Origin of the sequence: Zhongshania aquatica (assembly GCF_027257955.1) — a bacterium.
In the GTDB taxonomy this organism is placed as follows: domain Bacteria; phylum Pseudomonadota; class Gammaproteobacteria; order Pseudomonadales; family Spongiibacteraceae; genus Spongiibacter; species Spongiibacter aquatica.
Map to the genome: position 1 here is coordinate 1 of NZ_JANZNQ010000017.1, position 57,671 is coordinate 57,671.

At 46.5% G+C, this 57,671-nt stretch carries 53 protein-coding genes, 1 tRNA gene and 1 pseudogene (1 of these 55 running past the window's edge); 21 read left to right on the forward strand and 34 right to left on the reverse strand.

The window, feature by feature from the left end; genetic code table 11:
- Nucleotides 1–83: 83 nt before the first annotated feature.
- From O9X78_RS15440 to O9X78_RS15450, 3 genes are all read right to left on the reverse strand, one after another.
- Nucleotides 84–554, reverse strand: coding sequence for a metallophosphoesterase (locus tag O9X78_RS15440; protein WP_269620628.1), 471 nt, complete (start codon nucleotides 552–554; stop codon nucleotides 84–86).
- A gap of 114 nt (nucleotides 555–668) precedes the next feature.
- Nucleotides 669–1,862 (reverse strand): Fic family protein, encoded by a 1,194-nt coding sequence (locus O9X78_RS15445; RefSeq protein WP_269620629.1) that lies wholly within the window; start codon nucleotides 1,860–1,862, stop codon nucleotides 669–671.
- 195 nt (nucleotides 1,863–2,057) lie between these two features.
- The gene (locus O9X78_RS15450; RefSeq protein WP_269620630.1) at nucleotides 2,058–2,996 is read right to left on the reverse strand and encodes a hypothetical protein; all 939 of its coding nucleotides are present in this window, start codon (nucleotides 2,994–2,996) and stop codon (nucleotides 2,058–2,060) included.
- A gap of 193 nt (nucleotides 2,997–3,189) precedes the next feature.
- Between O9X78_RS15450 and O9X78_RS15455 the strand changes: the two genes are divergently transcribed.
- The 4 genes from O9X78_RS15455 (at nucleotide 3,190) to O9X78_RS15470 (ending at nucleotide 6,161) form a co-directional block, all read left to right on the forward strand.
- Nucleotides 3,190–3,639 (forward strand): hypothetical protein, encoded by a 450-nt coding sequence (locus tag O9X78_RS15455; protein WP_269620631.1) that lies wholly within the window; start codon nucleotides 3,190–3,192, stop codon nucleotides 3,637–3,639.
- A gap of 618 nt (nucleotides 3,640–4,257) precedes the next feature.
- Entirely contained in the window at nucleotides 4,258–4,692 is a 435-nt protein-coding gene (locus O9X78_RS15460; RefSeq protein ID WP_269620632.1) for an antitoxin Xre/MbcA/ParS toxin-binding domain-containing protein, read from the forward strand.
- Between the two features lie 254 nt (nucleotides 4,693–4,946).
- Nucleotides 4,947–5,438, forward strand: a complete 492-nt coding sequence (locus tag O9X78_RS15465; protein WP_269620633.1) for a hypothetical protein — start codon at nucleotides 4,947–4,949, stop codon at nucleotides 5,436–5,438.
- Nucleotides 5,439–5,636: 198 nt separating this feature from the next.
- On the forward strand, nucleotides 5,637–6,161 hold the full coding sequence (locus tag O9X78_RS15470) for a helix-turn-helix domain-containing protein (RefSeq protein WP_269620634.1): 525 nt from the start codon (nucleotides 5,637–5,639) through the stop codon (nucleotides 6,159–6,161).
- A 540-nt stretch (nucleotides 6,162–6,701) separates the two neighbouring features.
- On the opposite strand, the gene O9X78_RS15475 is transcribed toward O9X78_RS15470, so the two are convergent.
- On the reverse strand, nucleotides 6,702–6,953 hold the full coding sequence (locus tag O9X78_RS15475) for a hypothetical protein (protein WP_269620635.1): 252 nt from the start codon (nucleotides 6,951–6,953) through the stop codon (nucleotides 6,702–6,704).
- An 86-nt stretch (nucleotides 6,954–7,039) separates the two neighbouring features.
- Between O9X78_RS15475 and O9X78_RS15480 the strand changes: the two genes are divergently transcribed.
- Nucleotides 7,040–7,270 carry a hypothetical protein gene (locus tag O9X78_RS15480; RefSeq protein WP_269620636.1) on the forward strand — a complete coding sequence of 77 codons (231 nt, stop codon included), beginning with the start codon at nucleotides 7,040–7,042 and terminating at the stop codon, nucleotides 7,268–7,270.
- Between the two features lie 355 nt (nucleotides 7,271–7,625).
- Here the strand turns inward: O9X78_RS15480 and O9X78_RS15485 are convergent, their stop codons facing one another.
- Nucleotides 7,626–7,979, reverse strand: coding sequence for a hypothetical protein (locus tag O9X78_RS15485; RefSeq protein ID WP_269620637.1), 354 nt, complete (start codon nucleotides 7,977–7,979; stop codon nucleotides 7,626–7,628).
- 105 nt (nucleotides 7,980–8,084) lie between these two features.
- Here O9X78_RS15485 and O9X78_RS20940 point away from each other — a divergent pair, with 105 nt between their 5' ends.
- Both O9X78_RS20940 and O9X78_RS15490 read left to right on the forward strand, forming a co-directional pair.
- On the forward strand, nucleotides 8,085–8,270 hold the full coding sequence (locus tag O9X78_RS20940) for a carbon storage regulator (protein WP_350339240.1): 186 nt from the start codon (nucleotides 8,085–8,087) through the stop codon (nucleotides 8,268–8,270).
- Nucleotides 8,271–8,456: 186 nt separating this feature from the next.
- Nucleotides 8,457–9,269, forward strand: coding sequence for an ImmA/IrrE family metallo-endopeptidase (locus tag O9X78_RS15490; protein WP_269620638.1), 813 nt, complete (start codon nucleotides 8,457–8,459; stop codon nucleotides 9,267–9,269).
- A gap of 3 nt (nucleotides 9,270–9,272) precedes the next feature.
- Here the strand turns inward: O9X78_RS15490 and O9X78_RS15495 are convergent, their stop codons facing one another.
- Genes O9X78_RS15495 through O9X78_RS15505 form a run of 3 tightly spaced genes read right to left on the reverse strand, consistent with a single transcriptional unit; the run spans nucleotide 9,273 to nucleotide 11,173 of the window.
- A complete protein-coding gene (locus tag O9X78_RS15495) occupies nucleotides 9,273–9,668 on the reverse strand; it encodes a helix-turn-helix domain-containing protein (protein WP_269620639.1) in 396 nt (131 codons plus the stop codon).
- Nucleotides 9,658–10,935 carry a site-specific integrase gene (locus tag O9X78_RS15500; protein ID WP_269620640.1) on the reverse strand — a complete coding sequence of 426 codons (1,278 nt, stop codon included), beginning with the start codon at nucleotides 10,933–10,935 and terminating at the stop codon, nucleotides 9,658–9,660. The genes O9X78_RS15495 and O9X78_RS15500 overlap by 11 nt, the downstream gene beginning before the upstream one ends.
- Nucleotides 10,928–11,173 (reverse strand): hypothetical protein, encoded by a 246-nt coding sequence (locus O9X78_RS15505; RefSeq protein WP_269620641.1) that lies wholly within the window; start codon nucleotides 11,171–11,173, stop codon nucleotides 10,928–10,930. The genes O9X78_RS15500 and O9X78_RS15505 overlap by 8 nt, the downstream gene beginning before the upstream one ends.
- 147 nt (nucleotides 11,174–11,320) lie before the next feature.
- Between O9X78_RS15505 and O9X78_RS15510 the strand changes: the two genes are divergently transcribed.
- A complete protein-coding gene (locus tag O9X78_RS15510) occupies nucleotides 11,321–11,536 on the forward strand; it encodes a helix-turn-helix domain-containing protein (RefSeq protein ID WP_269620642.1) in 216 nt (71 codons plus the stop codon).
- A gap of 224 nt (nucleotides 11,537–11,760) precedes the next feature.
- Here the strand turns inward: O9X78_RS15510 and O9X78_RS15515 are convergent, their stop codons facing one another.
- The 3 genes from O9X78_RS15515 to O9X78_RS15525 all read right to left on the reverse strand — a co-directional run bounded on the left by O9X78_RS15515 (nucleotide 11,761) and on the right by O9X78_RS15525 (nucleotide 15,618).
- Complete coding sequence (locus O9X78_RS15515) at nucleotides 11,761–12,198, reverse strand: hypothetical protein (RefSeq protein ID WP_269620643.1); 438 nt, start codon at nucleotides 12,196–12,198, stop codon at nucleotides 11,761–11,763.
- A 117-nt stretch (nucleotides 12,199–12,315) separates the two neighbouring features.
- The gene (locus O9X78_RS15520) at nucleotides 12,316–14,577 is read right to left on the reverse strand and encodes a TonB-dependent receptor (protein WP_269620644.1); all 2,262 of its coding nucleotides are present in this window, start codon (nucleotides 14,575–14,577) and stop codon (nucleotides 12,316–12,318) included.
- Between the two features lie 57 nt (nucleotides 14,578–14,634).
- On the reverse strand, nucleotides 14,635–15,618 hold the full coding sequence (locus O9X78_RS15525; RefSeq protein ID WP_269620645.1) for an alpha/beta hydrolase: 984 nt from the start codon (nucleotides 15,616–15,618) through the stop codon (nucleotides 14,635–14,637).
- A gap of 310 nt (nucleotides 15,619–15,928) precedes the next feature.
- Here O9X78_RS15525 and O9X78_RS15530 point away from each other — a divergent pair, with 310 nt between their 5' ends.
- The 7 genes and pseudogenes from O9X78_RS15530 to O9X78_RS15560 form a co-directional block, all read left to right on the forward strand.
- Complete coding sequence (locus O9X78_RS15530; RefSeq protein WP_269620646.1) at nucleotides 15,929–16,207, forward strand: alpha/beta hydrolase family protein; 279 nt, start codon at nucleotides 15,929–15,931, stop codon at nucleotides 16,205–16,207.
- A 32-nt stretch (nucleotides 16,208–16,239) separates the two neighbouring features.
- Nucleotides 16,240–16,869 (forward strand): TetR/AcrR family transcriptional regulator, encoded by a 630-nt coding sequence (locus O9X78_RS15535; protein ID WP_269620647.1) that lies wholly within the window; start codon nucleotides 16,240–16,242, stop codon nucleotides 16,867–16,869.
- A 55-nt stretch (nucleotides 16,870–16,924) separates the two neighbouring features.
- Entirely contained in the window at nucleotides 16,925–17,833 is a 909-nt protein-coding gene (locus tag O9X78_RS15540) for an alpha/beta hydrolase (protein ID WP_269620648.1), read from the forward strand.
- On the forward strand, nucleotides 17,823–19,301 hold the full coding sequence (locus tag O9X78_RS15545; protein WP_269620649.1) for a mannitol dehydrogenase family protein: 1,479 nt from the start codon (nucleotides 17,823–17,825) through the stop codon (nucleotides 19,299–19,301). The genes O9X78_RS15540 and O9X78_RS15545 overlap by 11 nt, the downstream gene beginning before the upstream one ends.
- A 238-nt stretch (nucleotides 19,302–19,539) precedes the next feature.
- Nucleotides 19,540–21,177, forward strand: a complete 1,638-nt coding sequence (locus O9X78_RS15550; RefSeq protein WP_269620650.1) for an AMP-binding protein — start codon at nucleotides 19,540–19,542, stop codon at nucleotides 21,175–21,177.
- 48 nt (nucleotides 21,178–21,225) lie between these two features.
- Nucleotides 21,226–21,507 carry a SemiSWEET family transporter gene (locus O9X78_RS15555; RefSeq protein WP_269620651.1) on the forward strand — a complete coding sequence of 94 codons (282 nt, stop codon included), beginning with the start codon at nucleotides 21,226–21,228 and terminating at the stop codon, nucleotides 21,505–21,507.
- A gap of 164 nt (nucleotides 21,508–21,671) precedes the next feature.
- A pseudogene (locus tag O9X78_RS15560) lies at nucleotides 21,672–21,878 on the forward strand (transposase); the annotation flags it as partial.
- Nucleotides 21,879–22,190: 312 nt separating this feature from the next.
- Here the strand turns inward: O9X78_RS15560 and O9X78_RS15565 are convergent.
- From O9X78_RS15565 to O9X78_RS15600, 8 genes are all read right to left on the reverse strand, one after another.
- Nucleotides 22,191–22,267 (reverse strand) — tRNA-Arg (locus O9X78_RS15565).
- Nucleotides 22,268–22,415: 148 nt separating this feature from the next.
- Entirely contained in the window at nucleotides 22,416–23,438 is a 1,023-nt protein-coding gene (locus tag O9X78_RS15570) for an SAM-dependent methyltransferase (RefSeq protein WP_269620652.1), read from the reverse strand.
- Nucleotides 23,439–23,573: 135 nt separating this feature from the next.
- Nucleotides 23,574–24,707 carry a CaiB/BaiF CoA transferase family protein gene (locus tag O9X78_RS15575; protein WP_269620653.1) on the reverse strand — a complete coding sequence of 378 codons (1,134 nt, stop codon included), beginning with the start codon at nucleotides 24,705–24,707 and terminating at the stop codon, nucleotides 23,574–23,576.
- A 294-nt stretch (nucleotides 24,708–25,001) separates the two neighbouring features.
- Nucleotides 25,002–26,561, reverse strand: a complete 1,560-nt coding sequence (locus O9X78_RS15580) for a DHA2 family efflux MFS transporter permease subunit (RefSeq protein ID WP_269620654.1) — start codon at nucleotides 26,559–26,561, stop codon at nucleotides 25,002–25,004.
- A 1-nt stretch (nucleotide 26,562) separates the two neighbouring features.
- A complete protein-coding gene (locus tag O9X78_RS15585) occupies nucleotides 26,563–27,714 on the reverse strand; it encodes an HlyD family secretion protein (RefSeq protein ID WP_269620655.1) in 1,152 nt (383 codons plus the stop codon).
- Nucleotides 27,714–28,214 carry a MarR family winged helix-turn-helix transcriptional regulator gene (locus O9X78_RS15590; RefSeq protein WP_269620656.1) on the reverse strand — a complete coding sequence of 167 codons (501 nt, stop codon included), beginning with the start codon at nucleotides 28,212–28,214 and terminating at the stop codon, nucleotides 27,714–27,716. Before O9X78_RS15590 ends, O9X78_RS15585 begins: the two co-directional genes overlap by 1 nt.
- Nucleotides 28,215–28,514: 300 nt before the next feature.
- The gene (locus tag O9X78_RS15595) at nucleotides 28,515–29,078 is read right to left on the reverse strand and encodes a CBS domain-containing protein (protein ID WP_269620657.1); all 564 of its coding nucleotides are present in this window, start codon (nucleotides 29,076–29,078) and stop codon (nucleotides 28,515–28,517) included.
- Nucleotides 29,079–29,143: 65 nt separating this feature from the next.
- A complete protein-coding gene (locus O9X78_RS15600) occupies nucleotides 29,144–29,431 on the reverse strand; it encodes a hypothetical protein (protein WP_269620658.1) in 288 nt (95 codons plus the stop codon).
- Between the two features lie 335 nt (nucleotides 29,432–29,766).
- Between O9X78_RS15600 and O9X78_RS15605 the strand changes: the two genes are divergently transcribed.
- Together O9X78_RS15605 and O9X78_RS15610 are read left to right on the forward strand one after the other, a co-directional pair.
- Nucleotides 29,767–30,849 (forward strand): EAL domain-containing protein, encoded by a 1,083-nt coding sequence (locus O9X78_RS15605; RefSeq protein WP_269620659.1) that lies wholly within the window; start codon nucleotides 29,767–29,769, stop codon nucleotides 30,847–30,849.
- A 178-nt stretch (nucleotides 30,850–31,027) separates the two neighbouring features.
- Nucleotides 31,028–32,077, forward strand: a complete 1,050-nt coding sequence (locus tag O9X78_RS15610; RefSeq protein ID WP_269620660.1) for an NAD(P)-dependent alcohol dehydrogenase — start codon at nucleotides 31,028–31,030, stop codon at nucleotides 32,075–32,077.
- A 62-nt stretch (nucleotides 32,078–32,139) separates the two neighbouring features.
- Here O9X78_RS15610 and O9X78_RS15615 read toward each other — a convergent pair whose 3' ends face one another.
- The 3 genes from O9X78_RS15615 to O9X78_RS15625 all read right to left on the reverse strand — a co-directional run bounded on the left by O9X78_RS15615 (nucleotide 32,140) and on the right by O9X78_RS15625 (nucleotide 39,629).
- Nucleotides 32,140–33,093 carry a diguanylate cyclase gene (locus O9X78_RS15615; RefSeq protein WP_269620661.1) on the reverse strand — a complete coding sequence of 318 codons (954 nt, stop codon included), beginning with the start codon at nucleotides 33,091–33,093 and terminating at the stop codon, nucleotides 32,140–32,142.
- 68 nt (nucleotides 33,094–33,161) lie between these two features.
- Entirely contained in the window at nucleotides 33,162–37,319 is a 4,158-nt protein-coding gene (locus O9X78_RS15620; RefSeq protein ID WP_269620662.1) for a PAS domain S-box protein, read from the reverse strand.
- 264 nt (nucleotides 37,320–37,583) lie between these two features.
- A complete protein-coding gene (locus O9X78_RS15625) occupies nucleotides 37,584–39,629 on the reverse strand; it encodes an amidohydrolase family protein (protein WP_269620663.1) in 2,046 nt (681 codons plus the stop codon).
- A gap of 511 nt (nucleotides 39,630–40,140) precedes the next feature.
- Between O9X78_RS15625 and O9X78_RS15630 the strand changes: the two genes are divergently transcribed.
- Nucleotides 40,141–41,565, forward strand: a complete 1,425-nt coding sequence (locus tag O9X78_RS15630) for a hypothetical protein (RefSeq protein ID WP_269620664.1) — start codon at nucleotides 40,141–40,143, stop codon at nucleotides 41,563–41,565.
- A gap of 16 nt (nucleotides 41,566–41,581) precedes the next feature.
- Here the strand turns inward: O9X78_RS15630 and O9X78_RS15635 are convergent, their stop codons facing one another.
- Nucleotides 41,582–41,872 (reverse strand): DUF6482 family protein, encoded by a 291-nt coding sequence (locus O9X78_RS15635; protein WP_269620665.1) that lies wholly within the window; start codon nucleotides 41,870–41,872, stop codon nucleotides 41,582–41,584.
- Nucleotides 41,873–42,149: 277 nt separating this feature from the next.
- Between O9X78_RS15635 and O9X78_RS15640 the strand changes: the two genes are divergently transcribed.
- Nucleotides 42,150–42,965: an enoyl-CoA hydratase-related protein gene (locus tag O9X78_RS15640; protein ID WP_269620666.1), complete on the forward strand. Its 816-nt coding sequence runs from the start codon at nucleotides 42,150–42,152 to the stop codon at nucleotides 42,963–42,965.
- Between the two features lie 69 nt (nucleotides 42,966–43,034).
- Here the strand turns inward: O9X78_RS15640 and O9X78_RS15645 are convergent, their stop codons facing one another.
- The 11 genes from O9X78_RS15645 to O9X78_RS15695 form a co-directional block, all read right to left on the reverse strand.
- Entirely contained in the window at nucleotides 43,035–44,552 is a 1,518-nt protein-coding gene (locus tag O9X78_RS15645; RefSeq protein WP_269620667.1) for a SpoVR family protein, read from the reverse strand.
- Complete coding sequence (locus O9X78_RS15650) at nucleotides 44,549–45,772, reverse strand: YeaH/YhbH family protein (RefSeq protein WP_269620668.1); 1,224 nt, start codon at nucleotides 45,770–45,772, stop codon at nucleotides 44,549–44,551. The genes O9X78_RS15645 and O9X78_RS15650 overlap by 4 nt, the downstream gene beginning before the upstream one ends.
- A 27-nt stretch (nucleotides 45,773–45,799) precedes the next feature.
- Nucleotides 45,800–47,722, reverse strand: coding sequence for a PrkA family serine protein kinase (locus O9X78_RS15655; protein WP_269620669.1), 1,923 nt, complete (start codon nucleotides 47,720–47,722; stop codon nucleotides 45,800–45,802).
- 383 nt (nucleotides 47,723–48,105) lie between these two features.
- The gene (locus O9X78_RS15660) at nucleotides 48,106–48,810 is read right to left on the reverse strand and encodes an SDR family NAD(P)-dependent oxidoreductase (RefSeq protein WP_269620670.1); all 705 of its coding nucleotides are present in this window, start codon (nucleotides 48,808–48,810) and stop codon (nucleotides 48,106–48,108) included.
- Nucleotides 48,811–48,952: 142 nt separating this feature from the next.
- On the reverse strand, nucleotides 48,953–49,450 hold the full coding sequence (locus tag O9X78_RS15665; RefSeq protein ID WP_269620671.1) for a 6-pyruvoyl trahydropterin synthase family protein: 498 nt from the start codon (nucleotides 49,448–49,450) through the stop codon (nucleotides 48,953–48,955).
- Between the two features lie 102 nt (nucleotides 49,451–49,552).
- Nucleotides 49,553–50,161, reverse strand: coding sequence for a shikimate kinase (locus tag O9X78_RS15670; protein ID WP_269620672.1), 609 nt, complete (start codon nucleotides 50,159–50,161; stop codon nucleotides 49,553–49,555).
- A gap of 108 nt (nucleotides 50,162–50,269) precedes the next feature.
- Nucleotides 50,270–51,154 (reverse strand): 3-hydroxyisobutyrate dehydrogenase, encoded by an 885-nt coding sequence (mmsB, locus tag O9X78_RS15675; protein ID WP_269620673.1) that lies wholly within the window; start codon nucleotides 51,152–51,154, stop codon nucleotides 50,270–50,272.
- 115 nt (nucleotides 51,155–51,269) lie between these two features.
- Nucleotides 51,270–52,391 carry an enoyl-CoA hydratase/isomerase family protein gene (locus O9X78_RS15680; protein ID WP_269620674.1) on the reverse strand — a complete coding sequence of 374 codons (1,122 nt, stop codon included), beginning with the start codon at nucleotides 52,389–52,391 and terminating at the stop codon, nucleotides 51,270–51,272.
- Nucleotides 52,391–53,182 carry an enoyl-CoA hydratase gene (locus tag O9X78_RS15685; protein WP_269620675.1) on the reverse strand — a complete coding sequence of 264 codons (792 nt, stop codon included), beginning with the start codon at nucleotides 53,180–53,182 and terminating at the stop codon, nucleotides 52,391–52,393. The genes O9X78_RS15680 and O9X78_RS15685 overlap by 1 nt, the downstream gene beginning before the upstream one ends.
- Nucleotides 53,179–54,339 (reverse strand): acyl-CoA dehydrogenase family protein, encoded by a 1,161-nt coding sequence (locus tag O9X78_RS15690; RefSeq protein ID WP_269620676.1) that lies wholly within the window; start codon nucleotides 54,337–54,339, stop codon nucleotides 53,179–53,181. The genes O9X78_RS15685 and O9X78_RS15690 overlap by 4 nt, the downstream gene beginning before the upstream one ends.
- Nucleotides 54,340–54,407: 68 nt before the next feature.
- Nucleotides 54,408–55,826 (reverse strand): aldehyde dehydrogenase family protein, encoded by a 1,419-nt coding sequence (locus O9X78_RS15695; protein WP_269620677.1) that lies wholly within the window; start codon nucleotides 55,824–55,826, stop codon nucleotides 54,408–54,410.
- A gap of 204 nt (nucleotides 55,827–56,030) precedes the next feature.
- Between O9X78_RS15695 and O9X78_RS15700 the strand changes: the two genes are divergently transcribed.
- Nucleotides 56,031–56,903: an AraC family transcriptional regulator gene (locus O9X78_RS15700; RefSeq protein ID WP_269620678.1), complete on the forward strand. Its 873-nt coding sequence runs from the start codon at nucleotides 56,031–56,033 to the stop codon at nucleotides 56,901–56,903.
- Nucleotides 56,904–57,343: 440 nt separating this feature from the next.
- Nucleotides 57,344–57,671, forward strand: the 5' portion of a protein-coding gene (locus tag O9X78_RS15705; RefSeq protein WP_269620679.1) for a hypothetical protein. The gene runs 263 nt beyond the window's last position; the window shows 328 of its 591 coding nt (coding positions 1–328); it begins with the start codon at nucleotides 57,344–57,346; the stop codon falls past the right edge of the window.

Sequence of the window (57,671 nt, forward strand, 5' to 3'; positions counted from 1 at the left end):
GAGTATGCAACCGAGTGGCTTTGGTTTTACAATCATGAACGCCCCCATAAAGCCAACAATGGGAAGCCACCATTGATGGCTGCTTAACTTCTACTTTGAGCATCAGCTAAAAATGGGAGGATTACCACATTGCCATTTTTGATGATATGAAAGTCATACACGTTCACTTCAGCGTCACGTTTTCCTGTAGTTGGGCTTACGCCCGGCACCGCATCAAACCCTGTCCATAGCGTACATCCAAGGAACAGGACGTCATTAATGATGATGCTTTCATTCTCCAAAACAGACGCGTTGGATACAGCGGCGAGTGTTGATTTGATAGAGGGCAATACATCATGGTAGTTCTGGTAATAATATTCGTGATTACCTAGCACTAAGATCACGTGCGCGTTTGGGTGATCGGTGGCGACACGTATTACATAATCGGGAACATCATCAGCGAGCCAAATGTCACCGGCCAAAATGATGACGTCTGCTTCTTCTGGAAATTCAGGCGCGGCATTGGCGTCGAATTCCAAGTGCAGATCTGATGAGACATGTATTTTCAGTGGCATATATCAACTCAATGTAATTTTCGCGTCACGGGCTTTTCAAGTAAACTCGCCTGCCGATGGTTACCCAGTGATTAAGTGGTGGATCATCTATTTTTAGCTCTAGCAATATTGATGCTAAGAGTTTAACTCTGGAAAGTAATAGCTTTCTGCGTGCTCTGGAATAGCCCATGACAAGGGGGAGCAGCTACTGGTTTCTGATAACAGTCCCTCTGCTTTTAGTTGCTGCACTGTTGCTCTGATAGTGCGCTCTGATCTTCCATGGAACATCTCGTAAATTTCTCGTCGCTCAATAGTACCTGTAACGAAAGCGCGCTCAAGGAGAGCGCTGGCCTCAGGCGGTAGTTTTCCGTACCTAGGTATTCTTCCTTCGTTACGGGCCTGTACATACCTATTAATCCGTTGGATCATGCCATCAAATTGAAGCAATTCAGCGGTGTAATCCACCTGATCCAAAGCGGTGTCTAGCATGTAATCGCAGAATGCGATTAATTCCTTTTCTGACAAGTTGCCGCGGCCATCGTAATCTCCCTGGCGCGGAATGTCGGCTTGATGCAGCCGCAGCTTATACTGAGCGTGAGAGCGAGCTAGGCCGCGACTCATGACCCACAGCCCGACACCGCTAACACCAATTTGTCTAAGGTATTCGTCTGTGAAAAGCCGTGCTACTCGTCCATTTCCATCTAGGAAAGGATGTATCCATACTAGTCGATGATGTGCGGCCATTCCCGCAATGATTGGAGTTAGTCCCGCACGCTTAGAGCCGTAAACGTCTTGGAATCGAGACATGAATGAGTGTAAATCGTTGGCCTCCGGCGGAACGTGACGGCCCACGATAACATCGCGATTTCGAAATGCACCTGGCACTAGGGTAGACCCGTTTTTCGGGGTGTCATTTGTTATCAGCAGCGCGCTGTCAGGCATAGTTTGATAAAGGACGCGATGTAGCTCACACAGGAAGTCGCGAGAGCACAAGGTTTTCAGGTCGACGTTCTGTTCTCTGAGCCAATCCTGCGCCTGCATGTGCGCAAGCGACTCCAGTTGTAGGCCCCTTGCTGTGGCGTCGGCACTTAAATCACCAGTGGCGGCTCGGCGTATTGCCCACGGTTTTGTGTTATTCCCTTCGATCAGGTTGGAAAAATAGGAGTTAACCGCTCGCATGTGTTTTTCTAAGATGAGCTTAACAGGCGCGGCCGCTTTACCGGCAAGCGCACTGGATTTCCGTTCTAGCTCAAGTGCTTTTTCTGGCAACACCGATCGAGCAATGCTTTGCTCTGATGGTAAATAGGGTTCCGCGAAAGATGGGGTCATAGTTTTACCAAGTGCCTGTCGATAGATCACAGCTTAGGATCACCTCGCATAATTTCACTGGCGAATAAGATAACATCTGATTGTCCCAGAAATATAAGCACCACATTGGCGTCGAATTTCACGTGTAAATTCGGTGCCCCTTGTGTTTTCAGCCGCATATACAAACTCAATGTAATTGATAGTCTCACGGGCTTTCTATATATGCTCTGGACCAATACTACCAAACTCTGATCGATTGGCCGCCCATGATACGCCAACCTGAACAACAAGCATGTTTATCATGACACCTCCCTTGGTCGAGGCAACCAAATACAGAGAATGTCCATCTGCTTCAGACATCAACGCGAGGCATAAACGCTCATTGATTTGCTTCCGATACTCTTCATCGTAGATTGTGAAGCTGCGCCTACCTATTAGCGTGTCTACCCTGATTACTTTTGGGTTAACTCCCGATATTCCCTCTATTTTGGCAATAGTTGTGAGCATGGAAAGTGCTTGATGCCGATCTATCATTAGATCTAAGCCTGCATGATCAGCATCATTTATAGCCTCATCAATACACCCTAGCTCCCACTCCTCCCACGGAATGGCGTCTTCATGCTGAGGGGGCTTGGGTGGTGAGGGAATTAAATGTAATGTCGGCGGCATTTTCGAAGCCGCCCTGCTCGCTAGTATTTCATCGTTACTGAGTTGTTTCTCTTGCATAGCCTGAGAGACTAATGCGTTTCTTACAAGTTCACTATGACCATTTACGATCACCTGAAGTGGTGTACAGCCTCGCCAATCTATATTTGTCGCGTTAATCCATTTGAGTGCTTCATCACTGTCAAATCGTGTACGTAAAATTAGATCGCACACAATGAGGCTTTCAGGGCCACCACGATATAACGTATTCCAAGTTGCGATAATTTGAGACTGGGAATGAGTAGGCACGGCCCAAATCATGAATAGCTCGTGCGCCCACTGATAGGCCCGAAGAGTTGTGATATTCCATGAATAATAGTCAGCCTTCTTTTGAAGTTCGAGCGGTAGCGGGATACCAAGTTCTCTTGCAAAACCGCAACTCATGATAGTAACCAGTTGCTCTTCATCGGATTGCTGAGTCGTTGCGGTTTCCCTGTTATTTGTTTTCATGACTCTCCTTTTACATTCGGACCACTTGTTTGTTATACATGAGACACGGATACTTCGGTATGAAAAGCTCTCGTGCCAGGTTATAGCCAAATCAGGTGGGGACTTCCAAGTGAGATACTAGCATTGTGACGGCAGAACTTTCTTTCGTATTCATGAATTCTTATTAGTGTATAAGCACTCTGAGGGCACGGCTATGAATAGTGATTCAACTAAATCCCCACCCCCAGCAGCTGATAGCACTACGCTAACGCTCAGGGCACTTCGTGCAATCAATGCGCTTAAATGGCTTTCTCCTATTGACTCCCTGGTAAGCACCGGTTCCCGTGATTTTGGGCGCAGCATCGAGTTCAATTTGAATCTGGTGACGCAAGGGAGCGTATTGCTATTAAAGCTGCGCAAGCGGGATACGGCCGTGGTAATGAGCGTGAAGCATTACGAGGAAATACTACACTTTAAGGCACTTTACGAAGAGTTAGTTGAGCACGCTAAAGTTTTAAAGATGGAAGATGAAACTGATGAATATGAGGCATTGTATCAGCGCGTTTCGTCAGCAAAATCGCGCAAGGCTGCTGACCACTTGTTTAGCGCCAGCAGCGCAGACCTACACAAAACTTATAAGCAGGGTAAAACGGAATCAACATGATTACTGTTACAGCTGATGTGAACGATGCCGAAAAAAGATCGATAGTCGGCGCCCGTTGATTTACTTCCCCAGTTACCCTGCCAATCGCTTGTAAAATTGACCCACCATCATCCCCTTATGTCTTTGAACGACCTGTCCCTATTGACCCCTGATTCACTCAAACGAATGTGCAAAAACCGGTTACAATTGGTTTGAGTTTCATTTCAATTAAACAGTAAAAAAATCTGCTTTATTCTCAGTGTCGAACATCTTACCCCAATCTATACTTCTTTCTGGTGCAGACTCTTGATCGTCTCTTACAAAGACCTCACGACAGGATGCTGTTTCACTAGGTCGAAAATCCCGTCTCAGTTATCCTACCTTGCGACTGGAACTATTATAGGCTGATCGTAATTTCATACGCTGCAATGAAGTACTTTATGTTCTTTTTTCTCAGTTTGTTCAACCTTGATCTATTCACTAGTTTGAGCAAGACACAATATGTATATCACTTCCATTGTTGATAGCGGCTGTCATATGATTTTAGGAGTTTGATTTACATATTGAGATCGTTATCTATTTGTCAGAGCAGAATCAATTGTTTATGATATTTTGAAAGTGACCAACTTTGGTGCCACTATGACGCCAACCCTTTTAGACCAATTATCTGCTATTCAATCTAATCCAGAAGTTAGCGGCGTTGTGCTACCCGCTATTTTCAAAATAATGGAGCTGTGGTCATTTAGCCTAGATGATCAAATGATTCTTCTTGGCCTCAGTGACGAAGGGTTACTGCAGAACTGGAAAGCAAACCCCGAGAGCGTCGAATTGACGATCGATAATATTGAGAGGATTAGCTACATTCTTGGCATTTTTAAATCATTAGAGATCTTGTTGCCGGATGCTCAGATCGCGGATAACTGGTTGAGTACGCCCAATGACAATTCAATTTTCAGTGGCGTGTCGCCTAAATCCCGTTTACTTTCTGGATCGATCGCTGATTTGGCTGAGGTAAGAGATTTCCTACAGAAAGTCGCTTCTGGACTTGGGCCTGCTGAAATATTTTCAGCGTAACGTTGGGTAATTAAATTTAGAACGATACTGCAAAACTTGTTGGTTACGACCGACTTTCTCGGGGAGAGCGCTCAGGTATCTCAGATGCAAAGCTATTGAAGCTTAAGATTAATTGCTTTAATCGACTAGCGTGGCTCAAACCGTGCGCTTCAAGCCTATTAATATACATATATTTATATAATTCAAGGTGTTGTGCTTAAATAGGTTACAACATTTATACATTTGCATGATTGCTAAATTACACTGAGGTTTATATGGGTGGCCCGAAATCAGATGACCTTCTTCTGATCGATGCTAGAAACGCAGAGCGTTGCAATAAACTGCGGGAAGAAGCATTGATGCGCGGTGCTGGGCTTAAAGACTTTTGGCTAAGTCAGCTAGGTGGGGCCATAACAACATCTTTAATGGCTCATAAGCTGGGCGTAGATGAAGATACATTAGAGGCATATAGATTAAGTGGGAACGTGCTTGGCTTGCAATTTGAAGGTGATTACAGATATCCCATCTGGCAGATCAATGATCAGCGTAAAGTTATAGCGGGGCTCGATAAGATTCTGTTAGTGATGAATGATTCAGTGGCGTTTAAAGCTGATTGGTCAAAATTGATGTTTTTTGTTGAGCGTAACCCCTTGCTTCTGTTGGAGCTTGGTGACGATCTTGCTATCCCTGCGGTAGCTTTACGTGATGGGCATATTGATGCAGTTATAAAGGCGGTATCTGTTTATATGACTCATGGATGTTATTAGTTGTATTCTATGTTAATCCCGTCGAATTGGGGGTAATTGAATCACCCTTAAAGTGTCCACTGTGGTCATCTAATGTCGTAAATTAGTGCAAGGTATTATATGGGGTGATTTGCATACTATATTGATCAGCGAGCCGAGCGCTTGTTGACGACTCATAGTGCAAATTTACCGTTTGCATATCAAGTGGTTATAGATCAGATGAAATGGAACGAGAATGCCAAGGTTATCATAGAAAATCGTGGGCTGACTTATGCGGACCTAGTGTCAATAATTGGCGTTAAAACAAGCAACGACGTAGCACAAATTCTTTCCGGGCGACGCAACCCTACGCCTCAGCAGCTAAAGAATTTAGCAGATTTTCTGGGCGTAAAAATCGACGACTTCTTTACGTTTTCGGCAGCTGAGCCTACGCCACTGCCGGAGGAGCTAGTGCGGGCCATACGCGAACAGCCTGTAAAGCCCTTGGGACATCGGTACGACTGGTCTAACCCCGGTGGTTTACGTCCTGAAGTTATGATTTATAAAGTTCTACGAGCCGAACGGTTCGAGGATATACTCGAGGTATGTTATCAATATGGAATTGATAAGGTATATGAGGTATTTCACTCAATGACGCACTTCCCATCCAGTAGATCAAGCATCGAGAGAACGCTTGGCAATATTCAATATGGGATAGAAATGGCGAAAGCAGAAGCTAAAGCAGATAGCGAAAGTAATTTGTAGTCCTACTGCGATACTAAGTTAGACTGGATTCATATGCTAGACGAAGCTCTATAGGAATTGAATGGGTACAGGGAGAGCGTGTCACTGTCAGATCAATTGTGAGCTACTACAGTTAAGCACATCATTTTTTGTGAAAGTTGTTACGAACAGCCCGAGTCATCCGCGTTATCCGTTGTGCCGAATACCGCATCCCAATCCACATTGCGGTCTGGGTCAGGCAGTTGATTCAGCAGCTGTCTGGATGAGTTGATATAAGTCTTTGCTTACCGAGGCAACAAGTTGAATGTCTTCATTTGGCGTTTTCATATCTTCTCCCGGTCGCTACTTTATTGACAAATAATGTCGGGTGCAGGGTATTTTTCATAATATTTGAAGGATGACATATGTGGGGTAATGGGTAATCGACAAATCAACTATAAATTATTTGAAAAGTCGTATTATTGATAGCTCGTCGGATACCGAGGAATTCTACTGTTAAATTATCCTGAGAGTGATAGATTTGCGAGCCGCTTCGACCGAGTTATCGAGATTTGGCTTCATTTAGAACGACTTCCATACCGTTTTATTATTGCGCAGGAAGTGCTGCGCTACGCGAGTTATGACTACAACGGCAATGGTCAACAAACTCAAGTAACAGGCAGCAACAACAATACCGCCAGCTACACTTATGATGGGCCTTGCGTGCCAGCTTGCCAGATAGAGCGTTTGAAGAGTTCTGGTACACCACTGAAGTTTTTTTCGAGTTGAGTTAGTCTGAGTAATACATAGAAGTACGGTTTTTGCATTGCGCATTCCCAGAAACCTGGTTAGCGGCAAGTGCAACCGCCGACGGGAACGGTATACTCATTATTGTGCCTTCCTGAATGAGATGATCCACTATGACTGAACCGACCGACAAAAAACCGCTAGAAAAGCTTCGTGGCAGCGTACTGGAGTACGATGACCCTTTGCAACCAGCCGCAGAAGTCGGTGACTGGGACGCATTTTTTGACGCAGCTACTCAGGATCAAATCGGGGAAGACTTTGTCCGAGGAGATCAAAGCCCAGACCAAGACAGAGTTGTGAGTTGGGATGAGGTGTTTGATAGCGAAGATGGGGCCGATGAGTAGGAATTCCCCTGACAATTGTTGGCAATTGCACTATGGAACACACAAAAAAGACTGTTCTAGAGATTAATGCACTTGTCGCGGTGACCTGCGATATCTGTCAGCGCTACTTGAAAGACAAGTTGGGCAGCTATCTAAGATTTGAAGCGTACCCGAACCCAGCATAAGCTCAAGGCATACTAAAAGCTAATTTTCTAACGACTATTATTTCTTAGATGATTCACCGCCAGTGCTATAGCTAAGGCGTCGTCTTGTGCATTGTGAGCTTGGAGTTCACCGGATTCAAAAAAGTGGACGACGGTGTCTGCCAACGCTGATTCTTGATGAGGGCTTATAAGCGAGCGAACGTCTCTAATTTCTATATTTTGTAAGCCAAGCGCTTTAGCCCAAAGGCGCTCCCAGTCTGGCTGGCGTTGTAGATGATCTTATTGTTCCCAATCACGTCCTGCACTTGCCGACAAACTTCGTCTGCAGGCTGCCCATTTTGCTGCAAATAAGACAAAGAAAGACCGTGGATTTTTTCAGAGTGTTCAGACCAATCTGTCCACTCGGCCTTCGGGGCAATTTCCCAGTAGTAACTTCGTCCTCCGAGCACCAAACCAACGCTAATGGGGTAGCTCCAAAAGGCATTGAGGCTGGATGCTTCAAAGTCCAGGATTGGAGGCACGTTAGGGTATAATTTTGCGTCTACTTTCATTTTGTGATTATACATGACTACCAGGCCCTAGCATCGCTAGTGTTCGCTCTTAGGTGGTTTAACGTTGAATGCAAATCAACACCGCACTCTAAAATGGAGTTTAAATACGTCTGCTTGTGAATGCTTAGTTTAACACGCAGGGAAGGTCAGTCTTTACATGTTGGTGACGATGTCGTAATTACGATCGAGAGAGTTGAAGGTAAGAAGGTTAAGGTTTCTATAGAAGCTCCATGTTCAGTAAAAATATTGCGATCCGAGTTGGTTGATGTCACCGTTGTCGACGAAATAAGTAGCTATAAAAACTAATTTTTTACCTCGTAGCAAAGCCTCCCCTTTGCATTTAGCAGGCAATAGGGGGCGCTGTGTTAATGAGTTAAGTGGGCAGTAATGTCACAAAAGCCGTCATACGTTTGAATTCTGCGCTAGACTGGTATCGACCCTAAGCGGACTTTGCAAAAGTTCTTTCCAATATTCAAAACAGGTAATTTATAGATGATTGAAGAGCAGAAAGGAATCGCTGAAGCAGAGCAAATTTTAGAAGAGCTTGAATTTGATTTGTTACCAATAATCCCGTCAGAAGTAGTGAGCGCGATCAGTTCTGACGATTTTAATGTTGTGCTAGAAGTGCATGAGTTTTCATCAGAGAAAATTTTGGGTAAGGCTCAAGGTAACGATAGTGCAGCATTAATATATATTAACAAAAACATTCCTGATCAACGGCGATTTAATTTCACTGCAGCTCATGAAATCGGTCATGTCTGTATGCATATAATGCCTCAAAAGAAAATGCTTTTTGAGTGCGGGAGCAAAGAATTATCAAACCCGTTTGATGATCCTATTGAGAGGCAAGCTAATGGATTCGCTTCAGGGTTACTCATGCCCAAAAAGCTAATCAGCGCTATTACAAACGGAGAAATTAATTGGGAAAATATCCATGCTATATCTTCTAAGTGTGAAAGTTCATTGGAAGCAACTTTTAGGCGTATGCTGCTGCTAAACAATGAACCATTTGCATTGGTAATCCATCAGAATGGAGCTTTTAGGCGTTTTGTTCCTTCACAGAATTTTGATTTTTTTATCAATAATTCTCCATTATCTGCTGATCAACGTGATCTGCTAGTTAATGTTACAGAGCTTCCTTACCCTGCTGATTTTGATGAAGTTGATGCGATTGACTGGGTTAATCCTTATAGCAACGGTGTAGCGATAGAGCGCTTATATGTAAGCTCCATTTTATTGGATAAGGGGTTTTCGTATTCTTTGGTCACTTATGATGATGATTGTCTGATTGATGAAGACGAGTAAGAATTATTTTTTTCTATTGGGCGTAATTTCCTTTAGGCGCTCGGCCATATCCCTCAGTCTATCCTGATCTGCTTTTGATAAATCATCGAGAATATCCCATCTGCGATAAAATTCCCTACTACGTTGATCAACTTCCGAAGCCTCGGTAGGTATTTCGCCAGTAATCTCATGCAGCTGTACGTTCAATGCTGAAGCCAATTTACGAAGAACCACAATTGTAGGCACTCGGCCTTCACCTTGCTCTATCTTACTTAATGCTGCACCGCTGATCCCTGCTTCTTGAGCCAATCTGGATTGATTCCAGCCCATCCCAGCTCTCAAAGCTTTGATATTATTGCTAATTTTCTTTGCTTGTTCACTTAAAGGGATTAATTTTTTATCGGTCTGGTTATTGGTCATGGTTCTTGCTCTCCTTTGCTATTCCATCGTTTGCATTACTATCATCACGATTATGGGCAAGCTGAGTTGGCGCGGAAGGAAATGAGGACAAAATTAGACGATTAAATGCCGAGCCATCGTTACGCGTTAAATTCGGCACATAGCGGGAGTACACCCTAAACAGCATTTCAGTACTGGTATGGCCCATCTGCCGGGCGATCCACTCAGGGCTCTCCCCTGCGGCTAACCAAAGCGTGGCTGCCGTATGGCGAGTTTGGTATGGACGGCGAGCATCCAGTGCAAGATAACGCAGTAGCGGATACCACACTCGGTCTGTAAAGTTCTTGTTGTCTAATGGGCGCCCAAGACTGTTACAGAACACATATTCACTAACATGGCCCGTTGCCTCAAACTGAGATTTGAGAGCAGTAAAGACTGAGTCCGACATTTGAATTTCACGCTGAGAACCGTCGTTTTTAGTGTATTCAGTACGGCCCTTAGTAAAGGTCTCTCGAACCAATATTTGGCGGCGTTCAAAGTCGATAAACTTCCATTTAAGGCCGTGTAACTCCCCTGACCGAACGCCAGTAAAAAAACGGACGATCATGTAGTTGCGATAATCTTTTCTAACGCGATCAATGATCATCGTTACTTCGTTCAAGTCGAAGGGCTTTATGTCGTTTTTAGGGACCTTGAGCCGCTGAATAGAAAGCGACGGATTGGGGAATTCATAGCGATCTGACGCTTCTTTGATAATCGCCTGCGCCGTACCCATAATTTCATTAAGGGTCTTGGGGCTTAAGAAATCGCGATCACCTGGTCCCGGCAATTTGGCAAGGTCACCCCGAAAGGCTAAAAGCTCGGCCTTAGAAATAGCATTTAATCGCTTACTCGCAAATCGCGGTAGCACATGCTTATTGAGCTGCCCTACTTGCGAGTCATACGTCGCTTTGCGCCAACGCACCTTATTCTCAGCTAGCCACGTCTCGGCAAATTCACCAAATGTCGGTGTATCGACCTTCGAGACTTCGGTTGTGGCCACCGCTCTATCGAGGGGACTTTCAACATCCTGACTCAACTTATGGCCACGGCGAGATTGGGGGAAATACTCTAGGTAGTTAAATTGACCTAGGGTTATGGCTGCTTCAATCTTCTTGAGCGCTTTCTCCATCTGACTGCGATTAGCAGGCGTATCAGGAAGCATAGTCTGCTCGCGGCAACGTTTGCCCATGTAACGAAACTCAAAGAATAAGCGTCCGCTGTCACCTCGAGTTCTGACACTACCCACGGTAAGTGCCTCCTGCAGCCATGGGAATTGAAAAATCAGACTTAGCGGCGGGAGTTACCTTCTGCATGTCTTCGAGAATTTTCTCCCAAATATACAAAATCTTACGGCCACCAAAAGGCCGAAAATAATGCACGCCTTCGAGTAGAACAGAATCCTTCAGTTGGTTACGAATAGTTCGCGCGTCATACTTAATACGCGTCGAAAGCTCTTCTGTAGTGAGTAGCGTTGGGTTATTCATCTTTGCAATCTCCTATAACTGGGATACACTCAAGGATGTCATAACCGCATTCAGCAGTGCATTTTGTCATCCTAAATAACATTCTAGCATGCAAAATTATATCTGCAAGCATTTTTTGCCATTCTAGATAACATTTTTGGATTTTACATGATCAAGTGTCACTTAAGCAGACTAATGGGCGAGAGAAAGCTCAAGATTGCTGACCTAGCCAGAGATACTGGCTTAAACAGAAATACCGTTTCCCTTCTTTATAAGGAAACAGCTACGCGTGTCGAGCTCGACACCATCGAGAAGCTATGCGTCTATTTTGATTGCAGGGTTGAAGATTTATTCGAGTATGAGAGAGACCAGAGCTCTAAATAATTACAGTTGAGTGGAGTGAGGCAAATTAGTAATTTATGCTCGGGCTGTTTGGGGGATTTTGTTTGAAGGCTCCTTATGGTTAAAAAGCGGACGCTCAGAAATCCCGAGCTAGACAGAAGTCTGTAGGTTTTTATACAACATCAACGCCGCCTGCAGGCGACCATTTGTAGTGGCGCCGAAGGCGCAACAAAACATGGGGCGCGCTGTCTTCCCTTGTTATGCATTTAACCTAGCCTACCAAGCTCACCCTTGACTTTTAACTTGCGAAACTCTTCTGTTACTAGCTTTAGACATTCAGAGAGCTCATCTTCCAGATAAAAGAAATCCTCTGCTTTATTTTGCAAAGTTTCCATATTAGGGTTGCTGCCGACGGTAACTAATAGTGCTTCGTGGGCAATGTAGTTTCGCTCAGTTCTAAGTTTATTGAGGCGCTTTTTTAGATCCTCATTTCCATTGAGCTTGCCAAACACATTAAGCAGGCGCTCAAGTGGATAATTCTCGACGTCGCTGATAGAGAAATCGAAATGAATATGCTCTCCAACTAACATGTGAATATAATCATATGATGTGCCTATATATAGCTTCAGCGACAGCTCCAGTAGCTGAAAGCTTGTCAGCAAACCAACCGTTCGATCGTTGTAGAAATGCTGTTCCTGCTTCATTTAGTGCCTTTATGCAATAAGACATACATAACTGCCAACGTCATCCAAAATAATGTTCTGCTGATCAATGATTTTCTAGATTCAGTGCTCAGGTTCAACATATTGGCTAACACTCCGTCAGAAACTGAGCGATAATCGCGCCGTAACGGTGCGCGGTCTAATATAGACGTGATCAGAGGCAAACTGCGGATTATTGATACCGCTAATAATCCCTCTTTCATCAGTAAGGTTTGATACCACGATCGAAATTTCGGGGCGCCCGACAATATTTTCATTACTAAATGCAATCTGGCCATCAATCGTTTCGTAGCCAAACACTTCATCCAAGTATGCGAGCGTATTTGGAGCTTTACTTATTGTAACGTACGTCACCGATGCCTTTCCCAACCAACCAGAAAATAAGTCATGCTGATAGGCTATAGTGGTTGCACTCTGCTTTTTGGCTGCAAGAGGCCACTGGCTTCCTGCAGCGATTTCATTACCAGATGAATCCTTAAATGGCTCGGTGGTTTTATTTTCAACATATGAGCCGGCGAAGGTGATAGATAAACCCGTCAGCGGAGTGAGGTAAGTTGACGCCACTTCAACGCCGCGAACCTGAGAGCCACCAACATTATCAAAAAAGGAACCAAGACCGCTGCTATCTGACTGCTGTAGCTGCGGATCATTCCAATCTATCTGAAAAGGAGTCACGTCAAACGTCAGGGTATTATCAAACCATTCTGTTCTTAAGCCCATCTCGTAGGCCCACAGGGTATCTGATTTGTATAAATCAGGTGACTCACTGGTAAAGGTTCCTATAAGAACCTGTGGCCCACCAAATCTGAATCCTTTTGTGGCAGAAGCATACAGACTAATATTATCGTTAAAAGTGTATTTCACTACGACCTTTGGGTTTATTCCATCCTCATCAAGCTTTCCTTCTCTCACCCTCGTCGTCCGTCCATCTGTGGCCAGCTGAGTAGCGACGAGCAGACCTGTAAAAGTCGTTTTCGCCTCCGAGGTATTCTTAAAGGCACGCAAACCCAAAGTAATCTCAAGACTTTCCCAAAAGCTTTTGGTAATTTCTCCGAAAAAAGCCGTTTCAGTGAATTCAACTGGATCAGCATAGCCCCTTGCGACGTTGACCTTCCCATTTTGATTTACAATGCCTGGATACAAAAGATTTAATAATGCTGTCGTTTCAGGCGTAATTCCTAGCGAGATCGAATCGCTCGCCAAGATAATTGTATCATCCACCAGGTCTAGCTCTCGATAGAAACCACCAAACAACCAGGTCCATGAAGAATCCGAATTGGATGCAAATCTCAATTCCTGAGAAATACTTTCAGATCTATTATTATTAATGGTAGATACGCTTGGTGGCGGATTCGGGATATTGCCAATTCGGGATGTATCTATAAACGCGTTAAATTTTTTCTCTGTCTTCGATGTTTGCGAGACGACATCAAACGAATCAAATGAATATTGAACACCAATTGTCCCCAATGAGTAACGCGGATTCTGCGGACTTGCCTGTGGAGTATTAGAGCGGCTTAGTCGTCCTTCTGTATTATCTGTAATAGCAGAATCTCGAATTTCTGTGTCTTGCTCAATATACATTCCAGATATTCTTAATTTTTCTGTTGGCTGCCACAAAGCCATAGCTCGCGCGCCAACCTGCTCAGTCTCATTAACATCTTTCAAATTGCGACCGATATCATCGACCCACCCTGCAGACTCTCGCTCGAATCCCAACAATCTTACAGCAATAGTATCACCTAACGGTATATTGACCACTGCCCCCCTAGAGCTGCCACTCCCGCCAAACTTGACGCTTTCATATTGATAGTAAGCTTTCGCTTCCCATTCATTTAAAACAGGCTCCTGCGGAATATAACGTACAGCTCCGTTTAGAGCAGAACCGCCAAACAAGGTACCCTGAGGACCTTTTAAAATCTCAACGCGCGCCAAATCAAATGGGTTTGGATCAAGTGTAACTCTTGGCACCACAGGATCTTCAAAAGAGACGTCGCCAATAAAAACACCCGTTGTATTACTTGTATTGAGATCTGCACCGATCCCACGAATAGTAATTCGACTAGAATTAACATTATCGTTATAGAATGTGACGCCCGGTACAACCTTAAGGAAATCCTCTTGGCCCTGCGCCCCAGATGATTCAAGAGAAGCACCGGTAATTGCATTAATACTCGCAGCAATATCTCTGAGATTCATATCACGTTTTGTGGCCGTGACGATAACCTCTTCTATTTGTCGCTTTTTCTGTTTTAAACTTTCGTCCTGTTCATCGTCAGCGATAGCATTTTGAGATCCAAACATAAACGGCTGACACAAACATATTGCCAGTAATGCTAAATTCACTTTATTTTTATTCATTTCATTACCTCTAATACTTCTTCATACATCAAAACAATCAAACCCCACTTAACTACTCTAAATATCAACATTTCTGCTAAGCCACCGAAGCGCGTCAGCAAACAATGCGCCCCCGTGTTTCAGAGTATGACCGCCTGTACCGTACTCAAATTTATACTCATAACCAGCAAACCGGAGAGCTGCAGCCATGTCTTTATTAGCTATCGGCCAAGACCCGAATGTAATATCAGCATCAGCTTCGCCGCTCTGTAGATATACCCTAATCGGCTTTCGCTCTACTGTTCTCACAAGATAAGGATAGTTATGCCCTCCGCGCAGATTCACGAAAGAGCCACAGTGAGACATCACCGCTCCAAAAATATCTGGCCGACGCCAAGCAACTGTAAATGCGGCAATACCACCACTACTCATTCCACAAATGATATTTCGTGCAGGATCACGTTCCAACGTAACATCTGCAATATCTGCAGCCATTGGCATCAACTCATCAACAACAAACCGAGTTGTCGCATTGTCGAGACTGTCATACTCTAAACTTCGCTGATCGGCCGCCTCTCGCTTAGCATCATCGAATTCAAGGGTAGTCAAATCTGCCGCACGCCAAGGTTCAGGCAATCCCGGGTTAACGAAAATACCGAGGGTCGGAGGCAATTGACCAGATGCGATTAAGCTATCCAAAACCTGAGTCGCCCGCACTGCTCCGCCCTCTTCTATGTACTGCAATCCATCAAAGCAGACGAGCAACGACACACACTGGCCCGCTTTCAATCCAGGCGGTATGTAAATAGCGATATCTCGCGTGGTTTCAGGAAATATATGGGAATCGCGCCAATCGCGAAGCCACTTCACTTGACCTTTTGGAACATGTTCACCTGGAAATGCCTCAACGCAGGGCTTATACCTCTCGTCACCAGGGACTTGAGTCGCGAACTGAATTTCACTGGTAGAACGGTTATTAACCGTTGCCAGCAGAAAGGAGACATTCTGATCTTCTCCAAACTGCCTATGGAGCCCAAGCTCCTCGTATAGATCTCGATTCATAAATACTGACGAGCCCGTCTTAAAAGCGACGTACCCGCACTTACTCCAATTATTATATACACTACGTATATTATTAAATATACATTATGTATTAATATTGTCAAACAATTATATTAACCTCGATATAGTTGCTTATTAAATTAGCGTATGAACAATAAATAAATATACACAACGTATATTGTAAAGTAGGATTATTCAAGACGCTCTCTAGATCTATGACCGAAAGCGAGGCCAATTAAGTACAAGGAAAAAGCCGACTGGCGCTCTTACAAACACATTGGCGCCCTCTTTAACTAGCGGATAAGGATCAATGGGAATATTTAAAGTAAGCGTTTTAATTGCAAATATACTAACAAGTCCACAAGTAACAAATATCGACACCGAATATGACGGGACATCAATAACGTTATATCGCTGGTCAGAACCCAACAAGGTCGAAGTTAGGGCTTATCACGTGATTGGCGGAAAGCACACTATTCCGATGCCCCGCACAGAAGGGAAGTGCGATGATGTAATTAGCACCAGCCACGATATGAATACAATAGAAGAAGCTTGGTCATTTTTTCAAAGCCAAACAAGCACTCTATAATCTAAGCTCTAATTTAAAATGTAGATGAAAATATGTCTCTAGCTAAGAAATCTGAACTAAAACCTCTGCTAAACAGAGAACAAAAGAATCAGCGTCGCAAGCAGGAGTTAATTGACGCTGCTTGGACACTGTTTTGTGAGAAGGGTTATGAGGCGGTCACCATCGAAAATGTCGCCAGTATTGCCGGGTGCTCACGCATGCCCGTCTACTCGGTATTTGGTGACAAACAGAATTTATTTCTGGAGCTATGGCGACGAGATACCGTTGCAGTCAGTCACATGCTTCTGGATGCGTTACGGCCCGGCGTATTGCTGCGCGACAACCTCGAAACCCTGGCCAGCATTGTTGCAGAACAGCTCCAGAGTGATAAAGCGCCATACGGCGAGCAACTGTGGTTTGTCGTCCAGACAATTGCCTTAGGCAGACAGGACATCGCTGAGAAATTGCAGCAGGGCGCCAATCGCGTCGTTGCAGATGTCACTTTGATGGTGCGTGACTCAACACTGGCTAAGGGCGAGACCCTTCGTTCAAAGCCCGAGCAAATTGCCGCCCAGATTGTCGCCCAGATCAACGGGTTGACCACCGTACAGTTTCAGACCAATAGAAAGTATGCGACTAAAGACGAGCTACTGAACGTTTTCATTGCAATCGCGTTCACGTGAGCAGGTTGCGCTGAAAGATCAAATAAGAACGAGCTATCGAAGAGCAATTCCCATTATGGAAAAACTGAAACTGGCACTGATGAGAACAATGATCAAAGCCGCAGTAGCCTGGAAATGGCGTGGAAAAAAGGCCACCGATTTTGTCGCTACTGACCAGAAAATTGTCGTGGAAAACGGCAATATCACTATTCGGGTCTATCAACCCAATTCAGCTAATCCCCTACCAGTGATACTGTTTTTCCACGGTGGCGGCTGGGCAGGCTTTGATATCAACACCCATGATGCCCTGTGCAGAGATTTGTGCGTTGCAGCAAATCATATCGTGATGTCCGTCGATTACCGACTCGCGCCGGAATACCCCTTTCCCTTTGGCATCAATGATTGCCTGACATCACTCGACTGGCTAGCAGACAACATCAGTAACCTCGGCGGTGACATCAATCGAATTGCCGTGTGTGGTGATAGCGCTGGCGGCAATCTCGCAGCTATCGTTGCTCAACAGGCAAGGAAATCCCATCCGGGCTTAATCGCCGCGCAGATTTTGATTTATCCCGTCACAGACCATCCCAGCCAAGACTGGCCTTCATACAACTCCAAAGGCGGTAAAGGCGCGGAACTGACCCATGAAACTGTGAATCAACTCTGGCACTGGTATACCAGAGACAGCGCCTTGTGGAGCGAGGGCCAAACCGCACACGAGTTAGCGACGCCATTTCGGGTCGACGATCTCAACGGACTGCCCTCCGCGTTTGTATTACTGGCGGAGAATGACCTTCTACATGACGAGGGAAAGGCCTACGCGGAGCGAATGGTCTCGGCAGGCGTAGAGGTTAGCAGCAAACTCTACCCCAACCAACAACACGGATTTGTCGGTACTCAGCCTAGTTCCGCTCACAGCGAAGCGGTCAATGATATCGCGAATTGGCTGACTGCTTATTGGAAACGCCGCGATCATGCTGCTTAATCAACGTAATCTCGAGGCTCTGCTTCGTGAAAGTGGGATAACTGACTACCCCAACTATCCACGTCACTGCAATAAGCGCATTTGTCATATCGGTGTGGGTGGCTTCCATCGAGCCCACCAGGCCCGCTATCTGCATTCACTTTTGTGCGGGGGAGATGCCGAAGGCTGGGGCATATACGGCATTGCATTGATGCCAAGCGACAGGCCGCTTCTTCAGACCATGCAAGCACAGGATAATCTGTACTCATTATGGGAGCTGGAAGGTGAACAACGAGAAGTCCGGATCATCGGCTCCATCATGGCCTACATCGATGCTATCGATGATAGAGAACCGGCAATTCAAGCCCTGTGCCACCCGGAAACCCGCATTGTTTCCCTAACGATAACCGAAAAAGGTTATTGCCTTGATGCCTCTGGCAAACTGGACTTAAGCCATCCGGCAATCGCAGCCGATATTGCGCAAGCAGAGATCCCGCTGTCTGCAATCGGGTTAATTGTTTACGCCTTGCGACTCAGACAACGGCGGGGACTACCTGGATTCACTATCATGTCTTGCGATAATCTGATCGCTAACGGCGAGCAGGCCCGCAAGGCGGTAACCGGCCTGGCAAGGGCAATCGACTCAGATTTAGCGACTTGGATAGAAAGCCAAGTTAGCTTTCCGCTTTCCATGGTCGACAGAATTACACCACGACCCAACCCGGCTATCGCGGCCCAACTGGCAAATAGTTTGAACTTCGAAGATAAGTGCCTGTTGACCTGCGAAAGTTGGACACAATGGGTTTTGGAGGACGACTTCTGCAATGGACGCCCCTCGTTTGAGCTGGCTGGCGTCACGCTTACCGACAATGTCCACCTGTACGAAAAATTGAAAGTCGGCCTGTTAAATGGCGGCCATTCAGCCTTATCTCACATTGGGCTACTGCTTTCCTACCGACGGGTTGACCACGCGGCATCAGATCCACTGCTCCAGCGCTGGCTATCAGGCTATATGCAGGAAATTGCAGAGACCCTCGCACCCCTACCCGACATTCACATCGGCAAATATCGGCAAATTCTGATTAAACGCTTTGCCAATCCAAGCATTGAAGACAGCTTATTCCGGCTGGCAGAAGACACATCATCAAAGTTTGAGCAAACTTTATTACCGCCGTTACAAGCACGATTGGCAGAGAGCAAGCCTGCGGCCTACCTAGCCGCCACCGTGGCATTGTGGATCTATTTTCTCAAATGGGTTGCTGAAGACGAAGACCTTCGTCAAAACTACATAGACGCTCGGGCCACAGAACTAATCAAGATCGCAAAGGACACCATCAGAACAAAAAAATCGTCCCTATTTGTCGCAACTTCGCTCCAGCTCGAAGGCCCTAATCTCTCCAGTTTTTCCAGCCAGGTTGACAGCGTTTTACTAGCGCTCGAAGAGCACTCGAACAACCTTCAGTCCTGGCTGACTGCTTTCACTACATAGGGGTTACCCGTTGAAATCTGGCACTGCTGCTTTTGACGCCGGCATATATAGACTTTTTTGCACTTTTTCATCGCCTGCTGGCCTACCGAAAGAAATAAAAGCGGCTATTGATCCCGCAGGATATCGCAAGTGGAAAATTAGGGGACTGCTCAGCACGGAAAGGCCTAACTACAAATGCTACGAGAGAACTGAAGTAGAAATCTTAACCGAAAAGCTTACTAACAATAAGGACGAGGCAATGACCCCTACAAAATACGACGAGCCGTTTCTCGCGCCCAGAAGCGCAAACTATATTCCTCTTACCCCTACCTCACTAATACGGCGAGCGGCGCAGGTTTACCCGGACTATGTCGCGATCGAATATGGCACTTTATCTCGCTCATGGAAAGACACGTACGTGCGTTGCGCAAAAATTGCAAATGCACTGAAGGCACTAGAAGTGGATAGAAATTCAACCGTATCTGCACTCCTTCCAAATACCCCTCATGCAGTGGAACTTGCTTACGCCGTGCCAATGTCTGGCGGCGTGCTGAATATGATCAATACCCGACTCAAGCCAGAAGAGATCGCCTTCATACTCGATCATGGCGAAGCAGAGGTATTCTTCGTCGATTCAGGGTTGGCGGAATTGGCAAAAAGCGCGCTTTCATTAGCCAAAGTAAAACCGACGATAATTTACTGTGATGATACTACTGCGCCCGGAGTGGATATTGATAACGCTATCGATTACGAAGACTTTTTAAGGGACGCTGCGCCACTGTCCGCCGACAATATGATGCCAGCCAACGAATGGGATTCCATCGCCCTCAATTACACCTCGGGAACAACAGGCAACCCCAAGGGCGTGGTCTACCACCACCGAGGAGCCTACTTAAACGCACTGGGCAACGGCCTGGAATGGTCGCTGCCACTGCACTTTCGCTACCTGTGGACGCTCCCCTTATTTCACTGCAATGGCTGGTGCTTTCCTTGGACGATAGCCGCCTATGCAGGCACCCATGTCTGCTTAAGAGCCCCAGAAGCGACAGCAATTCTCGACGCTCTCACATCAGCCGATATCACCCATATGTGCGGCGCGCCGATCATACTGAATATGGCCACCACCGAAGCAGAGAAGCAAAGCATAACGCTGAAGAGTCCGGTTAAATGTATGGTCGCCGGCGCTGCTCCACCTGCTGCAGTACTAGCGCGCGCGTCAAAAATTGGATTCGATATCACTCATGTTTACGGCCTCACCGAGGTGTACGGCCCGACGGCCATTTGCGCCTGGAAGAAAGAATGGAATCAGAAAGATGATTCCGAACGCGCCACATTAAAATCAAGACAAGGCGTCAACTATGCCGTACAGGAAGAACTCAGCGTACGCGACCCTGACACGATGGAACAGATAGTACCCAACGCAGAAATAATGGGAGAAGTTATGTTCCGCGGGAATATCGTAATGAAGGGATATCTCAAAAATCCCGACGCCACCGAAAACGCCTTCAAGGGCGGACATTTTAGGTCCGGCGATCTAGCAGTCATGCATCAAGACAGATACGTCGAGATAAGAGACCGCTCGAAAGATATCATTATTTCCGGCGGCGAAAACGTATCATCTATTGAAGTAGAAGGCGTACTTTATCAGCATGATGCGGTTAGCCTGGCGGCAGTCGTCGCTGCCCCTCACGAAAAATGGGGCGAGACCCCAGTAGCGTTTATCGAACTCAAAGAAGGCATGACTGCAACAGGAGAAGAGATCATCGAATTCACACGGCAACATTTAGCCCACTTTAAGTGCCCTCGGCAGGTGATATTCACCGAGCTTCCAAAAACCTCCACCGGTAAAATTCAGAAGTTCGTTATTCGCGATCAGGCAAAGGACCTATTTAACTAGCATGATAAATTTCACTGAAAATGTCGCAATAGTTCGGTGCGACTGGTGATGAACACAAAAATACTACTCGATATAAACAGCAACGTAGTACGTACAATAGGCTGGCTGGCATCGTTCGCAGCCATCATGATGTACATTTCCTATATTGACCAGATTCACCTGAATCTCAATGGGCAAAAGGGTTCATCGCTACAAGCTCTTGCGACAGTGCTAAATTGCTCCCTATGGATAGCCTACGGAATGGTCAAGACACAGCGGGATTGGCCTATTATCGCCGCGAATCTCCCAGGGATTTTTCTCGGTTTTATGGCGTTTTCAACGTCTCTTTAGAGATCCTACCTTTGGAGCCTAGGCAAGCCCGATTGCCTAGAGAAACTATCTAGGTCTTAACGGGAAGTGGGCACTTTTCAATTGATCGAGCTATAAACATCGGCTGACCGTGCTGGTCCACTGCGGGTGGGACGGGATTATAAACAGGGTTTAATGAGTGCCCGCTACGAGCGCTAGCTAACACATTGCGCTCATGGTTGAAGCCCATTGTGGCCATGTGGCGATTTAGTAAAAGTAACGGAATAACTGAGGGCTTCCACAACAAAATGGAAATGATGACACGACGAGCGTATGGTTTTAGAAACTTTGAAAATTACAGGATGAGAGTGCTTGCCCACTGCGGGTGGGACGGTGTGATTAACAGGGTTTGATGAGTGCCATCCCCCGTTAATGGGGTAGAGCCGTGCTATCCCCCCGTTAATGGGGTAGGGCCAAGACAAGCTCAATATGTTGACCACTTAGCTTTTGTGGCACAACCATAATTGGCACAAACCAAGAGGTCAACGACCACTTAGCACCAGCGCCTACGAACATCCGAATCATGGAGCTAAGAGGTCAAATTTGGGCGTTTTGAAAATTGAATGGGCACAGTTTGGGCACGATTTGGGCACAGCCAAATTTCAGGCATAAAAAAACCCAGACCAGAGGTCTAGGTTTTTTTATATAAGTCAAAGACTTATGTTTGGTGCGCCCGGCACGATTCGAACGTGCGACCGCCTGGTTCGTAGCCAGGTACTCTATCCAGCTGAGCTACGGGCGCTTCAGGCTGCGTACTATATGGAAGCAGGCTTGCTCTGTCAACGACTTCTATCAATATATTACGATTTTTAGGCTTCAGCTCAAAATTTCGCCAACATATTGATATGCAAGCCAATTAGTAGCAATTACATCCACCAATTAATACGTTTTTAGTCTGCCAATTGACCTGGAGTTAGCAGGTAATGGCCAACAAACCATTCTTGTCCGCCACGATAGGCAAACAATTCTGAGCAGGCCAGCATGAACATTCGCCAGCGTTGATACTGAACTTTAGGATTTGGCGCGTCTTTTAAAATCTCAAGTGCCTGAGCCTTGTTGTCATCTAACTTTTCTAGCCATGCCTCTAAGGTTTTAGAGTAGTGCTCACCATTGACGCGCCAACTATCCACCATCCGCATGTGTTCTGAGAAATGCATCAAGGTGTCGAATGCAGGCATTTGGCCACCACTAAAGAAGTTGTCGGTCATCCAACCGCCGTCGAAGGGATAATGCAAATAGGCATGACAGAATATATGCACAAACATGAGACCGTTTGGCTCTAGCCACTGCGATACGTTCGCAAGCAGATCGCGATAGTTGCGAACGTGCTCCAACATCTCAACAGTGACAACTCGGTCAAAGCGCGTATCTAGACTTAGATCCCCTACATTGCAGGTAATGACCTTTATATTGTTTAAGCCACGCTTTCTCGCCTGCTCTTCTATAAAGAGACGTTGACCAGACGAGTTAGATACAGCGGTAAAGTGAGACGCGGGATAGCGCGCAGCAGCCCAAAGCGTAAAGCTACCCCAGCCACAGCCTAAATCTAGGACTTTTTGCCCATCGCTTAGCTGAGCGCGTTCCGCGTACATTTCTAACATCGCTTGTTCTGCATCTGCAAGGCTATCGCAATGCTCATCCCACCAGCAGCTACTGTACTTCAGACAAGGCCCGAGCATGAGTTCGAACAAGGCCGCAGGCACTTCATAATGCTGCTCGTTCGCGTCTGTGGTATTGATGGCAATTTCAGAATTGCGCAACTCATCGCGAAACTGGCGACGGCGTGCCTCATTACTATTCAAATCGTCACTGGCCTCCTGCACTAAGCGATCGGCAAGCTCTCTGCGAATGCCGCGTCGAAGTAGTACATCTGGCACCAAGCCGCGCTCGGCAAGTACGATTGGATCTATCATGATTAACCCCGTCATTGAACAATTCTTTCTATAAGCGTCAATACGAATCGATCAAGAATACGGATCTTAGTCGGCCTATATTTAGGCAAAAAAAAGAGCCGATAATCGGCCCTTCTAATTGCACAATAAAATGTACTAGGTGAGTACGCCGGCATCGCGTAACGCAGCGATAGTCGCGCTGTCGTAACCTGCCAACTCCGCCAGCACATCATCCGTATTGCTGCCCGGCCTCGGGGCACCCGCCTTAACTGACGGTATCGTACGGCTAAACTTGGGCGCGGGGCCTGGCTGAATCTCTCCGTTTACCTCTATGAACGAGTTACGGGCGATATTGTGCGGATGTTTTGGCGCCTCAGTCATCGACAGTATCGGCGCAAAGCAAACATCGGTTCCTTCAAGCAGATCACACCACTGATCACGGGTTTTGGTTTTAAATATAGCCGCTAGTTTGTCTTTTAATTCCGGCCAACGAGCAACGTCCATTTGAGCATCAAAGCTTTCATCCAGCTCTAATTTTTCTTTCAAAATATGGTAGAACTGCGGCTCGATTGGACCAATAGAAACATGTTTAGCATCACTCGTTTCGTAGGTCTCATAGAAGTGCGCCCCAGTGTCCAAGAGGTTAACGCCACGTTGATCGATCCATTGCTTCTGATTAAAGAAGCAATAGACCATGTGCATTAATGCTGCGGAGCCTTCCACCATTGAGGTATCGACTATCTGGCCTTTACCGCTCCGAGTAGCTTCTAATATTGCAGATACAACACCGAAGGCCAGAAACATACCGCCACCGCCAAAATCACCTACCAAATTAAGTGGCGGCACTGGCTTGTCGCCGTCACGCCCCATAGCGTGGAGTGCGCCCGAAAGGGAAATATAGTTAATATCATGGCCTGCGGCCTGTGCCATCGGACCAGTTTGACCCCAACCCGTCATTCGACCGTAAACCAACTTAGGATTGCGAGCCGCGCAATCATCAGGACCAATTCCCAGGCGTTCCGCAACACCCGGACGAAACCCTTCAATTAAGGCGTCGGCAGATTCACAGAGTTTTAGTACAGCCTCTACACCGCGCGGGTCTTTTAAATTGATGGCGATAGATTTTTTTCCGCGCTCACTAATTGTATTCGCTACCCGTGCGTCAGCCGCGGCCGACTTACGCGTGATGGAGATAACCTCCGCCCCCATATCGGCAAACATCATTCCCGCAAAGGGAGCCGGTCCAAGCCCCTCAATTTCTATAATTCGTATTCCTGCCAGTGGTCCCATAGTCTTTCCCCGATGTATTAGTTACTCAGCACCCAGCAGATTATTGTTCGATAGTATTCACCAACAAATAGGAACTCTGCATAGGGTGCAATATTTCGCAGGGCGGTATTTTGCACACTCTGCTCGCCTAAGGAAACCTCCGAGTGCGCCACGTTTTATCATTTATGCCCAGAAAACGTACATCAAGCTCAGCAATCTAGAGGCAAACCGCGAAATCAGATCAGGAATGCCCCAACAAACTACGAAAAACGCAGAGCACTAACCATCACCGAAGTAAGAGAATCGGCTGAGCGCCTACTCTATGACCACCACATCACTCGCTTTTTCGTTCTCAGACATTTTTGGAGGACGCAGTAGTAATAAAAAGGGGATAGCGCACACCACTCCAATCGCCATGTAGTGAAAATCGCCAAGCATACCAATCACCGCGGACTGACGTTGCAGCTCGGACTCGACTCCAAGTAAGGCCCCCGCGGCATTTAAGCCATTCGACGAATTAACATATTCAATAAGCGCGGGATTGAACGGCGTGATATTTTCGGCCAGAACGGCATGGGCCATTTTTGTACCGTAATCTTGATAAGCAAACGCTAACGCAATGCCCACACTACTACCAATATTACGTAATAAACTGTAGAGCGAAGTGCCATCACCGCGATATTCAGGAGCCAATGTTGAGAATGTCACCGCTGACAATGGAACAAAGATAAAACCCAAGCCCATTCCTTGAACCATGCCGCTAAGCACAACCTCCTGTACACCCACATCAGCATTGAAATTCGACATCCAATGCAATGAATACGCTAATAAAATCATGCCACACAAGATAGGCAGTCGTGCGTCGACGCGGTGTAAAATTCGCCCCGATAACTGCATCGCAATCATCGTACCGATACCACGGGGTGCCATTACCAACCCTGCCGTTATTACAGGATAGCCCTGCAGTCTTTGAAGAAATGGCGGTAACAATGCAAACGTCGAAAACAAGACAATACCCAGCATGGCGATTAGCACTAAACCGCCAACTAAATTGCGGTCTTTAAATAGCTTGGGTGAGATAAAAGGTCGATCTGTCGTGAGGGTATGAGAAATAAATAAGTAAAAAGACGCTATCGCCAAACCGCATTCAATAATTATTTCTGTGGACTTAAACCAATCCAAACTTTGACCACGATCCAACATTAGCTGCAGCGACGCGATGGCAACACTTAAAAACAAAAAGCCGGTGAAATCCATAGGTTCAGAACGACGTGGCCGAGCATCTGGCAAGGCGGTTTTCAAGGCAAAAAACGTGGCAACGCCGATAGGTAAATTTATATAAAAAACCCAGCGCCAACTATAATATTCCGTAAGCCACCCGCCCAGTGCCGGACCAATAATTGGACCAATCATTACACCCACACCCCAGGCAGCCATCGCCGAGCCCCGCTTCTCAGGAGGGTAAGTATCAAGCAATGTTGTCTGAGACAATGGCACCAGCGCTGCGCCGAAAACACCTTGCAATAATCGGTATAAAACAATTTCTGTCAGACTGCTGGCTAAGCCGCAAAGCATTGAAGCAATGGTAAAGCCCGCTACCGCGATTAGGAAAATTCGCTTAACCCCATATCGATTAGCGAGATAGCCAGTTGGCGTAGTCGCAATAGCAGAAGCGACAATGTAAGACGTTAAAACCCAAGCAACTTGCTCTTGAGACGCCGACAGACTGCCCTGCATATGAGGAAGAGCGACATTCGCTATGGTGGTATCCAATGCCTGCATCATCGTTGCAGTCAATGTACCAAAGGTCACTAAGCCGGTTGCACCGAGGGCAACGGCAGGAACGCTAGCCTTAGCTGCGCTCGACGCGCTCATTCTACAATTGCCCAGCCATTAGGGTTGCATCTCGGGCATTTTCAGAACTCACTGGACTGTCACTTTCAATGCCCAAAAATGCCAGCAAGGATTTCATTCTAGCGGGAACACCCGTATCAACTTTTACGCTCGCACTTAAACCTGCACGCAGAGGTGACTCATTATCGTGATGCTTAATAGCTAGCCGCACCGGCAGGCGCTGAACTATCTTCACCCAGTTGCCAGTTGCATTCTGAGGAGGCAGCAGCGCAAATTCTGCTCCAGTTGCCTGGGCAATACTTTCTACAGTCGCGTCCCAACGCTCGCCCGGATAGGCGTCTATCTCAATCTCAACGCCCGCACCCGTCACTAACTTAGCTAACTGGTCTTCTTTAAAATTAACGACAACCCAGGGATTATTTGTCGCGACCACACTGATCACAGGCATGCCTGGCATTGCATACTGACCTAGCTGGGGCACTTTCGACGCCACACCTGCGATTGGCGCCTTAATGACACAGCGCTGAACATTTAATTGTGCCCGTTCAAGCTCTGCCTGCGCAGCCATAACCTCTGGATGACTAGACGCATCTAGATCATATTCGCCACCAAGTTGGGCTAAGGTTTCAGCGCTATCGCTCACCAATCTGCTAACGGTATTCCTTGCCACATTGAAATCGCGCATTGATTGATCCAGAGCGGTACCCGATGCCATGCCGCGACGAGATAAATCACTAATTCTCTGTTGCTGCTTAGTTGAAAATTCAAGATCATCTTTTGCCGCAGCCAAGGCGGCTTGCTTTTGTATATAAGCCGCTTTTAGAGACTCTATACGCATGTATGCCTGCTCAAGCTCAGCTTGCGCATCATGAAGCTCAACCTCATATGCTCTAGAATCAAGGGTTAGCAGAACCTCTCCGGCCACTACATGCTGATTTTCTTTAACATTTACCGTCGCAATATTGCCGCTAATTTCGGCACCAATATTTACTACATCAGATTTAATGTATGCGTTGTCTGTTGTCACATAACGCCCGCCAAATACGAATAGGTACCCAGCGATGAGCATTACACAAACAGGAACCACCAAAAATAAATTGCGACGCAATCGCCGCCGATCACCTAATCTTGGTTCTGCATTTGCACCCACTATCGGCTTACCTTCATTTTCCATTACGCACCATCCTTGCTAGAAAGTGTTGGCGTCTTGCCTGTTACGTCCACTTTCATAGCAGCATTACCTGAATCGCTAAAATTCTGCTTCACTCTAACTAACATGTCTTCTAGCAGTTTTACTTCTGCGAGACTAAAACCATCAAATGCCAAGGCTCTAACCTCCTCTGCTATTTCATTCAGCTCTTCTAACAACGGCTCCGCTTTATCTGTCAGAAATAAACTTACCGCGCGCCGATCTCCCTCTTGTCGCTCGCGGAGAACCAAACCAGCTTTAACCAAACGATCAATATTCTGCGTAACGGTGACCGGATTAACTTCCAAATGACCTGCCAAACACGCCTGATTAATTCCTGGCTCGCGCGACAACTTAAGCAACGTTAACCATTGAGGCTGGGTCAGATTTAGATGCTGGGCACGACGCCGAAACTCCTCTCGAACGACTCTTGAGGTTTCGGCCAGCGTTGATGCCGCGACGGAGAATTGGCTTGCTCTTTTCATAACACCATCCTAACAATTAGATAGGCACCTATTCAATAGGTACCTACTAAAAAATGCCGTATTACAGATAATTAAACTGGCGACATGAAAATATGGTGAAGCGCATTGCTTTTGAGAACAGCTTATTTCGCGCACAACGCTATGTGAAATGGTTTAACTAGATTGCAGCCTGCAGTCGCCGCAAAACATCAAAATCAATCTAACGTATTGATTAAATAAGGATTTAATATTTAAAGCGGTGATATGACAAATACGCCAAGATCTCTTCCCGCCTGAGGCGGGAAGAATTGTAACGACTTTCTAGCGGTGCAAGGAGGATAAATACAGTTCGGCAAACTTGGGTGGCTGCTGAATGGAGATATCCATTTTCAATTTACGCGCGATATCACTGGCCGAGATCACGCCTCTAATTTGGTGTTTTTCACGCTCAACCACCAAGCAGTGCTGATGACCGGACTGTTTCAATACCATCAACACGTCGTTGACGGACATAACTTCAAGGTCGCTGTAATCAAACACTTTTAAATATTGACGCTTCCGCATCATATCAGCAACTTGAAGCTCTTCACGATTATATCCGTTCGCTACTTTCTTGATGATTTCGCTGCTGCTCAAGTCCTCAAGCGCGATGACACCAACAAATGATCCATGCTCATCTATCACCAGCTTTAAGCGAACATGTGAACGCCTCATCATTGTTTCAGCGTCAACCGCACTGCTGCTCGACTCAATCACTAGCGGCTCGAATACCTTAAAATCGGTGAACACCACCGTCGCGGGCGAATCACCGCTAATTTCCTGAAAATTTTCAGGGCGCACTAACTGATCAACTTGATCAGCTTCATATAATTCAAAATGTCTCATCGTCTTGTACTCTGAATAGTCAAATACCAGCAAATCACCCAAGGTGATCCGCAATTCTTTTTATTTCAGAGTGTTAAAGGAGGAGACCGGATAGAAGTATTGCCGTAGAAACGCCAAACTAAGCGCTGAAAAGCTTGCTTAGGAACACGTCCATCCAGCAAATAAATCGGTGCTATAGACGCACTGGAATCTAATAAAGCGAAGGGTAAATCGGTCGAATCAGGAACGCCTGCATCCAATTCAACCATGGCGCTAACGCTGCTTGGTTCTGCGGATTTCGCCAGATGATGGCTATCTGCCAGTGCAAAGCTGCACAGCATTAACATCATTATGGAAAAAACAATTCGTAACATCAAAGGCCTATTTAAACCAACGCAGTACCCTACAAGTCTTAAACAATATAAACAGCTAATGCATACTTGGATACAATAACCTGTAAAATTAACAGCTTAATATTTCTCTATCTGCCTATATAGGTATAATTCGCTATGCAAACAGGCAAGTAATAAGCTTTAATTAATCTTTATAATCAATTAGTTAAATACTTGAAAGCACGCCTAAACATCAGCGCGCATAACAATAACTCAGTGAACAATGACTAGCCCTCGCTCGTCAGGTATATTTGTATGATTCCGGTATTGAATACTCAAGCTGGCCACGGACTTTATTGACGTGAATAACAGGTATTATGGATAAAACCTTCTATTTAGAAAGCTGTATCGCCGGTAGCAGTATCCCGCAACGGATAATGTTAGACGAACTGCCGCTAACCATTGGACGTAGCACTGACTGTGACGTGATCATTCACAGCTCAGCCCTCTCTCGTATTCATGCTCGTATAGAATCCAATAATGGCAAACTTATTCTCGTCGACCTAAACAGCACTAACGGCTGCTTTGTTAATCACCAACGTATTGATAGGAACACTGAATTACAGGCTGGCGATATCGTCCATTTTTCAAGTCTTGAGTACTGCGTAAAAACAGAGGCCGCTGAAGACGACGATGACGACAGAACGCGGATTTCAATTCAGACTTTACCTAAGCACTTTGCAATAAAAAGTCGCGAGTTCGGGGAGCTATTAGAAAAACAATTAGTCACCACATTTCAGCAAATTATCACATCTCGGAACGGCGATGTGTACGGTTATGAGTTGCTTGGTCGCGGCAAGCACCCCCAACTTGGAGCCAGTCCATATGAATTATTCAAAATTGCAGAATCGCTAAATAAGCATATAGAACTTAGTGTGCTTTTCCGTCGCAGAAGCTTTGCTCAGGCAGAGTTATCGGGCATCGATAAACCACTATTTTTCAATTCCCACCCTGAAGAATGTCATACCCCCGAGAAGCTTCTAACGGAACTAGCCGACTTACGTAAACTGCACCCCAAGCTGAATCTATTCTTTGAGGTACACGAAGCAGCAGTAACTGATCTCGGTGCCATGTCTGAGATTCGTAGAGGCTTAAATGATCTCAATATTGGTCTAGCCTACGATGATTTCGGCGCGGGTCAAGCGCGATTGCTGGAGCTAGCCGAAGCGCCACCCGATATTATCAAATTCGACATTAGCCTTGTACGTGGCGTCGGCAACAGCGACTCGCCTCGTTATCGCCTGCTTAGCTCCTTAAATAAACTCGTTAAAGAAATGGGAATTCAAACACTAGCGGAAGGCGTAGAAACAGAGCAAGACGCTATCGCCTGCCAAGAAATAGGCATTGATTACTTTCAAGGCTATTTTTACGGCCGGCCTACCGCAATTATTCTAAATTAAATACAAAAACACGCCTCTATTCCTAGGTTTATGTCGTATCAATCACAAAGCATCGCTGTGGAACACATTCATTTTAAGCTAAGGTAGCAGCAAGCCACCGGTGATACATGAATTTGCATCATCGTCTGAAGCAATGTAGTTAAATCGCCACAAAATAAATAACTCTGGAGAATATCCTGTGATTAAAGCCCTTGGCTATGCCGCTAGTACGGCAACCTCAGCACTTGCACCTATCGAATTCGAACGTCGTGAGCCGGGAAGTCGTGACCTAGTTTTAGAATTACTCTACTGCGGAATATGTCACTCAGATATACATTATGCCCGCAACGAATGGGGCTATAGCCGCTTCCCCATTGTGCCAGGCCACGAGATGGTGGGACGAATAACAAGCGTTGGCAGCGACGTCAGCAACTTCAAAGTCGGTGATCTAGCAGGCATTGGCTGCTTAATCGATTCCTGCCGACATTGCGCACCATGCCAGGACCACGAAGAACAGTATTGCCATAAAGGCGTTACTATGACGTATGGCAGCAAGGAACGGAAAGATACTAACGTCATCAGTCAGGGTGGCTACTCCACGAACTATGTCGTCGATACCGACTTCGCACTGCGAATACCAAGCTCACTCGACCTGAAAGGTGTTGCACCACTGCTATGCGCAGGTATTACTACGTGGTCGCCGCTACGACGCTGGAACATCGGACCCGGCGATAAAGTCGGCGTGGTTGGTCTCGGTGGCTTAGGCCATATGGCGATAAAATTTGCTCATGCATTTGGCGCGGACGTTACCCTCTTCACTACAAGTGCATCAAAGGCCGCGGACGCAATGAGCCTTGGCGCAGATAGCGTCATTATTTCGAAAGACACCGACGCAATGAAAGCCGCACGGGAATTCGACTTCATACTCGATACAGTATCTGCGTTGCACGACATTAATCCCTATTTATCCGCTCTTAAACGAAACGGTACACTGTGCTTGGTAGGCCTACCCGACCAGCAGCTCGCATTTAAGCCTTCACTCGTGTTAAGTAATAAAATTATTTCAGGTTCATTGATAGGGGGTATTAAAGAAACACAAGAAATGCTGAATTACTGCGGTGAAAACAATATTATCGCGGACATTGAACTCATCAATATCAATGAAGTGAATGAGGCATTTGAACGTGTCGTTAGCGGTGATGTTAAATACCGTTTTGTTATCGACCTTGAGACGCTAAAAAACAACTAGAATGCTCGGCCTATTCCCATCTTAAATTAGCCATTTTTTTGATGGGAATAAAAAACCGGTCGCTACACGAAAATACCCTCAACTCGATTTCGGCCACCCTCTTTTGCTTTATATAATTGCTCGTCTGCCACTGACAACAAACTATCTGGCTCACCTTCGCCGGGGATGGTACACGCCACACCAACACTTATCGTAACGCGATCCGCATTCTGTGATGTCGCATGCGGGACCGCGAGTGCAAAAACGCGTTCGCGAATAGCTTCTGCTTTAGTCAGAGCATCCTCTAAACTTGTTTCTGGCATTAAACAGACAAACTCTTCACCGCCGTAACGTGATGCAATATCGCGAGCGCGCCATTGATCTCCTCTAAGCGCATGTGCCACCATTTTTAAACACGCATCACCCTCTAGATGCCCATAATGATCGTTGTACTTCTTGAAGTGATCTACGTCGATCATAATTAAAGAAAGCGGTAATTCAGTACGACGACAAGCGCGCCACTCCGTCTGTAAACGCTCATCAAACCGTCGACGATTTGGAATGCCCGTCAAGCCATCCACTGACGCTAGCTCACGCAGTGCGTCCGTCTGAATTTTTAGCATTAGATGGGTCTTAACTCGTGCTTTCACAACCGCGGGATTAACCGGCTTAGTGATAAAATCCACCGCACCAACCTCTAAACCCAAGGTTTCCTCTTCTGGGCTGTCTTGAGAGGTTACAAAAATAACCGGAATATCTCGGGTTTCAGGCGCAGACTTAAGGGCTTTACAAACTTCGATACCATCCATATCTGGCATAACAACGTCGAGTAAAATAAGATCTGGATTTTTTTGACGGCAAACTTCTAAAGCTTGCTTACCACTCGTCGCCATAAACACATCGCAACTCTCACTAAAAACTTGGTATAGCACTTGAATATTGACAGGCTGATCGTCAACAACAAGTAATTTCGGTCGATCGGGGGACAATGCCCCTGGGGCAAAATCCGACGAGAACAAAGACTTACTTTCACTCATATTTAAAATAACCTTCCGGTAACTTTACACAAATACAACGATTGTTGTTAGTAATTCAAAAACTGGTGTTACGCCGTTAAAATCGCGCCGAGTACCTCATAAGCTGTCGCAAAATCTAAGACTGACATCGCGTCGTCCAAAGCTTTAATGCGCTCTTCATTACCGTCTAAGCTCTCTTTCAGCGTTGTATAAACGTCCAGAGCCCGCATATTGCTATCCTTTAGCAGGGATTGCAGTTCTATCAGCAACGCCGGATCAAGCACTTTTTTTGATTCCTCTGCAGTCTCTGCATTATTTCCAACAACGCTCACGGGGGGATCAATTTCATTTGCCAAATCAAGTAATACTTCACATGCAGTTTTCATAAGGACTTTTGCCTTATTCAAGATCGCTTCAATGATCGTTATTTCAACAACGCTTTTAGCTGCCATTTCCGCGTCAGACAATACGGCAGCCAGCGCTTGCGCACCAAGTGTGGCTGATACGCCACGCAAGGTATGTAGTTCTCGCACAGCTCCAGGCCGATTATTTTTATTAAGTAAATCGACAACTTTTTCGAGATCACCGCTATGACGGCTAGCAAACATTCTCGCCTGTCCTGCGTAAAGTTTACGATTATTTCCCATCCTCAATAAGGCATCTTTAAAAGAGAAACCTTCCGGCGATGGCGGTATGCTAACTTGATCAACTACTAGCTTGTTAGCGCCATTTTTTGGAATCCGCTCACTACGACCGGTAGCCTTTAATATAGCGCTAACCAATTCTGCCAACTCAAAAGGTTTGCCAATATGATCATTCATACCGACGGCTAAACAGGCCTCTTTATCCGCAGGCATAGCATTGGCAGTCATGGCGATAATAGGTAAATATTTCAGCCCCAAGTTCCCGCGTATTTCTCTGGTTGATTCGTAGCCGTCCATCACCGGCATTTGCAAATCCATAAGAACCACATCAAATGGTTGAACGGCATTTCGAATTGAGTCTAAAGCGATTAAACCATTATCCGCCACATCAATTTCTGCACCTTCAATTGCCAAAAGCTCGCGAGCAACCTGCTGATTCGTAATATTGTCTTCAACCAACAAAATACGCATACCCGCAAGCGCACTCTTTGATTTAAGCTCTGTACCTGCTTCCACTAAGTTCTCAAGCATCTTGCCAGCCTGAGCATCTACCACCGAATTGTAAATATCGGACGCTGTCACTGGCTTCATCAAAAATCCGTCAAGTGGCGAATGTTCGGCGTCTGCCCGCTGATCAAAGACATCCTTAGCGTGCGCAGTTACCATGATCAAACGGGGCTTTCCGACGGGTAAATTTAGCTCTCGAATTTTATTGGCCGTTTGCCAGCCGTCCATGCCAGGCATCATCCAGTCAATAAAAGCGATATCAAAATATTGCCCTGTTACAATGCTATCCTTTAACACGGCTACCGCCTCTTCGCCGGTAGCCACCTCGACACTAGTCCAGCCCAACGAGTCGCCAATACCAGAAACAATTTGTCGCGCACTCGCGTTGTCATCAACAACCAAGGCTCTTAAGTTTCGATATTGCGGAGACACGTTACGTCGCCCAGCATTTAGTAGTTCTTGATTATCTACTTTGTCTACGAATAGGGAAAATGAGAATGTGCTTCCTTTACCTTGCTCACTTTCAACCTCTAGTTCGCCCCCCATTAAACGAATAAGACGCTGACTAATCACCAAGCCTAAGCCGGTACCACCAAATCTACGATTTGTGCCTGCGTCAGCCTGGGTAAACGACTTAAAGATTCGTTTTTGCTGTTCGCTGCTCATACCAATCCCGGTATCACGAACACTAAACCCTAGAACTAAGTTTTTATCCCGCTCATGCTGTATGTAAAGAGACAGCATCACTTCACCTTGCTCGGTGAATTTTACCGCGTTACCAGCAAGGTTTATGAGAATTTGCTTTATCCTCAGCGCGTCCGCCATAACAACTCTAGGTACGGCAGGGTCGATATTAAATAATATTTCTACGTTTTTATCACTAAGATTCATTCCCAGTATCACCGCGATATCACGTAAAATATCATCAATAATAACCGGGCGAATATCCAGAAGTAGCTTCCCAGCCTCTATCTTAGAAAAATCGAGAATGTCATTAATTATTCCGAGTAAAGCCTCAGCGGCGCCTCCTGCCTTGGTAACATAATCAGACTGCCGTTCAGTCATCTCAGTGTATTTCAACAGGTTAAGCATACCTAAAACCGCATTCATCGGAGTGCGTATTTCATGACTCATATTGGCCAAAAATTCGCTTTTAGATTTGCTGGCATCTTCGGCTATCGCCTTCGCCGTTTCCAATTCTTTTTGCTGTTGCTTCTGAACCGTTAGATCTCGCGCGATTCCCAAATAACCAATAACCTGCTTATCATTCCCGTATAAAGTGTTGCTCTTCAGCATCACCGGGAATCGGGAACCATCTTTGCGAACAAACGTCCATTCCCGCTCATAATTAACATCACTAAAAATTTGGTCATCTTCACCACCATCTCGGTTCAACCTTGCAAGCTCAGGTTGAATTTCGGACGGCTCAAACAAAATCCACATTGGTTTTTTATTGACGACTTCGTCAGCGCTATATCCCAACATTCTTTCTGCCGCAGGATTGAATAACGTAATGGTACCGTCAGGTTTGTTTGTGAAAATTGCATAGCCGGCGTTAGCTAAAATTCCTTGTTGCAAAACTGTTGTAGCCTGAAGCTCACTAGTTCGCTTTTGGACTTGTTTTTCAAGCCCTTCGTTTAGCAGTCGCAATTCATTCTGAGCGGAAGTCATCTCAGTAATATCGCGAATGATATTTGCAATACCTAAAATTTCACCATCTGCCCCCTGCACTGGAGACACAGTAATTGCCACATCGATTAAGTTACCTTTGTCATCTTTTCTCTTTGTGACAACATGAGGCACGGTCTCACCACTGGAAACCCGTTCAAATATTCCGCGCTCTTCAACCAATAGATTTTCCGGCACAATCAAATCAACCATCTTTCGGCCGATCGCAAAAGCAGTGCTATACCCAAACATCGCTTCAGCAGCCCGATTCCAACTAGTCACAATGCCGTCTAAAGATTTACTGACAACCGCATCGTCGGTGCCATCGACGATGGCGGCCATTGTTGCATTCTGCTGCTCCGCCTGAGCGCGACGACGAAAGTTTGCCGCTACTAAAAAAAGAAACATAAGCGACAAGAAAATAAACCCAAATAAAATATACAGATTAAATAGCCTGGCTCTCGCTACTGCTTGATCAAGAACACTATCAGGTGCGGTTACCACTAAATCAACAGATTGATTTGAATCATATGTTACGGGGTGAAGTACTGCATGAATCACTTCGTGATTGTCTAAACGAACAAACGCAGAGTCCGTATCGTCGTCTCCGGTGCTAAATTCATCTGACCAGCGATAAATTTCACCCAGCTCAAACCCAAATGTTTTCTCTGGATTGGGATGTAGCAAAAAGTCGCCATCATTGTTAATTAGATAAATATGTTCGTAGGTATCTAATTCCGCCTCTAAAACCCGAAAGATCTCTGTTGCATTCAAGTTAATAACAACAATTCCAAAGACCTTATTATCTTGATCGAAGACGGGAGTGGCCAATCGTAACGTCGGCACATGGGGTACCTCTATTTCACCATACTCACGATTCAAATTGATTGCCGAAACGTAAAATTCGCCCTTGCGACGTTTAATCGCCTCTTTGAAATAATCATGGTCATCTTTTTGTTGCAAACTCCTACTGCTGATCTTTCGGATGCGACCATCACTACGATCGACCCTTACCAATTCACGACCATCATTGCCGACACCAATATAACGGACCTGCATAACAGAAGGCTGGGTTTCTAGGTAAGCGGCAAAGATCTCCTGCAACCGTTTTGACCATAATGCAAGAGTACTATGCTCCTGCTTATCGATACCATTATTGTAGCTAGCACGCATAATCCCAGCTATCGGAGGTGTTTCAGACAAAAAATAGGTATCCGCTTTGAATCTTTCAATGGTGGCTAGCATCGCCTTGCTTCGCGCTTCAGCGACCTGATCAAGATGGCGATCTAAAACCGACACTTGATTTTGACGGACTTTGTAATCCGATATTGGGATCATCACCGTAGCCGCCAGCGTAAACACAAGCAGTACGATCACTAAATATCGCCACTGAAACATACCTATTATTGTTTTTAAGCCTTTAAGCACCTGACACTCCTAGCGGCATCCAACGAGAATTGTTCTAATTACCGCAGAATAATAACCTGCACTGCGCTAACGATAACACCTATTCATGTCATCTATTTCAGTTTAGTACCTTAGCGGTGTAAAGACGTAATATGTGAATGGTAGGGTAAAATCAACACGAGGAAAAAGTTTAGCCGGCAGTTTTAAAAGGACATAAATCGACTTACAAGCGCAGCGCCTAGGTAGACGCTACGCTGTAAAGTCGCTGGGTATCAATCGGCGGCGTTATCGATTAATAGTGCGCTCCCACATCTGCAAATACACCTCGGCAGAGTTATACAGGTCAGTAATAGCCTGTTCACCGCCTTCAAGACGCACAGCTTCAACCCAATCAGCAATCATGCCGTAATGAGCGAGACCTTCAGCGTTGATATCAAACTTGCGATTTCCCTCTGGCACGACCGACTGCTGGAAGGTCAACGCGGGAATATCTGCAAACTGGCTACCCCAACCCTCACCGGTAAACAGGGTAAACGGATAACTGACATTAACCGAGTCACTGCCGCGGGGACCAGATTGCACGGCCAAGCCATTGGTATCCGCTCCGTAGCCCATCGCAAAATCAAACTCGCTGCTTTTCAGTGGACGCAAACGATCTTGGTCTGCAACAAACTGCTTACCGTTACCTTTTGCTGGATACAAAATACCGCCCACATTCAATATGCGTTTGGCTTGCTCGATACTGATGCCCCCGTGACCACCGTGAGTTGAAACAACGGGATACTTTGGCGTCTCCGCCTCTGCCATCGCCAGCACATCATCTTTAATCGACAACTCTAAATGATCAATTTCAATAATCAGCTTTTTATCCATCATACGCTGGAACATAAACTCACCAAGCTGAGTTAAGCCCCGCGCATTACACTGTCTTTTATCTGTGGGATAGACGGGCAGAATGCCCTGAGTGAGCTCAGTAATGAGATCAGAGACTGGATTGCCGCCACCGGAAGGGTCAATCGAAGTCATAATCGCGCCAGCTTCAAAGAAATAGGGTTGCTCTGGGCAGTCGTAGGTTTGCCAGAATTTACCTGTATCAACGAAATTACCCACGTTTAGAACAAGACCATCAAAAATCCCATTCCCACCGAAGGCGTTATCAAACTCGTGTATTGGGAACATTTCCCGCACACCCAAATCGTAGAGCCGATCCATTTGCGTAGCGATCTCGGCTTCGTCGCAACCATTGATATCGGTCAATCCGCCCGGCTGAGTAACATCACAGTTAAATAGATGCGAAATCTCAATACCAAGTACCACCGCCAACTTGCCATCATTAATTACTTCACGAGCAGCCGCAGGGCTATCAACAATACGGAACCAGCCTTTGCCGGGACCACCTTCCTGAGCGTCGATGTAATCCTGCATATCGTTCATAAACTGTATTTGAGATACGGCACTTTCCATCTCATTACATTTTTCTGGCGCGACAAGGCTAGCTGCATCGCCGATAACATCCGCAAGGTTGAAGCCAGACTGACTAGCGATTGCCGCCTCAGACTGTAGGGTACATAGCACTTCGTTCTCGACAAGATCGTTGACCAGCACTCTCAAACCCGCTAACCACGCCCTTTCTATCCATTTGTAATACATGGCTTCATGGGTGAGTGCATCGCGTTTCGGCCAATCTACAAAGGTAGGCCAACCAGTTGTTTCATGAACACCAAGTGGAACACCGCTGGGTCCGAGTAAATTGCCGACCAAATCCAAGCTACCCTGCTGGCCATGCTCGGACTCGCAGCTTCCCATTGCCTCGGTAACACCAAACGGATGAAAAGGTCGGCCCGCATGTGCGCCACCTAGGAATGTGGTTGAACTAATATGGGAGTGAACATCAGCAAAACCGATAACCGGCGCATCAACGCCGCTCCCCTTATAAGTCGTACCACTCGCATTGGTGCTTAACTCTGGAAAATTTGCACAACCCGTTGTTTCCGCGAACTTAAAACTAGTCACTCCGGTCGACTCGGCAAGCTCGACCCTAGACGTACTAGGATTAACGCCCAGCCCCATCTCGGCGGCAAACTCTGAAACTACTGTAAGGCTATTACCTACCCCACTAATAATCCAATTTGCGGTTTGAGATGGCGACGCCGTACTTTTGATAAGGCCGGCCGCCACGCTGAGAAATGAGCCGTCGTCACCGTATATTAGGTACTCGCCTAACGCCGTGGGCTTCATGTAAAACGGACTTGCATCAGCCAATTTAGTGGCCGTAGAAAAATAATTCCCATCTTCGTCGCGAACAACAAAGCGCCCTCGACTGTCACTCATTGCAAAACAAGCATTGGCTAGCTCAAAATTACTTGGCGCATATGTCAAAGTAGCATTAGTGTTTGTAGTTGAGGATGTGGACGAAGAAGATGAACCGCCGCACGCAGTTAACCCAACGCCTATCGCTAGAACTAACGCCAAACGAGTGTATATAGACATAATTACTTCCCAGAACAGTAAAACCAAATTGACGCGCTTGAAATCCAACAGCCATAAACGAACATCTAAAATCGCCGCCACCACAATTACACACTTTATATTAATGTGTAATTATACCTTGCAACGCGCACTAGCCATCGTGTCATAATTCACAATTGTGATGCTCAAACAAAGTTTTTATGTAAATTGATGCCGCTATGAATAGATCATCACCTATAGACTATGAAGTTGATCGATGTTTTACACATGGCAAAATGACATTAAAAGTATCGAATAACACATGACCTATCTGCGCATTTTTTTCTGTCATCCTAAGTTAATCTTTACTTGTCTGATCCTGTTCTTTTGCCAAATGGGAAACAGTCACTCATTTGGCCAAACCTACACGCTTCCGGTACCACTGACCTTATATTTGTATGGTGCTGCTGCGGCTGTGGCAACATCCTTCCTTATATTTGCCTATTTTCTACGTGACGACCATACAACCACAATCCCCGCTAAGCCCGCGTCGAAAATCGACATTCCAGTTAATGCCTCTCTCCACAAAACATTGCGCTTAACTAAACTGTGGCTCAAGATTTTTAGCGTTCTTATGTTATTGCTTTGCATCGCAAGCGGGTTTCTCGGTAATAGAAACCCCTACGGCAATTTTAATATGACTTTTTTCTGGGTGATTTTTTTATTAGCCTACGCCTATTCCTGCGCTCTGTTCGGCAACAGTTTCCAATGGCTAAACCCGTGGAGGACCATCGCAAATGGGCTAGGCCGTATTTACCCGCGATATCGACTGGGTCTTACCACTTATCCAGTTAAATTGAGTTATTGGCCTGCAGTGCTGTTGTACATGGGTTTTATTTGGATTGAATTATTTGGCACAACAACGCCAAGATCACTCTCTGAATATTTGCTTGCCTATACCGCGCTGACGCTATTTTTCTGTGGATTTTTCGGAATTGAAAGCTGGTGCCGCTACGGCGAGTTTTTCAATGTATTTTTCTCTCTACTTTCGGAGATGAGAATAACTTCACTGGCCAGTAACAAGCAATCGCAGGAGTTGACTATCTGCATCCATAGTCCTGTGGCGAAACTAAATCACTCTCAACCAAAAGAATTAAGCCTGCTAGTGTTTATCTTAAGTATGCTGGCGTCCACCGCGTTCGACGGATTACACGAAACTCAACTCTGGATACGAAGCTTTTGGGTAGAACTAAACCCTTATTTACAACCCTATGTCGGCAAAAATCCATTCGTCGCCTACCCCAAATTACGGACATTCTATTCAGTCTATCAATCTGCGTGGCTGCTAATCCTACCTGTATTGTATTTTCTGGTTTACTTCAGTTTTATCTGGCTATGTAAACGTATTGCAAAAAGTAATCTATCCACCCGAGAACTAAGTCTTCATTTTGCCTACTCACTGTTGCCCATCGTCTTGGCATACCACCTAAGCCATTACTACCCCTTGCTACAGACGCAAGGAATTAAGATCATCAGCTTAGCGTCTGACCCCTTCGGGATGGGTGCGAATATTTTTGGAACTGCGAATTGGTTTCGTGCACCGATCATTCCAAACGTGGAAACTATCTGGCACTCTCAGTTAGCACTTATCGTGGGAGGCCACATCATAAGTGTCTATATAGCGCATCTGCAGGCACTTTCACTGTTTGGTTCTCGGCGCCAAGCTTTGCTTAGCCAACTCCCGATGCTGGTCTTGATGGTGGCATTTACAGTACTGGGCCTATGGATATTATCCTTGCCCATGGGCACATCAAACTGAGAACATTAAACCGAATTCAGCCCAACGCGATCTTCATATCTGGCTCTATTGCGGACTGATTTCCGATCATTTCGTCATACGCTGAATGATGAACCATAAATGCCTTTTTCTTACAGCCGTTAGCGAGTAATACCGACTTAATTTCACCCACACTACGACGGCATAGCGGCGTGTTATCCAATTCAAAAACCCTAAGTAACCTCCCCTCAAGAGCAACAAAGGCTATATACAAGCCGCCTTCAATAGACCGAATTATAATTTCTGTAATCGGTAAAGCCGCCAACTGATCTGTAAACACTTTTGTCATTTCTTCACCTATTATTATTTGTGAATGGACTACAACATATAAACCAATGCACAAATACAACTTCTTTACGCATACATCCTAGCAACAGATTTCCTTTAAAGGGCAGAGCAGATAGCCCTTTTTAATAACGCTCTGCTACAGCTCTGAAATAGCAAAAACGAGGCCAGCTTCTATTACTTTTTAAAAATCATATTTTTATGACCCCAGACAAAAGTACTTAGTTGCATAATCTTTGGTATAATTTTGAGTTGCACTGCTACCACGGAAACCTAATCTCATGTCAGTCCAACCCCAGCTAATTGACGCCTCACTTACTGTCACAAATCGTTACGCTATTCTTTGCTTTGAGCGGGATGATGTTCGCAATGCACTAACCGGAACCGCATTAATAGACGATCTGTGCGCGACTATAGAATGGGCTAATATGAATAAGGAGATATCATGTCTCATCATCACCGGAGCAGGCTCCGCGTTTAGCTCAGGCGGCAATGTAAAAGACATGCGGGACAAGGTAGGTATGTTTGGCGGCAGTCCAACGGAAATAAGCGATAGCTACAAAAATGGCATACAGCGAATCTCGCGTGCCATGCACAGCGCGGAGATTGTCACCATCGCGGCGGTAAATGGCGCTGCAATAGGAGCCGGTTTCGATCTCTGCTGCATGGCAGATATACGAATTGGCTGTGAGAACACCCGCTTCGGTGAAACCTTTATTAATCTTGGCATTATCCCCGGAGACGGGGGAGCGTGGTTCCTGCAGCGCCTTGTCGGCTATCAACGAGCCGCTGAACTTACTTTTAGTGGCCGCATCATCGACAGCACAGAGGCGTCGAGTTTGGGACTGTTACTTGAATGCGTACCAAAAGAAACACTTTTGGCAACCGCTGAAGACTATGCCAAGGAATACGCCAGCAAACCGCCACAAGCTTTACGCGCCACAAAACGTTTAATGAAAGCCGCGCAGCGACAAGAGCTAGGGGATTTTCTGGACGTTTGTGCCGACGTTCAAAGCCAATGTCACCACACCCAAGACCATCAACGCGCCATCAATGCCTTTCTAAGCAAGACCACCGCACAGTTTGAGGGCAATTAATTCACAACAGCACCGTAATGGCTAACAGGAAGATGCCACCGACGAATAAATCGCGTGGTGGTATCTAACCTATGCGGGACTCACCTCTACTTTATCAACCACGCCACTACCCTCTTCATAGATTTCCATCGTGACAGTAAACCCCCACAGGCGGCTAAGATGTTTTAGCACTTCGGTGGCATCGTCTGTTAATGGTCGATCTCTGAGGCGGTTATAACGTAAGGTCAAGGATCGATCACCCATGTGCTCATAACGATAGATCTGTATATCTGGGATTAGCACGTCGCGGTTGTACTGTTTCGACAAAAGGCGCCGTACCTCCCGATATCCAGCCTCATTGTGAATTGCCTCGACCCTTAAGTGATCTTCTTTATGCTGATCCGCTATGGCAAATAAGTGAAACTCGCGGATTAGCTTCGGCGACAAATATTGAGCGATAAAAGACTCGTCCTTGTAGTTGCGCATGGCAAAGTCCAACACCTCTCGCCAATCTTTATCAACTATGTCTGGAAACCACGCTCGATCCTCATCGTCGGGCTCCTCACAAATACGACGAATATCCTTCATCATCGCAAAACCCAGCGCATAGGGATTGATGCCCGAATAGGCCGGATGATCAAATCCCGGCTGCATTACTACATTGGTGTGTGACTGAAGAATTTCGAACATAAAGCCATCATCGACCAGCCCGCGATCGTACATGGTGTTCAGTAAGGTGTAATGCCAGAAGGTCGCCCACCCCTCGTTCATCACCTTGGTTAATCCCTGAGGATAAAAATACTGGGCGAGTTTACGGACGATCCTAACAATCTCTCGCTGCCAAGGCTCTAGGGTCGGTGAATACTTCTCGATGAAGTAGAGTAGGTTTTCCTGAGGCTCTGGCGGAAAGTTGCGCTTCTTCTTTTTGGCGCCCGCCTTGTCTACCGCCTTTTGCGGTAATGTCCGCCATATATCATCGTACTGTTTCCACGCATGCTCTTCTCGCTCATGCTGGCGATGCAGTTCGTCCTCTGCCGACAGTGGTGACGGCCGGTGAAAGCGATCTACGCCGTGATCCATCAAAGCATGACAGGCGTCAATCGTTTCCTCTACCCGCTGCTCGCCAAAGCGCTGCTCACAATCAAAAATATACTTGCGGGCAAACACCATGTAATCGACGATAGCATCAGCACTGGTCCACTGTTTAAAAAGGTAATTGCCTTTGAAAAAGGAGTTGTGCCCATAGCAGGCATGAGCAATAACCAGCGCCTGCATCGGCATACTATTATCTTCCATTAAATAGGCTATGCAGGGATCAGAGTTTATAACCAACTCGTAGGCTAGGCCTCTCATACCACGGCGGTACGCTTCTTCGTTTTGAATAAACTCCTTACCGTAACTCCAATGACTGTAGCTTATTGGCAAGCCCACTGAGGCGTAGGCATCTAGCATTTGCTCAGAAGCAATGACTTCTATTTGATTCGGATAAGTATCTAATCCGTACTCTTTGGCGATTACCGCGATTTCTTTATCGTAGCGCTGTAACAGCTCGAAATCCCAATCGCCACCATGTGACAACACGCTGTTTTTCATTTTAGCAGCCGTCATACAGACTCCTTCTGAAACAACTCGCGCAAGACCGGATACACATCACTTCGATCCATTACCGTGCTCATCGCGAAGCTACTTTCGCGTATCTGACTGTAGGCAGCAGCGAGAGGTGTGATTGTCGTGGGGCTATCGGGCACTTCGACATAGGCAAAATATTTACACCAAGGCAATATATCCTTGCTTAATCTCATTGCACTGCGCTGAGGATCACTACCAAAGGCATCACCATCAGACACTTGAGCGCCATAAATATTCCACGTATTTGGCGGGTAGCGCTCTTGTTGAATCTCTATCATTAAATCCAGCGCAGACATCACTACCGTTCCGCCAGTTTGTGGATCATGAAAGAAGGCGTGCTCATCGACTTCCTCTGCATTAGAGGTGTGACGAATAAAGACCAGTTCAACCTGCTCGTATTTTCTGCTCAGAAAAAGATACAACAGAGTATAAAACCGCTTTGCCAAATCCTTTTTGTCTTCAGACATAGACGCCGACACGTCCATTAGGCAAAACATCACCGCCCTACTGATAGGTTTGGGTTCTTTAACTCTATGGCGAAAACGCAAATCGTACTCATCTAAAAAAGGAATACGCTCAATACGTTTTTCAAGCGCCTCGATTTCTTCAGCAGACCCACCGGACTTGATCAACTCTTCAAGTTCTCGCTTAAGCGGAGCCGTCAAAGCGATACGGCGCGCCATCGCATTTTTAACTGAGCGCGGAACAGACAAATTTGCGGGTACGCCACTTGGCGTATAACCAGCGCGACGATAGGTAAACTGTTGGGAATCACCCAGCACGGTACGCGCCAAGCGAGGGAGTTCGAGGTCATCAAAAAACAGGTTCATGAACTCTTCTTTAGAAAGAGTAAACATGAAGTTGTCTTGGCCTTCATCGCCCTGACCTTCACCGCCAGAACCACTACCACCACCACCGCCAGACTTCGGCTTAGCGATCATATCGCCGGTATTAAATTCCTTATTACCAGGGTGCACCATCTCACGATCGCCACCACGTCCAATACGAAACCGCGGCTCAGAAATATCCTTAACCGGAATCCCGACCTCGCCACCGCGAGACATATCGGTAATAGACCGGTCCGCCACAATATCTGCGACCGAGCGCCGCAGCTGTGCCTTATACCGCTTGATGAACCGCTGGCGATTCGTCGCGTTTTTATTGCGATCATTCAGGCGGCGGTCAATAATCATTGACATAGTACGCCCCTTATATTGGCCGTATAATTAACCTGCCTTTCTGACCCGCAGATACCACTCAGACAATAACCGCACCTGTTTAGGTGTATAACCTTTCTCCACCATTCGAGTTACAAAGTTTTCGTGTTTTTGTTTATCCTCGGCAGAGGCCTTGGCATTGAACGAAATCACTGGCAGCAACTCTTCAGTACTAGAGAACATTTTCTTCTCTATCACTTCACGCAGCTTTTCGTAACTTGTCCAGCTGGGGTTGCGTCCTTCATTTTGTGCCCGCGCGCGCAACACAAAATTCACAATCTCGTTGCGGAAATCTTTGGGATTAGCAATACCAGCTGGCTTCTCAATTTTTTCGAGCTCACCATTAAGCGTGCCGCGATCAAAAATGGCTCCTGTTTCTGGATCGCGATAGTCTTCATCTTGTATCCAGTAATCTGCAAAAGTGACGTAGCGATCAAAAATATTCTGACCGTACTCTGAGTAAGATTCCAAATAGGACGTTTGGATTTCCTTACCCACATACTCTGCGTACCGAACAGCAAGCCAGCCTTTAATAAACTCTAAGTAAATCCGCTGCGTATCCTCTGGTAATTGCTCGCGCAAAATACGTTGCTCAAGCACATACATTAAGTGCACGGGGTTCGCCGCAATTTCAGAGTTATCGTAGTTAAAGACCGCCGATAAAACCTTAAAGGCGAAGCGCGTTGACATGCCGTTCATGCCTTCATCAATGCCGGCATAATCACGATACTCTTGGAAGGACTTAGCCGCTGGATCAGTATCTTTTAACGACTCGCCATCATAGACGCGCATTTTAGAATAAATGCTCGAATTCTCTGGCTCTTTCAAACGCGTCAGTACCGAGAATTGCGCCAGCATTTCCATGGTGCCTGGGGCGCAAGGTGCAGCCGCCAGTGAACTGTGACGAAGTAGCTTTTGGTAAATTTTTACCTCTTCCGACACCTGCAGGCAGTAAGGCACTTTGACGATGTACACCCGGTCTAAAAATGCCTCGTTGTGCTTGTCATTACGGAAGCTCTGCCATTCGGATTCATTGGAGTGAGCAAGGATGACACCTTGGAAAGGAATCGCAGAGAAGCCTTCCGTGCCCTTGTAGTTACCCTCTTGCGTTGCAGTTAGCAAGGGGTGCAACATTTTTATCGGCGCTTTGAACATCTCGACAAACTCAAGTAAGCCTTGGTTTGCCAAACATAGTCCACCGGAGTAGGAGTAGGCATCAGGATCATCCTGAGCGTAGGCCTCTAACTTGCGGATATCGACTTTACCTACCAATGTCGAAATATCTTGGTTGTTTTCATCGCCAGGCTCGGTTTTAGTAACAGCGACCTGCTTTAATACAGAGGGCTGAATCCGCACGACACGGAATTTGGTCAAGTCCCCTTCGTATTCTTCTAGGCGCTTAATTGCCCACGGAGACGACAAACCAGTGAGATAACGCTGCGGAATACCGTACTCTTCTTCCAACTGTTTGCCATCACGCAATGGATCGAATAAACCCAGCGGAGACTCATTAATTGGCGACCCTTTAATGGCGTATATAGGCGCCGCTTCCATCAATTTTTTCAAACGTTCTGCAATCGACGATTTACCACCGCCAACGGGTCCTAGTAGATAAAGAACCTGTTTACGCTCTTCCAGACCTTGGGCGGCGTGTTTGAAAAACGCGACAATCTGCGCGATGACATCTTCGAGCCCATAGAACTCTTCGAATGCAGGATAGCGAGGAATTAATCGGTTGGAAAATATACGGGATAAGCGCGGATCTTTGCGGGTATCGATCAACTCAGGCTCACCAATTGCGGCAAGCATACGCTCAGCGGGGGTTGCGTAAGCAAGTGGGTCTTGACGGCAAAGGTCAAGATAGGCCTCTAGGGACATTTCTTCATCACGCCCCTTCAGGTATTGCTCACGAACATTCTCAAGTATGCCCATCTTTGCAATCTCCTTCTGTGCTGAACTTTGACGCTTAAATTTACCTATTTAATAGCTAAATCAGAACGCCTTAAAAGTGTGCAAGCATCTTTACTGTACTCTGATACGCAACTGCCATCCAGTTGGTTTATCAATAATTTAGATAAAATTATTAAATAAAAAATTACGATATCTAAAATAAGAACTGTGTCGCACCACAGTCAAAATAATCATGCGGATAGCAATAATTCTCTATCTTGGATACTACCTATTAGACCGCACGATATGCGTACAACGGCCAGTTTTTTACATTGTGCGATTAATTGCCTTAGCCTACGCACTATCACCATAACCCCTAAGCGGTTAAGGCGTAAATTGGTTGTAACCGAAAGCGTCAACGCTTATCAGTGCTCTATTTGACCTAAGTTGGCGTGAAGCACACTGCCATTGATCACAGGGTTTCGCGCGCAAAACAAAATCGTCTCTACTATCTCAACAGGATCGATTAATCGCCCAAAACTCACCATGCCGGTAATCGCTGCCATCACCGAGGGATCGTCGCCGATATTGCCGCGCAACATAGCGGTATCCGTAAAACCCGGGCAGACACACGCGGTATGAATACCACGGCCCACCAAATCTTGGGTAGTCGCACGCATCAAGCCAATAACACCGTGCTTGCTCGCAATGTACGACGCACAGCCCGCGACGGCCTTTTCACTTAGCGTAGACCCCATATACAAAATTGCCGAGCCCGCCTTCATAAACGGTATTAACAGCGCATTCAATTGCTGTGGCGCCACAAGATTGACCTGCAGTACATTGGCGAAGTTATCCGCTGACAAATTCTTTACCGTATCACCGTCATGACGAGCCGCATTATGAAGCAACACCACCTCATCAGCGCCTGCGGCAATCTCTTCTAATTGGACGATGCAATTATCCAGCCAATCCCGGTTTTGCATATCAGCACTTATGTGCACGGCCCCCGCCAACTCTAATGGTCGACGCGACAAATTTACAACTCGGTACCCTTCACTTAGAAAGCGTTTTGCCGTCGCAAAGCCAATTCCTTGGCTGCCGCCACTCACTATCAACACCTTATTCATTCAAATGACTCTTTATTACAATTAATGTCGCCAAATTTGCTGAAGATCACTCCAACTATTCCGACAGCAATGAATTACACAACGTTGACCGCCAGAAAAGTGGTTTTTCGGCGAGCAACTCACATTTAGCAGTACAGTGCCGCTAATCCCGAGTCCAGCTAGCTGAACCCCACTGCCCAGGCCCGGAGGACACCTTCATAACTAACTCCCGAATTTCATTCCCTTCTATAAAGGGTGCATCGGTTAACAACAGCTCCAACAAATAACGGGCAAATTCCTCTACCGTGGTATTACGTACCGGTAATACGAGGGTATCTGACTTTAAAAAGGGAATTTCTTCGCCGTTAAACTCAGCAACATAAACATTTCCACGCTCCACTATCCGCATATAAGGCGAGTCAGCAGGCAGCAGGGTATACTCATCTAGAGTTGCACAAAGCTTACGTAAGCGGCTCTTAATTTCGACATAACTGAAGCACATGCCGTTATCACCCACATCAGCAGTGAGTAAGAGACTGACTTTAAAGTTGTGGCCGTGTAAACGCTCACGATCGGTGGCAGAAAAAATGGTGAAGTGAGCACCAGAAAATTTCAGGTCTTCTTTGCAAATTTCTATACTGGTGTAGGCTTTGACAGGCATTACACTCGCGTTCCTTATTTTTTTGCGACTCGTTATTGAGTATCAGCTCGCCTCTGGCAAGCGCAGATTTTGACACTATAGCTTACCTCAGTGCCGAAAAGCTTACACCCCCGCTGGGTAGTCGGCCAAAGCGGAAACCACCGCGGCCAAAAGCTGAGCTTCATCCAACTGGCTGCCATCAACTCTAATATCTGCATATCGAAGATACAGCGGTCGACGCTCTGTATAAACACCACTCAAATCCTGCCCCGGAGGCCCCGCAATACCGCGCTGAGCAAAGTTCTTCACCCGTTCAACTATCTCTGTCAGGGGAATATCGATAAAGACACTAGGACCATATTTTCGCAGCGAGTTCATCGCAGCCTCGCTGTAAACCGCGCTCCCGCCCGTGGCCACAACTTTATTAGAAAAGTCACTCGTCTGCAGCACGTCGGCTTCAATCGCCCGCAAGCGCAGATAACCATACCTGTCTAACAACGCTTGCAGAGTCTGCCCCTCACGCTCCTCGATTAAGCGATCGGTATCCACAAACTCTACGCCACGCTGCAATGCCAGAGTACGCCCTATTGTCGACTTCCCCGCACCGGGCATACCGATGAGTACTACGCTAAACGACATGACTTTAGACATAGATAGCAATAACGCCTCTGACTTACCAAACCAAGGGTCACAGTGCCATAAAAACACCACAACAAAAATACTGAATGACATACAAAAAAAGACGGTACCCACCGAAGCAGGCACCGTCAAAAGAATGACAGGAAGAGAAATAAATCTAGTGTGGCTGCGAGGGCTCGATGCGCTCGCAGCCACTAAGGGTTAAGACTGGAACATTTCTAAAATTGAAGAGAAGTCGCGCTGCGCATTCCCTTTAGAAGAGAACGAGGCGTATAGGCTACGCGCCAAGGCACCCATTGGCACCGAGCTTTGCGTCACCAAACTATTCTCCATCGCCAAGCCAAGGTCTTTAAGCATCAACTGAACCATAAAACCCGGTTGATAATCATTTGATGCAGGGGCTGTTGGCATAACATCTGGGTAGGGATTATAGTTTTCCAGCGACCAGTTTTTGCCTGAACTATTCAACATAATCTCTGACAGTACTTTAGGATCTAGGCCGTTATTCGCACCTAACTGCAGAGCTTCTGCAGTACCAACCATATGCACCGCTAACAACATATTATTGCAAATCTTAGCAATCTGTCCTGCGCCGTGGTCGCCGGCATGGAAGATATTCTTACCCATGCCTTCCAAAACCAATTTACCCCGAGCGAAACCCTCAGCACTGCCGCCGCACATAAATGCCAGGGTACCGGCTTGCGCTGCTTTCACGCCACCAGAAACCGGTGCATCAATCATTTGCAGTCCGCGCGCTGCGGCAGCCTCACCGACACGACGTGCAGTGTCTGCATCAATCGTACTGCAATCCATAAACAAGGTACCGTCTGCAGCCTTAGCCACCAAACCTTCTTCACCAAGATACAAGCCAGCCACATGTTTACCCGCAGGCAGCATGGTAATAACCGTATCGGCTCCAGCCAAGGCCTCAAGCGCCGTCGCGGCCTTTGATGCGCCCTGCGCCACCACGGCATCCATAGCGGCCGTTACCAAATCAAACACTGTCACTTGGTGACCGGCTTTGACCAAATTGGCGGCCATTGGCCCACCCATATTACCCAAACCGATAAACGCTACCTTAGCCATAATACCCACCTGTTTGTTAAACCTAAGATGCTCAAATGAACACCCTTTATTATTTAAAAAATGAGACAGCCAAAACCGCCTCAAAACCTTCTACAGACAATGACCACGCAAGATTTTAGAGATCACCCAGTGGATTCACTGCCCACGGTGCAGTGAAATGCTGATCAATCAGATCTTGTGGCACATCAGCCGGTGACGCATGTTGCCAAGCTGGATTCTTGTCTTTATCAATTAACAAGGCTCGAACTCCCTCAGCAAATTCTGGCCGACGAATAATCGCAGTAGATAGCAATACCTCAGCTTGAAATGCCGCTTTTAAACTTATGCCCCTGCAACGGCGAATCTGCTCAGCAATTAAGCGTGCGCTTAAAGGCGAACCCGACGCCAAAGTCGCAGCCGCTTTTTGTATCCAAGGGTTGTCAGATTGCGCAGCAATAATAGTGTTAATGACCGTAAGGTCGTCATCCGCTGAACACAGCTCTGCAATTTCAGAGGCAGCCGCTTCAACATTGCCGGCGGGCAGTGCCGTCTTGGAACGAGCAGTAAACGTCGCCATTAAATCAAAGACACGCTCTTGGTTTTCCGCCACGCCCGTTGACCAAACTGTTTCCGTTAGTGCATTGAGCACCTCACCCGCGTATTCATGTTCAACAAAGCCTTCAGCCAGCCCCAAATACAAGGCATCAGCCGCATTAAACGATGCACCCGTTAAGGCCAAGAACAATCCCGTGTGACCAGGCATTCGGTTCAAAAAGTAGCTGCCGCCAACATCCGGGTATAAACCAATGGTGACCTCCGGCATAGCCAGACGAGTCTTTTCGGTGACAACGCGATAGCTACCCGCTGCAAACACACCCATACCACCACCCATAACAATACCGTGCCCCCATACAATGACCGGTTTGTCGAATTGGTGCAGCAAATAGTCAACGCGATACTCCTGCTCAAAAAACGCTTCTGCGTACTCACAGGGACCGCCGGGCTGCTCAACAGATGACCTATATAAAGCCTGAACATCACCACCAGCACACAAAGCCTTTTGACCTGAGCCGTGAATAAAGACACAGGCAATGTCACTGCGCTCGCGCCATTCGCGAAGCTTAACCAACATCAACTGGACCATGTTCAAGGTCAGTGAGTTCAGCGTTTTTTCTACATTCAGTGTAATAACACCGACCGAGGGCCCGCTGGCAGAACGTCGCTCTTCAAATAAAACTTCTTCTATATGACCAGTCATTACGCGTTCTTCCACTCTGGGCTGCGTTTTTCAAGGAAGGCATTCACACCCTCTTTTTGATCCAATGTGTCGAACAACTGAATAAAGCGCTCCCGCTCTAACAGTAAGCCCTGTGGCATTACCGCTTCGCGTGGCTTGTGGATCAGCTCTTTACAGAAGGTCACAGACACAGGGCTTTGTTGGGCAACCTGCGCCGCCAACGCCAATGCAGCTTCTTTAGACTTGCCAGACTCAACCACTTCCTCTACCAAACCCAAGCTCAATGCCTTGTCAGCTTTAATACGCTCGCCACACAAGATAATACGCTTAGCCCAACCCGGGCCAACCAGGGCGGTTAAGCGCTGAGTACCACCGGCACAGGGTAGCAAGCCCACCTTCGCCTCTGGCAAAGCCAATTGGGCATGGGATTCTGCAATACGGATATCGCAGGCCAAAGCGCACTCCAAACCGCCACCCATAGCAAAGCCATTCACAGCCGCAATCGACACGCCGCGGAAGTCTGCCAAGGCCTCAAAGGCCTGACCGAATTTCAAACCAATATCCTGAGCGACAGCTTTGTCGCCACTGGCGAACATTTTTAAATCTGCACCTGCTGAGAAAAATTTCTCACCGGCACCAGTAATAACCAAGCTGTAGATATTTTTGTCGGCGTTTAAATTAGCGATTAACTCGCGCATGCCACTTAATGACTCTGAGTCCCACGTATTCGCACCAGGGTTGTCAATAGTGATCAATGCTGTGTGTTCAATGATTTCTACTTTTAGTTTTTCCGTGGGACTGTAGTTGCTCACTTAATCACCTCCAAGGCGCCTTCTATTAATAAACGTCGGCCAATAATGACCCGCATAATTTCATTTGTACCTTCCAGAATCTGATGCACGCGGCTGTCGCGAACATGACGTTCCAGAGGGTATTCTTTAATGTATCCATAACCACCGTGCAGTTGCAGGGCGTCATTACAAATTGTAAAACAGACATCGGTGACAAAGCGTTTCGCCATGGCGCAGTAGGTACTAGCTTCAGGATCGCCGCTATCAAGCTTAAACGCGGCCAAACGCACCATTTGCCGCGCCGCTACCAAATCAGTAGTCATGTCGGCTAGCTTAAACTGAGTGTTCTGAAAATCAGCAATCGCCTGCCCAAATTGCTTACGCTCTTTAACGTACTCAATGGTTGTTTCCAGCGCAGCTTGGGCGGTACCGATAGAGCAGGTGGCAATATTGATGCGTCCGCCATCTAAGCCCTTCATGGCAATTTTGAAACCTTCACCTTCTTTACCGAGTATATTTGCTGCGGGAACCACCACGTCTTCAAAGGTCACGGTGCGTGTTGGCTGGCTATTCCAGCCCATTTTTTCTTCTTTCTTTCCGTAGCTTACACCTGGCGCATCGGCGGGAATGGCAAAGGCGCTAATACCCTTGGGGCCATCAGTACCAGTGCGAAGCATAACCACTAGTAAGTCTGTGGAACCGGCGCCGGAGATAAACATTTTGCTACCGTTAACGATGTAATTATCGCCATTTGCACGCGCAGTACTGCGTAAATTACCTGCATCGGAACCAGCACTGGGCTCGGTTAAGCAATAGGAGGCCAACTTTTCGCCCATGACCAAATCACCACACCACTCCTCGATCAGAGCAGGCTTACCGTAGGTGCCCACCATGCTGGTGGCCATATTGTGAATGGTCAAAAACGCAGCTGTTGACGTGCAGCCTCTAGCCAGTTCTTCAACAATGACACTGGTATCGAGACGACTCATGCCTAAGCCGCCGGCATCTTCGGGGGTGTACATTCCCATAAAGCCAAGCTCACCCGCTTGCTTGAGTGCGTCTTTAGGGAAAATATGCTCTGCATCCCACTGAGCCGCATTTGGCTTGAACACACCGTCGGCAAATGACCGCGCACTTTCGGCGAACGCTTTTTGATCGTCGGAAAGGTTAAAGTCCATATTGTTCTCTTTTATTTAGACTGATAAATAACAAAACGCCGCAATAAAGCGGCGTTATACGCGATTGATTACTTAAACTTGTCCATTACTTTGCCGAACAGCTCTTCATCAGTTGGAATCACTTTGGTGACAGCCAATGGCTTAGATACCCAAGTTTCGTTAATCAGATCGCGCCATGTGATGTTGTTATTGGTGCTATTACCACCCCAAGAGCCACAGCCCAAAGAGAAGGTTTGACGCATGCCATTCCACAAGTTACCGCTGTTAGACGGCGCTTGTGGTTGGTTAACCATAACCCGTGAGGTTTTAGTCGCGTAGGCAAACTTCATGATGTTCTCATCGCTATAGGAGTAAATACCACATGAATGACCTTGACCTTGGTAGGCTTGGATCGCATTGGTCATCGCAATAGCGCCATCAATATCTTTCACGGTGTAGAACGCCATCACAACTGACATTTTCTCGCCAGAGAAAGGGTGCTCTGGACCCGCGCCGGTTTCAGGAACGATAAAGAAGGTTTTGCCCTCAGGCAAATCAATACCCGCCATTTCTGCTAACACGGTCGCTGGCTGAGCAACGATGCGCGCCGCAATGTGGCCGTCTTCCCAAATAATGCCCTGCAATTTCGCCTTTTCTTCTGCATTACAAATGTAACCGCCCTGCGCTTGAAGCTTCTCAAGCAGCGCTTCAACATTTGATTCAAAGGCGATTACCGCGTTATCAGAAGAGCACGATGCGGCTAAATCTAAGGTTTTAGAGATGCGAATTTTTTCAGCCGCTTCGTCTAGATCCGCGGTGTCATCGACAGTAATAACCGCATTACCCGCGCCCACACCAAGTGCAGGAGTACCACTTGAATAGGCAGACTTAACCATTGGCGCGCCGCCAGTAGCTAAAATACGATCACACTGCTTCATTAATTCTGCGGTACCTTCCATAGACGGGCTGTCCATAGAAATAACCAAGTCTTCTGGCGCGCCACAGGCTTTAAGAGCTTCGCGCATCAAATCGCAGATCATTTTATTGGTAAGTTTTGAGCGTGGGTGGGGTGCAACGATAATTGAATTACGTCCTTTCACCGCCGAGATAGCCTTAATCACTGGCGTCGCTTCTGGGTTGGTACATGGCGTTAAAGCGCCTATAACACCAACCGGCTTAGCAATTTTAACAATATTGCGCTCTTTGTCTTCTTCCAGAATACCCACAGATTTGTCATTAATAATGTCGAACAAGGCCGCGCGGGTTTTCTTAAATATCTTGAGGAACTTGCCGTCGTAGTTACCGAGTTGGGTTTCTTCTACAGTAAACTTCGCAATCTTCTCAGCCACATCTTGCCGCGCAACCGACCACACCATGGCAGTAATAAGCTCATCAACCTGTTCTTGGGTATAGTTTGCAATTTGCGCCTGTGCCTTACGCGAACGCTCAACAAGAGACTGAACAAACTTGGCTTCTTCAGAAGTAGCTGCGGCGGTTTCAACGGCCATGGTGTTTCTCCGGGTTATTTTTGTGGCTAACAATAGCGCACGCGGTCAATCCCGTATGCGCGCAAAGAGGGCACTATATAAACACATCCCCGCCAGACGTAGGATTGACTATATTGCCGACTTGATGGACTATATTGCGCATGTAACGAAGTTTATTAACCCATCTCACACATACTATAAAGCTATATTTAACAAAGGCTTACGATGGCAATCACCTCCGACTGGCCGCTTCCACCATTAGGAATACGCTTTCTCACACCGCAATTTATACAAACCCAGCTAGCCGGTCACCCTTTAACCGAGGGCCTATTCCCGGTTGCCATGGGCTACTACCCCGCCGCATTCGGCCATCGAATGCATCGCCAACAAGAAAACAGCTACTTACTTATCTACTGCATCGACGGTAAAGGCACATTAATGTGCGATGACAAACGCTACCGAATTCGCAGCGGCGATATTATTCTGCTGCCACCCAATCACCCCCATGCATATAAAGCTGATACAAAAGACCCTTGGACAATTTATTGGCTTCATTTTAATGGCCGTCTCGCCGACCATTTCTATCAACATATCCAGCTGAGTACGCCGTCGTTTAATATCGGTGTACAACCACGCGTCGTAAGAATATTTGATGGTCTATCTGAATTAAGGCGAAGTGGCTACCAGCTGGCAGAGTTCATTCAGGGCGGGCACCAACTCCAAGCTCTACTAAGCTATATCGCCCTTCTGGTGCGTCAGGAACGACCGCAAAGCGGAAAAGCACTGAACTGGGAAAGGCTGCGCGCAACAATGCAGGAGCATGTACACGGCCAACTTAACTTGGACGAGTTAGCAGCCAGTGCAAAACTCTCAAAATACCACTTCTCCAAAAAATTTAAGGCGCACACTGGTCAATCGCCCATACAGTATTTTATTAACATGAAAATCCAACGGGCCTGCTACCTACTCGACAGTACCGGGCAATCCGTAAAACAAGTTGCCGCGTCGGTGGGTTATGATGATGCGTATTATTTTTCTCGCCTGTTTAAGAAAACTATCGGCGTGGCGCCGAATGAATATCGAACACATCGCCGCTAAGCCAAGCTCCCAATGCTGGTACATTGCCAAACACCTCAACAAATTTATCTAAAGCATAATCCAACAATTCTAGTACCCAAAGATCACGAATTCGGCATAGATCAAAATTCATCTAATACCATTTCAACAAACCCACCCCAAAACTAAATTACAAAAAATAAAAAATGTGACACATGAATTCACGCCAACCTATATCTGTGTAATAGCGCTTATTTTTAAGCGTATAAGTATATTTACCAATACAATTTTTAAAAATTATATTTCATTAAACGAGACCAAACTCACAAAAATAACAATCAATCATAGGCGCACATTGAGGAAAAAAATTACTTCCGACAGAATGAGCTCATTCGGAAAAAATGAGACCAGCGCTCACCGATGAAGATCTTAATCAGTATGACGCTAAATATGATCAGTCTTATCAAACACAAGGATTTATTATGAATAAGAAAATGAAAGCACTACTTGGCGGTTTGGCAATAGCTAGTTCAGCAATGACAGCGCAGGCGCAAATACCTGTTGTAGGCGGCTTATTAAGCGGCTTGCCTGTCGTAGGCGGCATAGTGGGTGGCGACTTACTTGGCGGCGATTTACTTGGAGGCCTACCCGTCGTCGGCGGTCTAGCTGGCGGAGATCTACTTGGCAGCTTACCTGTTGTAGGTAGTCTAGCAGGCGGTGACTTACTCGGTGGATTACCCGTTGTTGGTGGTTTGGCAGACGGCGGCTTACCCGTGCTTGGCAGTTTAACTGGGGGTGGCTTACCCATTA

Coding starts and splice junctions, on each gene's coding strand:
- O9X78_RS15440 (WP_269620628.1), bottom strand. CDS start 554: ATGCCACTGAAAATACATGTCTCATCAGATCTGCACTTGGAATTCGAC.
- O9X78_RS15445 (WP_269620629.1), bottom strand. CDS start 1,862: ATGACCCCATCTTTCGCGGAACCCTATTTACCATCAGAGCAAAGCATT.
- O9X78_RS15450 (WP_269620630.1), bottom strand. CDS start 2,996: ATGAAAACAAATAACAGGGAAACCGCAACGACTCAGCAATCCGATGAA.
- O9X78_RS15455 (WP_269620631.1), top strand. CDS start 3,190: ATGAATAGTGATTCAACTAAATCCCCACCCCCAGCAGCTGATAGCACT.
- O9X78_RS15460 (WP_269620632.1), top strand. CDS start 4,258: ATGACGCCAACCCTTTTAGACCAATTATCTGCTATTCAATCTAATCCA.
- O9X78_RS15465 (WP_269620633.1), top strand. CDS start 4,947: ATGGGTGGCCCGAAATCAGATGACCTTCTTCTGATCGATGCTAGAAAC.
- O9X78_RS15470 (WP_269620634.1), top strand. CDS start 5,637: ATGAAATGGAACGAGAATGCCAAGGTTATCATAGAAAATCGTGGGCTG.
- O9X78_RS15475 (WP_269620635.1), bottom strand. CDS start 6,953: ATGCGCAATGCAAAAACCGTACTTCTATGTATTACTCAGACTAACTCA.
- O9X78_RS15480 (WP_269620636.1), top strand. CDS start 7,040: ATGACTGAACCGACCGACAAAAAACCGCTAGAAAAGCTTCGTGGCAGC.
- O9X78_RS15485 (WP_269620637.1), bottom strand. CDS start 7,979: ATGTATAATCACAAAATGAAAGTAGACGCAAAATTATACCCTAACGTG.
- O9X78_RS20940 (WP_350339240.1), top strand. CDS start 8,085: ATGCTTAGTTTAACACGCAGGGAAGGTCAGTCTTTACATGTTGGTGAC.
- O9X78_RS15490 (WP_269620638.1), top strand. CDS start 8,457: ATGATTGAAGAGCAGAAAGGAATCGCTGAAGCAGAGCAAATTTTAGAA.
- O9X78_RS15495 (WP_269620639.1), bottom strand. CDS start 9,668: ATGACCAATAACCAGACCGATAAAAAATTAATCCCTTTAAGTGAACAA.
- O9X78_RS15505 (WP_269620641.1), bottom strand. CDS start 11,173: ATGAATAACCCAACGCTACTCACTACAGAAGAGCTTTCGACGCGTATT.
- O9X78_RS15510 (WP_269620642.1), top strand. CDS start 11,321: ATGATCAAGTGTCACTTAAGCAGACTAATGGGCGAGAGAAAGCTCAAG.
- O9X78_RS15515 (WP_269620643.1), bottom strand. CDS start 12,198: ATGAAGCAGGAACAGCATTTCTACAACGATCGAACGGTTGGTTTGCTG.
- O9X78_RS15520 (WP_269620644.1), bottom strand. CDS start 14,577: ATGAATAAAAATAAAGTGAATTTAGCATTACTGGCAATATGTTTGTGT.
- O9X78_RS15525 (WP_269620645.1), bottom strand. CDS start 15,618: ATGAATCGAGATCTATACGAGGAGCTTGGGCTCCATAGGCAGTTTGGA.
- O9X78_RS15530 (WP_269620646.1), top strand. CDS start 15,929: ATGGGAATATTTAAAGTAAGCGTTTTAATTGCAAATATACTAACAAGT.
- O9X78_RS15535 (WP_269620647.1), top strand. CDS start 16,240: ATGTCTCTAGCTAAGAAATCTGAACTAAAACCTCTGCTAAACAGAGAA.
- O9X78_RS15540 (WP_269620648.1), top strand. CDS start 16,925: ATGGAAAAACTGAAACTGGCACTGATGAGAACAATGATCAAAGCCGCA.
- O9X78_RS15545 (WP_269620649.1), top strand. CDS start 17,823: ATGCTGCTTAATCAACGTAATCTCGAGGCTCTGCTTCGTGAAAGTGGG.
- O9X78_RS15550 (WP_269620650.1), top strand. CDS start 19,540: ATGACCCCTACAAAATACGACGAGCCGTTTCTCGCGCCCAGAAGCGCA.
- O9X78_RS15555 (WP_269620651.1), top strand. CDS start 21,226: ATGAACACAAAAATACTACTCGATATAAACAGCAACGTAGTACGTACA.
- O9X78_RS15570 (WP_269620652.1), bottom strand. CDS start 23,438: ATGATAGATCCAATCGTACTTGCCGAGCGCGGCTTGGTGCCAGATGTA.
- O9X78_RS15575 (WP_269620653.1), bottom strand. CDS start 24,707: ATGGGACCACTGGCAGGAATACGAATTATAGAAATTGAGGGGCTTGGA.
- O9X78_RS15580 (WP_269620654.1), bottom strand. CDS start 26,561: ATGAGCGCGTCGAGCGCAGCTAAGGCTAGCGTTCCTGCCGTTGCCCTC.
- O9X78_RS15585 (WP_269620655.1), bottom strand. CDS start 27,714: ATGGAAAATGAAGGTAAGCCGATAGTGGGTGCAAATGCAGAACCAAGA.
- O9X78_RS15590 (WP_269620656.1), bottom strand. CDS start 28,214: ATGAAAAGAGCAAGCCAATTCTCCGTCGCGGCATCAACGCTGGCCGAA.
- O9X78_RS15595 (WP_269620657.1), bottom strand. CDS start 29,078: ATGAGACATTTTGAATTATATGAAGCTGATCAAGTTGATCAGTTAGTG.
- O9X78_RS15600 (WP_269620658.1), bottom strand. CDS start 29,431: ATGTTACGAATTGTTTTTTCCATAATGATGTTAATGCTGTGCAGCTTT.
- O9X78_RS15605 (WP_269620659.1), top strand. CDS start 29,767: ATGGATAAAACCTTCTATTTAGAAAGCTGTATCGCCGGTAGCAGTATC.
- O9X78_RS15615 (WP_269620661.1), bottom strand. CDS start 33,093: ATGAGTGAAAGTAAGTCTTTGTTCTCGTCGGATTTTGCCCCAGGGGCA.
- O9X78_RS15625 (WP_269620663.1), bottom strand. CDS start 39,629: ATGAGTGACAGTCGAGGGCGCTTTGTTGTTCGCGACGAAGATGGGAAT.
- O9X78_RS15630 (WP_269620664.1), top strand. CDS start 40,141: ATGGGAAACAGTCACTCATTTGGCCAAACCTACACGCTTCCGGTACCA.
- O9X78_RS15635 (WP_269620665.1), bottom strand. CDS start 41,872: ATGACAAAAGTGTTTACAGATCAGTTGGCGGCTTTACCGATTACAGAA.
- O9X78_RS15640 (WP_269620666.1), top strand. CDS start 42,150: ATGTCAGTCCAACCCCAGCTAATTGACGCCTCACTTACTGTCACAAAT.
- O9X78_RS15645 (WP_269620667.1), bottom strand. CDS start 44,552: ATGACGGCTGCTAAAATGAAAAACAGCGTGTTGTCACATGGTGGCGAT.
- O9X78_RS15650 (WP_269620668.1), bottom strand. CDS start 45,772: ATGTCAATGATTATTGACCGCCGCCTGAATGATCGCAATAAAAACGCG.
- O9X78_RS15655 (WP_269620669.1), bottom strand. CDS start 47,722: ATGGGCATACTTGAGAATGTTCGTGAGCAATACCTGAAGGGGCGTGAT.
- O9X78_RS15660 (WP_269620670.1), bottom strand. CDS start 48,810: ATGAATAAGGTGTTGATAGTGAGTGGCGGCAGCCAAGGAATTGGCTTT.
- O9X78_RS15665 (WP_269620671.1), bottom strand. CDS start 49,450: ATGCCTGTCAAAGCCTACACCAGTATAGAAATTTGCAAAGAAGACCTG.
- O9X78_RS15670 (WP_269620672.1), bottom strand. CDS start 50,161: ATGTCATTCAGTATTTTTGTTGTGGTGTTTTTATGGCACTGTGACCCT.
- mmsB (WP_269620673.1), bottom strand. CDS start 51,154: ATGGCTAAGGTAGCGTTTATCGGTTTGGGTAATATGGGTGGGCCAATG.
- O9X78_RS15680 (WP_269620674.1), bottom strand. CDS start 52,391: ATGACTGGTCATATAGAAGAAGTTTTATTTGAAGAGCGACGTTCTGCC.
- O9X78_RS15690 (WP_269620676.1), bottom strand. CDS start 54,339: ATGGACTTTAACCTTTCCGACGATCAAAAAGCGTTCGCCGAAAGTGCG.
- O9X78_RS15695 (WP_269620677.1), bottom strand. CDS start 55,826: ATGGCCGTTGAAACCGCCGCAGCTACTTCTGAAGAAGCCAAGTTTGTT.
- O9X78_RS15700 (WP_269620678.1), top strand. CDS start 56,031: ATGGCAATCACCTCCGACTGGCCGCTTCCACCATTAGGAATACGCTTT.